The organism is Pedobacter sp. D749 (genome assembly GCF_019317285.1).
Classification (GTDB): domain Bacteria; phylum Bacteroidota; class Bacteroidia; order Sphingobacteriales; family Sphingobacteriaceae; genus Pedobacter.
On record NZ_CP079218.1, the window covers coordinates 3344936 to 3402606 of the forward strand.

The following is a 57671-nucleotide window of genomic DNA, read 5'->3' on the forward strand; positions in this document are numbered from 1 at the left end:
TTAAATCTTTAGTGGAAGATGCAGCAGCCGACAAATCTGCTCCTGCAGGTTCGGTTAAGCGTAGAGTGGGCGATTTTTATACCGCTGCTATGGATAGTGCAACCATTGAAAAATTAGGTTACACACCAATAAAAGCCGATTTAGCGAAAATTAAGCAAATTAAAAATATTCAGGGTGTATTGGATCAGGTGGCTTACATGCGCACCAATGGTTTGGGTGGCGGAATGTTTGGCCTTGGTGTTGGCCAGGACCGCAAGAATGTAAACAAATATATGGTGAATATTAGTCAGGGAGGCACAACACTTCCCGATCGCGATTATTACCTGAAAGATGATACACGCAGTGTTAAAATCCGCGATGCTTACAATACTTATATGGTTACTTTATTTACCTTAACAGGAAGTACACCTGAAGAAGCAAAACAAAAAGCAGCAACTGTTTATAAAATTGAAAAGCAATTCGCCGAAGCGCAGATGAGCCGTTTAGAAATGCGTGATCCTTACGCAACCTATAACAAGCTTACCGTTGCCGAACTGAACAAAAAAACGCCAGATATTAACTGGACAACCTATTTGCCTAAATTCAAAATCAAAAATCAAGATACTGTTCTGGTTTCTTCGCCTAAATTTATGGTAAGCCTTGATGGAATGTTAAAATCGGTTCCGGTTAGCGATTGGCAAACTTACCTGGAGTGGAACATTTTAAAAGGTTCGGCTTCCAGTTTAAGTTCGCCATTTGTGAAGGCAAGTTTCGCTTTTACACAGGCTCAAACAGGTCAGAAAGTACAAACACCGCGTTGGCAACGCATGTCATCTTTAACTGATGGCACTATCGGCGAATTATTAGGTCAGCTCTACGTTGCCAAATATTTTAAGCCAGAAGCAAAAGAACGCATGAACGAGATGATTGTGAACTTGCGTAAAGCATTCGAAATTAGAATTAATGGTTTGGAGTGGATGAGCCCTGAAACCAAGCAAAAGGCATTAGCTAAATTACATGCCTTTACACCAAAAGTGGGTTATCCGGAAAAATGGAAAAACTACGATGGTTTAGTGATTAATAAGGATACTTATTTCCAAAACTTACGCAATGCAAGTGTTTGGGGCTATAAAGAAATGGTTGATCAGTTAGGTAAACCTGTGGATCGCAAACGTTTTGGCATGACACCCCCAACGGTTAATGCTTACTATAGCCCTACACTGAACGAAATTGTTTTCCCTGCTGGTATTTTACAGTTCCCTTTCTTTGATCCAAATGCCGATGATGCTGTAAATTACGGTGGTATAGGTGCGGTAATTGGTCACGAAATGAGCCATGGTTTTGATGACAGCGGAAGTCAATATGATGCTGCCGGTAACTTAAAAAACTGGTGGACTGCTGAAGACAAAGCTAAATTTGACGCAAAAACAAAGGCTTTAGGCGAGCAGTTTGATGCTTATACCGTATTAGATACCATTCATGTAATTGGTAAGTTAACCATGGGCGAAAACATTGGCGATTTAGGAGGTTTAAATGCCGCTTATACTGCGTTCAAAATGACCAAACAAGGTCAAAGCAATGAGAAAATTGATGGTTTTACACCAGATCAGCGTTTCTTCCTGGCCTGGGCACAAGTATGGAGAGGTAATATTTTACCCGAAAGTGCTGCTCAGCTAATTAAAACAGATCCGCATTCTCCAGGTCCCTACCGTACCATTGGTGCACCTGTAAATATGGACGCATGGTATAATGCTTTTGATGTTAAACCTGGCGATAAATTATATAAAAAACCAGAAGACAGAATTAGAATGTGGTAGTTTTGAGGTTGAGGGCTGGAAGGTTTTTTCCACTCGACAGCTAAATGAATTATTTTATCATCCCTATATTAGAAGCGCCCCGATTTATTTGGGGCGTTTTGTTTTATTAGCGTGGTGTAAGATGTTACCATCTGACACTGGCTGAAATTATCAATTCAATTTATCGAATTAATTGATTCTTTTTAGATGTTGAATAAATCAGTCGGATGGTAACATCTGACTGCAAGATTATCCACCGCCTTGGTATCTCCACGAACTAACAATTAATCTCAACAATCAACCTCAATATTTATCCCAAATCAAAATTAATGTATCTCCTTTCAGTAATTCTTAATTATCATTCTATCTTTGAAAAAACATAAGCCCCTTTTCATGAGAAGCGCATTTAAAACAATTCTTATCCTAAGTTTAACCTTACTCTCTTCCATAAGCTTTGCTCAAGACAATAAGTTAATCAGCCTTGAAGCATTGATAAATAAAACCGATCCGGCCTGGCCACTGGTAAAAAAATGGATTGATTCGGCAAAAAATAAGGTAGAAATACTGCCTGTTGATTCTGCAAAAGCAAAAGAAGTTTTATACAACTCGCAAATGACTACCTATGCTACACTTGGTTCGGTAATTTATAATACTGGTGGCATTATGGTTGATAATGGCTGGATTAGGATTTTGGGCTCAGGCAGCGAAAGATTAAGCCGGAATGTTGCGGAATGGAACAAAGGGAAAACCATACAGGAATATGGCGATAATATTCCCTATCTTTTAATTGCCGATGATGCTGTAGGTGGTTTCTTTGCAATTAATTACGGCGGTTTGGGTAAAGACATTAAAAACGTGTATTACCTTGAACCAAACAGCCTAACCTGGCAGCCACTTGGAGCGGGTTATGGCGAGTTTCTTGTTTTTTGTTTCGATAGTGATCTCTCTAAATTTTATAAAGGTTTACGCTGGAGCAATTGGAGCCAGTTTATTGCGAATCTAGATGGCACCAAGACTTATAGTTTCCGTCCATATTTATGGCAAGAAGGAACCGATATTGAAAAGTGTACCAGAAAACTGGTAGGCATTGAAGAAATGTATCGTTTTAATATCATGAAGTCGAAAGAACTGAATGCTGATAAAGGCATAAAAAAAGACGATACACAAAAGAAAGAAACCAAAAACGAGCAATAAATCGCTGTTTACAAAACAATTCGATGCCTGATACACTCGCTACCATCACTCAGATTAAAAATACCAGGGCTTTTGTTCTGGAATTAGTAAAAGATTTAACCACAGAGCAGTTAAACAAAATCCCTTCGGGTTTTAACAATAACATGATCTGGAATATTGCCCATTTAACCGCTGCACAGCAAAACCTGTGTTATGTAAGATCGGGATTAACGGTAACGGTTCCAGAAGAACATTTTTCGCCATTTTTAAGCGGGACAAAACCAGAAAATTTTATTGAGCAGACAGAGATTGATTCCATTTTTGATACACTCTTGAACAGCATGGATCGTTTAACCACCGATTATTTGAGTGGTATTTTTTTAAAGTTCGATCCTTGGGACAAACGTTATGGTATGAAACTAAATTCGATAGAAGATGCGATAAACTTTATCCCTTTCCACGAGGGGATGCATATCGGTTATATCATGGCATTGAAGAAATTGGTCTAGCCCTGAAAACTTAAGCGTATTTTGCCTGTGTCTTTTTAGGGAGTTTAGCCAAAACCATCGCCCTCGAATCTGCCACCCTATTTTTTAGTTCTTTATCGTTCAATACATCCAAATTTTCGATCTGAATCCATTGCCGCTTTGCCATATGATAGGCCTGCGCAATGCCGTCTCTGGCAGCGAGTTCATCAAATTCATCCGGATTGCATTTGATAGAAAAACGGTTACCCTCATCAATAGCAATAATTACATAGATTTTCTCTTCTATCATAAAACACAAATGTTCCCATTTCATACCTTCTGTAGTGCCGGGTAAACTCAAACAATATTCTCTGAACGATTCGATGTCCATATTTAGGGTTTAGGGTTTAGGGTTTAGGGTTTAGGGTAAGACCAAAGCTAAGAACAAAAGATTAAAGCCGGAAGAGAAAAAGTCAGAGGTCGGAGTCCGAAGATTAAAGCTGATTAACTTACCTATCCTTTCTGTGGCTAATTTATCCCAAAATCCAAAAATCATATTAATACTATATCTTATCTATATTTGCGTCATAATCTTAAAATCCAAGAATCCTTAAAATCCTAGCTCATGAATATTATTACGCCTACGGCTGATGGTTCGAATACACTTTACAACGAAACCATAGGCGAACATTACCATAGTAAACATGGCGCCCTGCAAGAAAGCAAACACGTGTTTATTGATGCCGGATTAAAATTTGCTTCTACTAATTTAAATGAAGTTTCCATTTTGGAAGTTGGTTTCGGCACCGGACTGAACTTTATTTTAAGTTTCGAATATTGTACAGAAAATAGCATTAACCTTAACTATACCAGCATTGAGGCCTTTCCACTTACTACAGATATAATTGAGCAGACTGGTTATGCAGCATATGTTCCTGAAGAAATATGGACCGATTTTATTTCAAATTATCCGGAAGCATTAAAAGCACCCAAGAAATTAACTTCGCTTTGCTCGTTAGAAATTCCGCATACTACATTGGCCGAATACAGCAGTGATCAAAAATTTGACCTGATTTATTATGATGCATTTTCCGTGCAGCACCAACCCGAAATGTGGAGCGATGAAATTATTGCACATGCCTGCCATTTCTTAAAACCTGGCGGAACTTTTGTTACCTACGCCATTACCGGAAAACTAAAAAGAGCCGTTAAAGCCTGCGGATTTACCATCGAAAAATTACCTGGCGCCCCTGGTAAAAGGGAAATGCTAAGAGCAATTAAAGGGATGTAAAGGATGGAAAATGTAAGATGGATGATGTAAGATGGAGCAAGTCCGAGGTCAGAAAGTCCGAAGATGGCATTGCACAAGAATAGTCCTCAACTTTATGCTCTCTGCTCCTTCCTCTTTGTATCTTCATGCCTTTGTGGTAAAACAATGCACAAGAGGAACAGCCACCGAACTCCGTGTCCTCTGCGCCTTTCTCTTTGCGTACTTTGTGGTTAACCTACGATATCATTTGAACATAATTTCATCTCCTGCAAAAACCACAACATCCTGATTTTGTTAAAATATCATTAACTTTCATATCATGGAAAAAAGAACCTTAGGAAAAACCGATTTAAATATTGCGCCAATAGCATTTGGAGGAAATGTTTTTGGCTGGACGATTGATGAAAAAAAATCGTTTGAAATATTAGACCAATTTATAGAAAGTGGTTTCAATTTTATAGATACGGCCGATGTGTACTCGCGCTGGGTACCTGGAAATAATGGTGGCGAATCGGAAACGATTATTGGTAAATGGCTTAAAAACCAGCACAAACGTCATGATATTATTATTGCAACCAAGGTAGGCTCAGATATGGGCCAGGGTAAATCACTAAAAAAAGATTATATCATCAATGAAGTTGAACATTCTTTATCGCGCCTGCAAACCGATTATATCGATCTTTACTTCTCTCATTTTGATGACGAAAGCACGCCCGTTGAAGAAACATTGAGCGCCTACGAAACTTTAATTAAAGCAGGCAAAGTCCGCTGGATCGGGGCTTCAAATTTTTCTGCCGACCGCTTAAAAGAGTCATTACTTTATTCAACTGAACATAGCTTACCGCGTTACGAAGTTTACCAACCAGGATACAATCTTTATGATAGAGAAAACTTTGAGCAGGAACACGAAAAAATCTGCCTGGATTATGGTTTGGGGGTAGTGACCTATTATTCGTTGGCCAGTGGTTTCTTAACCGGAAAATACCGCAGTGAAAACGATTTGAATAAAAGCCAGCGCGGTGGTGGTATTAAAAAATTCCTGAACGAACGGGGCTTTAAAATTTTAAATGCGCTGGATCAGGTTGCTGAAAAGCACGGTGTTGAGCCAGCTTCTGTAGCCCTCGCCTGGTTAATTTATCATCCATCAATTACGGCCCCAATTGCAAGTGTTACCGACTTAAGCCAGTTAAAATCGTTCACTGAAGCCGCAAATCTAAAATTATCACCAGAAGACATTTCCCTTTTAGATAAAGCGAGTATCTATTAAAAAATAATCTCTTATATTTAAATGCCCGATTGATGAAACAATTAATCGGGCATTTTGTATTAAACAGGATTTAAAATTATATGAAAGACAAACTATCGTTCCTACCCAAGCTTGCTCTGGTTCTTTTCTGTTTAATCAGTTTAACATACATTGCCATTTTAGGCCATTCTTTGTTGGCTCCCCTACTTTTCTCTTTTTTAATGGCCATCTTATTATTACCTGTTGGCAATTTTTTAGAACGCAGATTAAAATTCAAAAGGAGTTTATCAACCCTGGTTTCAGTAATTTTGATGATTGCTGTAATTGGTGGCATTATTTATTTCTTTGGCAATCAATTAAGCGATTTATGGGCAGATTGGCCTTTACTTAAAGAGAAAGCGAATGTTTCTTATCACGAACTTCAAAAATGGATTTCACACACGTTCGGCATAAATTCTCAGAAACAACTCGATTATTTAAATGATAGCACAGAGAAAGCTTTGGCTACCAGTGCAGCAATTGTAGCCACTACCTTATCCACGCTATCTTCTACCCTGTTATTTTTAGGTTTCACACTACTGTTCACTTTCTTTATTTTAAACTACCGGAGAGTTTTATTTACTTTTTTAACTTCGGTTTTTAGTGAAGAACACAAAGAAAAAGTTACAGAAATTGTAAGTCAGATTCAGTACATCATTAAAAAATACATCATAGGTTTATTCTTACAGATGCTTATTGTTACGGTATTAATGATTACTGTTCTAAGTTTATTAGGTGTTAAATATGCAGTTCTTTTGGGTCTGGTAGCTGGTATTTTTAATGTAGTTCCTTATTTGGGAATATTCTTTGCCTTGTTAGTAAGCTGCCTGATTACTTTTGCAACCGCTGGTGCAGGTAAAGTGCTGCTGGTTTTAATTGCCTATGTTGGTATACATGCTATTGATGGAAATATACTGATGCCATTAGTGGTAGGCTCGAAAGTGAAAATAAATGCATTATTTGCCTTTATTGGAATTGTAGTAGGTGAGATGATTTGGGGCATTTCAGGCATGTTTTTATGTATTCCTTACCTGGCCATGTTAAAAATAATCTTCGACAGAGTAGATACCTTAAAACCCTGGGGCATTTTAATGGGAGAAGAACATAAGCCTGATAAAAAGAAGCGTGTTTACCGGATTACAAAAAAGATTAAATTAGAAGAAAAAGATTAAAATGGCCGAAAACAGATCGCCTCATATATTAAGCACTTCTGCCAATCTTTTGGGTATTTGCTTTATTGTGCTTACTTCTTTAAAAAAACTAGCACTTACCGATGGCTCTTTAATTGACGAATTTGCTGTAGCTGCCGTAATGTTTTTTATGACCAGTTGCATCTTATCTTTCATCTCGATGAGGAGAAAAGAAACGGCAAGTCAGCGACTGGAAAAAGCTGCTGATCTCATCTTTTTATCCGGTTTATTGGTATTGTTTCTTGCTACAATTTTAATTGCCTTTAATTTGATCAAGTAAATTAAAAATTATAATAAATGAAACCTTTATTTGTATTACTTGTCGTGTATATTGCCCTATTAGCCTTTGGTGGTCATACTACATTTGATAAAGGAAATATTTTTGCAGGCAATATTGCCATGGGTGTGATGTTACTTTTTACCGCTATCGGGCATTTTAAGTTTAAAACCAGTATGGCTGCCATGATCCCCCTGTTTATTCCTAAAAAAGTAGAAATTGTACTTTTAACAGGTGTGCTGGAAATCTTATTTGCCATTGGTCTGGCGATTGAAAGCACGAGATATTTTACCGGGATAGCCCTGATTATTTTTTACATTGCTATTTTACCTGCAAATATTTACGCGGCCAAACACCGCATCAATTACGAAGATTTGCATAAACCAGGGCCGGGACTAAAATATTTATGGTTCAGAATACCCTTTCAGCTTTTCTTAATCGCCTGGGTTTGGTACTTTAGCGTTCGATAAACATAGTTCAACCATAAAACATGCCTAATAATCCAATTCCGGCAAGCGCCAATAATCCAGCTGATGCCTTTATACGTTTACTCACGGTTTTAGATACATTGCGTACACAATGCCCTTGGGATAAAAAACAGACCATGGAAACATTACGCCATTTAACCATAGAGGAAACTTATGAATTAAGCGATGCCATTTTAGAGGGCGATTTAGACGAAATTAAAAAGGAACTTGGTGATGTGATGATGCACCTTGTTTTCTATTCGAGAATTGCTTCAGAAACCAACGATTTTAACATTACCGATGTTTTAAACGGAGTCTGCGATAAACTGGTAAACCGGCACCCGCATATTTATGGCGATGTTGAAGTGCAGAACGAAGAAGATGTAAAACGCAATTGGGAACAGATAAAACTGAAAGAAGGCAATAAATCGGTGCTTGCTGGTGTTCCATCTTCATTACCAGCTTTGGTTAAAGCTGCCCGTATCCAGGAAAAAGCCCGTGGCGTAGGTTTTGATTGGGAAGATAAAAACCAGGTGTGGGAAAAAGTTGAGGAAGAGCTGCAGGAATTTAAAACTGAATTTAATGTTGCGGATAACACGGCCATTGACATCGAAAAAGCAGAATCAGAATTTGGCGATGTACTTTTCTCACTGATCAACTATGCGCGTTTCATCAATATCAATCCTGAAAATGCCTTAGAAAAAACCAATAAAAAATTTATCAAACGCTTTCAGTACCTCGAAATCAAAGCAAAAGAAAACGGAAAAGCCCTGGCTGATATGACGCTTACCGAAATGGATGTATATTGGAACGAAGCAAAGAAATTATAGCTAAAAGGAGTATAATCACAAAATTCATATTAATTCTGCGAATGGAATCGCAAATTTTATATGAATTTTGCGATTTCAACCTTAGCCAAAAAATTCCCCGTCCACATAATACCATCGCCCATCTTCTAATTTGAAGTTTGATTTTTCATGCAATATTTCAGTTTGGAATTTCTTATTCAGATAATGGGCTTTAAACTCTACAACATCAAAATCTGAAAAAACAATTTCGAGTTTTAGCCATTTGGTCTTTTTCGAACTGTTTAAGTATGCGCTTTTCGAATGTCCTTTTCTTTTACTACTATGCGTAGTTTCATAAAGATAATCCGCATCAGCCACTACAAAAGCCGAATATCTGGAACGCATTAAGGCTTCTGCAGTTGGTGCTGTTTTCGTTTTTAAATGATAAGGCTGGCAACAGTGCCCGAAGTTTATTCCACTTCCACAAGGACAGTTTATTAAATTCATGATTAAAATTTACCGCACAAAAGTATGATTTAATATTCCTGCTGTTAAAATTTCCGTAAAATTGCAGTAGAATAATGAGGTATTTCTTTCATATAGCCTATCAAGGCCAGTATTTTAGTGGGTGGCAAAAACAACCCGGGGTTAAAAGTGTTCAGGAAGTTATTGAACAAACCCTATCGAAGATTTTAAAATCGCCCATTGCCATTAACGGCTGTGGGCGGACTGATGCGCATGTACATGCCAGTCAGTTTTTCTTCCATGCTGATATTGAAAAAGAGATTGATTTCGATCTGCTTTACATCCTGAATAAAGCTTTACCTTATAATATCGCCGTATTCGACATTATTAAAATGGAAGGTAAACCGCATGCCCGGTTTGATGCCGTGCAGCGGAAATATGATTATTTTATCCATACCTATAAAGATCCTTTTTTAAGCACCCAAAGTTCCTTTTATCAATTAAATAATTTAGATTTTGATAAAATGAAAGCTGTGGTAAAATTATTACCGCTATACAAAGATTACAGGGCTTTCTGTACGCATCCTGATAAATACGAACATACGATATGCAATGTAATGGAAGCAGATTTATTTGTAAACCCAAAGGGCGACAGACTAAGATTCCACATTGCCAGTAACCGTTTTTTGGGTAAAATGATTCGCATCATTGTAGGTAAAATGTTAATGGTAGGTAAAGGAGAACTTAGTTTTGACGAATTTGAAAGCGAACTGATTACCCTGCAACCTTCAAAATTATCATTGCCCGCTCACCCAACAGGCTTATACCTTTCAAAAGTCACTTATCCGTATTTAAACCTCGAACCACGGACTGAATTTATTCATAGTACACAAGGTATAGACTGGATTTCAATTTAAGTGTAGCGTTTTTATTTGGAACTCCGTTTAAGGGGTATGAAAGCCCAAATCTGTATTTTCCTTTTTGCCCTGATCCTATCTTTAGGATGTAAAAAACCTACAACTGTGGATGTTCTATTGGACGGCAACTATACAGGTGTATTGGTCATTACCAATAGTGTAAAGTCTGTGCCGGTAACCCGCCCGATTTCAGTTTCGTTAAAAGATGGAAAATTTAACATTGTGCCAAGTGCTGACCTAAAACCATCGGGAGGCAAGGGAACGTATACTTTTAAAAATGGGATTGGTTATTTTACCGATGAGGACATTTGGACAGCAGATTTCGATTGGAATATGATTTTAAACGGCGAATACAATATCAGAAGCAGCGGAGTAGATTTAACCCTTAGAAAAAGATTCAATGCAAAAACAGATTTTTCTCCGGCCACCTCTTACGCTACCATAGATTATGAATACATTTTAAAAAGAACTAATTAACCCCATATAAATGAAAAATTTAATATTCTTATTTATCGCCCTATCTATTTTTGCTTTTGGATGTAAGAAAAAATCTGAAACAAAAACGACTAATTATGATTTTGAAATCAATACGTCAAAATCAATTGGTGCATCTACATTAGCATTAAAATCGATTAGTGATAACCGTTGCCCAATAAATGCTGATTGCGTTAGCGCCGGAAGTGCAACAGCACATTTCAAATTAACAGGCAATGATGTTGATCAGGAAATTACTTTATGCAACGGTGGAGAATGTGGCACATTAGAAAGTGTAGCAAACATTAAAATTAACGGCATAAATTATTCACTCAAATTAATCGACATCACACCATATCCTCAGCTTCAGAAAAGTAATATTACAAAAACTGTAAAAGTTGAGTTGACAAGAGCTTAAGTTTAGGTTTGCTTGGGCATCGGGAAATGATCTGTCCGGTGCTCCAAGTTTTTTTATTTAAATCTGATTGCCTTAAGCGGAGAAACCTTGCTGATCAATAATGAAGGAATAATTAAAACCGTTAAACACACCACTATCGTAACAATATTAAGCAGCAGCACATCGATAAAATGAAATTCTATGGGTGCATAAGCTAAAAAGTAAGACGCCTGGTTAAGTTTAAAAATGTGCGTGGACTGCTGCAAGAAGCCAAGTCCTAAGCCCAGAATATTTCCAAGCAACAAGCCAATACCAATCAAATAAGCTGCGTTGTAAAGGAAAATTTTCATGATGCTCCAGTTACTGGCCCCAAAAGATTTCAGCATCCCGATCATATTTGTTTTTTCTAAAATCATGATCAGCAATGCGGTAACCATGTTAATTACCCCTACAATGAGCATCAGGATTAAAAGCACATTGGTGTTAACATCAAGAAGGCCTAACCAGGTGAAAATATTCGGAAAATTTTCTTCAATTGAATAAGAGCGCAAATGGCGGGGAAGATTTTCATAAATATTATCGGCGATAGGTTTAAGCCTGTTAAAGTCCTTAATCCTGATTTCTATCCCCCCAATTTCGTTGGCTTTCCAGTTATTCAGCCGTTTAATAATATTAAGATTACCCAGCACAAAGCCCTTATCGATATCTTCTACACCAATATCGTAAATCCCTACAATTTTAAATTTACGCGGGCGTAACTGATTTTGAACAAAGTACATGATAAAATCATCACCTGTTTTGAGTTTTAAACGATTAGCCGTATAATTCGAAATGAGCAGTTCTTGCATGGCAGCTGTACTGTCAGAAAAATCGATGATGGTTCCGCTTATAATATGCTGTTTAATGTAATCCCACTTATAGCTTTTATCTATCCCTTTAAAATTAATGCCTTCAATTTCATTATTGGCCGAAAGGATGGCAGGTTTTGTAGCAAAAGGATAATAATATTCTATATCCCGATTATTTTTGAGGATTTTTTTAGTTTCTCCATCCATTACGAAAGGAGAATGCTCAAAAGAATTATTCAGATCGTAACGGGTAATCTGTACATCACCTAAATAGCCCCTAACTTTATCCTGTATTTCAGTTTTAAAGCCTTTAATAATGGCTATAGAAAGAATCATAACAGCCAAACTCAACATCACGCCAGTTATTGCAATGCGAACGATAAGTTTTGAAAAAGTGCGCTCAGATTTAATGGCTATCCGCCCTGCTATGAAATATTCGAAATTCAATTTAATCAATTTGTATTAACAAAAATGCTCAATTCCTTTTTAAAAATGGCATTTTTAAAAATAAATAACCAACTTTAAACATCAGTCATTAAGTTTTAGCAAGAAATACCAATAGCATAAATAAAATATGTGGTAAATTGTTTTGTTATCATACCGGAAGATTAGAATATAATGAAAATGAAAAATTACATCAGCTTTACTTTAACCAGTTTAATTGCATTATCGGCCTGCGGACAACCCAAACCACTTGAACAGGAAGCTTTGGGGAAGAAAAGCCCGGAAAACAGAAAACTGATGATCAAGACTGTTAAACTACCAACGGCAATTAAAACTGGTGCAGAACAGACCGAAAAATATCTCCCGCTGTTAAAAGGTAAACGTGTTGGTATGGTCGTTAACCCTACATCGGTTATCGGTACGCAGACTTCGGTTGATAGCCTGCTGAAACGAGGCGTTAAAATCCAGAAAATATTTGGTCCTGAACATGGTTTTAGAGGCAATGCCAGTGCCGGCGTTACCGTTAACGATGATGTTGATTCCAAAACAGGTATAAAAGCCATTTCGCTTTATGGCAAACACAGCACGCCTACAGCTGAAGATTTGGCAGATATTGACATTATGGTATTCGATATCCAGGATGTTGGGGTCCGTTTTTACACCTATATCAATACCTTACAGCACGTTATGGAAGCTTGTGCAGCAAACAATAAAACATTATTGATTTTAGACCGTCCAAATCCAAATGGCTATTTAATTGATGGGCCGATTTTAGATCCAAAATTTAAATCGGGTATTGGGGTGCAACCTATTCCTATTGCGCATGGCTTAACGGTTGGTGAATATGCACAAATGTTAAATGGTGAAGGCTGGTTGAAAAATAAGGTGAAATGCAAAATAACCATTATCAAAAACGCGAATTATAATCATGATATGGCGTATACTTTACCGGTTAAACCCTCTCCAAACTTAAATACGCAGCAATCTATTTTACTTTATCCATCTACCTGTTTATTTGAAGGCACTTATTTAAATCACGGCCGTGGAACAATGTTTCCTTTTACTGTTGTTGGGGCACCATACCTAAAAGGTAAATTCGATTTCAGTTTTACGCCAAAAAGCATAAAAGGAATGTCTGAAACACCACTATTTCAAGACCAGGTTTGTTATGGCTTAGATTTAAGAACTTACGATACCTCAAAACTGGTAAAATCGAAACAGATAAACATCAGCTGGTTAATCGAATTATATCAGGCATCGCCAAGAAAAGAAGATTTCTTTAATACCAAATTAAGTAAAGAAATGGGTACTATCGAAAGATTGGTTGGGGTGGCAGATTTCAGGCAACAGGTAATTGATGGAAAAAGTGAAGCAGAAATCAGGGCGAGTTGGGAACCCGGCCTAAGTGCGTACAAAACAATGCGTAAGAAATATTTGCTATATAATTAATTATTGAATGTGAGAATGATTGAATGAGAGCAGGATTGAATTGCTCTTGCAATTATTTTCAAACTTAACAGATAGAGGTTTGTTATTATTTATAATTGATAAGCGTTGTGCTATTCAATCATCCAAAAATCAATCATTCAATAATTATAAGTATGAGCGGTCCAAAAGTGAAAAGCGATAAACCTGGAAGTAATTACCAGGAAGAGGTACCAAAAGGCAGAGAACCTGTTGACCACAAAACAGTAAGAAAAGAAAACGACAGTACACCCACTAAGCCTGTTCGGACGAATAATCCGGCGAAACAGCGTGAAAACGAAGAACAACCTGTTCATCCGATTAAAAAGGCACCTAAAGAATAATTCAGAAATATCGTCATCTCGACTGTAGCGTTACCTCTATCGATTTTCATCAGCTGCGAAATGTAGCTGCCTATAACAGATTGCCCGACTGTGTTTCACTACACTCGAAATGACGATTTTTTACATCAAAATTGTCTATTTACTATTTGCTTTTAAAAACGACAATAAAACTTTCTCTTCATGCGCTAGTCCCAATTTTCCGGTTATTTTATTGTTGTTCATTTTTTTTATGTATTTCCCCAGTTCATCATTCTCATAAGCGGTAAGCAACAGCGGATACACGTAAGAACTTTTACAAACCGCTCTGGTATTGCCTAATTTTTTCGCTACACAATCTAAAACCGTAACGATTGTTTTTTTTGAATTTAGGTTAAAATTCTCATCAGCACTGCAGTTCGAAAACTGGCGCAATGCTTCTAATGTTCCGCCCCAGGTTCTAAAATCTTTGGCCGTAAAATCATCTCCTGTAATTTCTTTAATATAAGTGTTTATTTTACCCGAATCGATGCTTTTATGTTCTTTTCCATGGGTATAAAACTGAAATAATTCCTGTCCGGGGATATCCCTGCATTTTTTAACCAGTTTTGCGAGCGACCGGTCGTTTAATACCACTTTCTGTCGGACACCTTTTTTCCCAACAAAATCCATCGTTATTTTACTCCCCTCAATTTTAACATGTTTATCGCGAAGTGTAGTTAAGCCAAAAGAACCATACAGCTGCTTATAACTTTCATTACCCACACGGATTAGCGTTTTTTGAAGTACGTCTACAGAAATCGCCAATACTTTACGTTCGTCGAAATCTTTTCTGCGGAGATCTTTTTCCAGATTTTTCCGGGCATTGGGCAATGCTTTTCCAAATTCGAATAAACGAAAATATTTATCTTCGGAACGGCGGTTTGTCCACTTTGCATGGTATTTATATTGCTTCCTGCCCGCAGCATCTATACCGGTAACCTGTAAGTAGGCGTTGGGTTTATTTGCTATCCATACATTTTGCCAGGCCGGAGGAATGACCAATGCTTTAATTCGGTCAAGATGCTTTTCATCAGTAATTTTATTACCATTCTTATCTTCATAATGGAATTTACCTGGTTTCCCTTTCCGGTAAATCCCAGGCATAGTATCAGTTACGTATACCAGTCCACTTGCTTTAACAACATCTTTGCCTTGTACCATTTTTACCTATAAGTATGGGTTTATTTTTAGTTATTTTGCAAAACCTTAACGCGGGTAGCCACGTTATTTTTAGAAACACAACACTTTCTTTATGAAAATAGTTTTTATGGGTACGCCCGATTTCGCAGTAGCTTCTTTAGATGCCTTAGTTCAAGCCAATTTCGATGTAGTTGCAGTGGTTACTGCACCAGACAAACCTGCTGGCCGTGGCCAAAAACTGAATGAAAGTGCAGTAAAAAAATATGCTGTAGAAAAAGGAATTCCCGTTTTACAACCTGAAAAATTAAAGAATCCTGAGTTTATTGCCGAACTAAAGTCTTACCAAGCCGATTTACAAGTAGTAGTGGCTTTTAGAATGTTACCCGAAGTGGTATGGGATATGCCTCCAAAGGGAACCATTAACTTACACGGATCACTTTTGCCACAATACCGTGGTGCCGCACCAATAAACCACGCCATTATAAACGGAGAGAAAGAAAGTGGTGTAACAACTTTTTTCCTTACTCATGAAATTGATACCGGTAATATTATCCTTAGTGATAGTACCGCCATTGCCAATGATGAAACCGCAGGCGACCTACACGATAAACTGATGTACATAGGTGCCAACCTACTGGTAAAAACGCTTAAAGCAATTGAGGCTGGCGAGGTTAACGAACAACCTCAGCCACAAAGCGGCGAATTAAAGCATGCACCTAAAATCTTCAAAGACGATTGCAAAATCGACTGGAATAACGAAGCGCAGACGGTTTATAATTTAATTCGCGGCCTGAGCCCTTATCCTACTGCTTTTACTTTTTTAAACGATAAAACGCTGAAGGTATTTAAGGCCGAAATAGAAGATAAAGAACCGGGTATAGTTGCTGGCGGCTTTTTAACAGACGGTAAAACCTATTTAAAATTTGCCGCTAAAGATGGTTTTATCAAGCTTTTAGATATTCAGTACGAAGGAAAAAAACGAATGCTGATCGAAGATTTCTTGAGAGGAATGCGGTTGTAATTGGGAATTTGAGTTGTCAACTTTAATGACCATTATGCAAGAAAGTTGACAACTCTTCTGTTGGATTTCACAAAAGGTGTGGGTTGCAAGACAAGATTAGCATAAAAGATGTTTAATAATCCGATAGGTATCGGATAAGTATTTATTATGGAGCAATTCTTTTTTGGAAAGCAGTGTCAGTAGCTTTTAGGTTAATGCAGTCCCGCTCCCGCTTCTGCCAATTTGAAGGAAATTGGCATCCCGCTTTGATCGGGTTTAGGTGGCCACAAAGTGCTTCTGTTTAGGGTTAAATAAACCCGACCAAAACCGAAGTACCTCAGGTTTTGCTTTACTAATTTATTTATAAAATCAATATGAATGACAGATGAATTAGCAAATTGAAAGGCTACGAAGCATCGTCATTGCGAGAAGGCTTTTTCAGCCGACGAAGCAATCTTACAACGATCGCTACTAGCGTATGCATTAAGATTGCTTCGTTCCTCACAATGACGGCTTTTCTACCGATTATAATTATCGATAGCCCTTTCTATATTCTTCTTACCAGATTCGCCTACAAGAAATCCTCCCAGACTTAAACCGGCCCCCAAACCTAACAAAACAAAACTGCCCGTATAACTGCGGTCTGCATATTTTGGCATACCGCCGAATGTAGTGCCTACTTGTTTACCTTCTGACATCAGTGTAACCCCACTGGCAATAATTGCAGCTCCTGCTGCTACATACATGGCAATGCCTGTAATCTTAGTATTCTTATATCGCCTTAAGAGTGCTAAACTTTTCGGATTATCAGCCATGGCTTCGTTTAAATTACGATAATTTACTCTTTTTAAATCGGAGTAGCCCTTGTTAATAAACATCCGATTGTTTACTGTCTGCCGCCTGTAATCTCTAAATCCATAGTATTCACCTTCCATAAGAACATCATCATAAATTACTTCCTGATAAAGATTGAGCTTACCTTCAATAATCCGCTCAGCAAAAGAGGCTTCTCCTAAAAGGCTAAGTTTTCTGGTGTTGGCAAAGAAGCCATCCTGATTATTAAAAAATTTGACCTGTGACACCGGTATCCCCCTTGAATCGGCCCTAAGCGACCACCCACCGGTTAAATCGGGTCGTAACCTGATCTTTTGTGCATAAACTGTAGAATCTGAATAGAAGTACAGAAAGTTTCTGGATTCGTTCAACTGCTGTGAACGGGCGTTCAGGCCATAGCAAGCCATTACGAGAATGAGTAATTTTTTCATTTCGGTTAAATTTGTGTGTGTGACCAATAATACTAAAAATATAGTTCAGGTAAACACAAACCGATATAAATAAAATGTAACATCCCCGAAGCAAAAGAAATTTGCCTTCTAAATAAATTAAGGATAGTGATTACAAAGCGTTCAATTTCTCAATCAAAAACTTCGATACCTCATTAAAATAACGTTTCCTGCCATAGCCCATTACCCATTGTATGCCTTGCGTAGCGTTAGTAATAAAAACTTCTTCAGCTTCTTTTAATATTTCAGGGTTGATTTGTGCCTCAATCAAAGGCATATCGTTCATTTTGCACAACTGCATAATAGCTGTCCGCATTACACCACTTATGCAACCTTCAGCTAATGAGGGCGTATAAATCTGCTTGTTGTACACCACAAAAACGTTAGCGCTAATGCTTTCGCAAAGAAAGCCATATTGGTTCAGGATCATCGCCTCATCCAGGCGGTTTTGACTTTTAAAAAGTCCGGCCATAACATAAAGCAGGGCATTGGCTGTTTTAAAATTCGAGAGTTTATTAACCGGCTTGGTCATTTCGTCAAAAACATCTATGATCAAACCTTTACTGTTTAACTCATATGCAGATGTTTTTAAAGGAATACCTTCTAAAATATAACCTGCTTTATTTATTTCGGGTGTATAAACACCTGCTCCTCCCCTATAAACTGAAAGACGAAAACGCACGTTACCGTTCCATTTGTTGCGTTTTGCCAGATCGGCTGTTTTTTGGCGCAGAAAATAATCATCCATTAAAGCATGACCGTCAATTTTAAGCGCCTTCATGCCAGCTGTTAATCTATCGGCATGTAAATCGGCAAATTGCAGCTTATTATTAATCATCCGCATGCTTTCGAACAGTCCATCGCCAAATTTGAAACTTCTGTTAGAAGCTGTCAGAATCGGGTCATCTACCGCCTGAAATTCATCATTAAATAAGAGGTACTCCTGATGCATATTTTATGATGTAGCGATATAATTTTCCCATTTGGTTAGGCCAGCTTTAAAATCGGGTGGCAATGGCGATTCAAAATAAACATACTCTTTAGTGGTGGGGTGGATAAAACCCAAACTTTGTGCATGTAAAGCCTGACGTGGCAACAATTCGAAACAGTTATCTACAAACTGTTTGTACTTATTAAACGTAGTACCTTTTAAAATCTTATCGCCACCATACATTGCATCGTTAAAAAGCGGGTGACCAATGTGTTGCATGTGTGCCCTGATCTGGTGCGTACGGCCCGTTTCTAACTCACAGCTGATTAAGGTAACATAACCCAAACGTTTTAATACTTTATAGTGTGTTACAGACCATTTCCCTTTTTCTTCATCGTCGTAAATATCCATCACCCGACGGTCTTTCACACTTCTGCCAATGTAACCGGTTACCGTTCCATCGTTTTCGATATCGCCCCAAACCAAAGCAATATATTTACGGGTAATGCTGTGATCAAAAAACTGACGTGCAAGGTGCGTAATCGACTTTTCATTTTTACTGATTAGCAATAAACCCGAGGTATCCTTATCAATACGGTGCACCAGGCCCGGGCGACCATCATTGCCCGGCAGTTGAGGGAGTTGTTCAAAGTGGAATGCCAAAGCATTAACCAAAGTTCCGGTATAATTGTTAAAACCTGGGTGTACCACCATCCCGGCAGCCTTATTTACGACCAAAAGATCGCTATCCTCGTAAATGATATCCAATGGCAAATCTTCAGGATAAACTTCGGTATCGCGCGGTGGGTGCGGTAAAACGATAGATATTTCATCATGAGGTTTAACCTTGTAACTCGCTTTGATCTGTTTCTGGTTAACCAGTACATTCCCTGCATCAATTGCATTCTGAATACGGTTTCGGGAAGCATTTTCCACGCGCACCATCAAAAATTTATCGATACGCAGCAAAGACTGCCCCTTATCGACAATAATTTTTAAATGTTCATATAATTCCTGCTCTTCTGATTCCTGCAATTCGACCACATTTTCCATGGGGCAAAAATAAACTTTTAACTTCAAGAATTTTTTAATGATTACAGTTTTAAAGAAAACAACTCTATCTTTAGACAAAGAAATCATCCTAAATCGTTTATATGAAGAAATATTACATTTTAAAGGCTTTATGTGCCTTATTTTTATTGGCAACGGCTGAAAAAGCAAGTGCTCAACAAGATGTTGGAGACTTGTTTGTGGGCGGGCCAGCCGATGCAACCAAATTGGTTAATGCCTATTTCGATCCTTTATACAAAGGCTTAGGACTGGGTTTAACGGATGGATGGTCTAACACTGCCCAATCAAAAGGTTTTTTAAAATTTGATGTCAGGGTTTCAGCCTCCGGAGCTTTTGTTCCGCAATCGGCCAGAAGTTATGATGTAAATACATTAGGTTTAAGCAATATTAAACCTGCTGCTGGTGCTTCTTCAATAGGCCCTACTGCTTTTGGAGATGATCGCGAAGGTGGTAAAATGGAAGTGTACACCAGCAGCGGTATCCCTACAGGTAAATTTTTCAACCTGCCACAGGGCGTGGGTTTCCATGTAGTACCTTCGGCACAGATACAAGCTACGCTGGGTTTACCAAAAAACATTGATGTTACTTTAAGGGCAATGCCTAAAATAAAACTGGGTAACGATTTAGGAAGTTTATCCATGATCGGTTTTGGTGCAAAAGTTGAACTTTTACCTTTATTTATGGGATCAACAACAGAGAAACTGGTTCCTGTAGACATTGCAATCGCAGGAGGATTTACCCAATACAAATATAATTTACCATTGAATATCGATAATTCGGCGAATTCGGATCAACGTATAGATGCTAAATTCAATGGTGTAAACTTTGATGCCATTGTTTCCAAAAAAATTCTGTTTTTCACCCCTTTTGCCAGCATCGGTTACCAAACCTCGAACACTAATTTAAAGGCTTTGGGTACTTACCGTTTTGCCACCAGTGCCACAACTTCGGCAACTTATGTTGACCCGATTTCGGTTAAACAAACCGATATTGACGGCATCCGGGCAAGTTTAGGCTTTCAGCTGAAATTTGGTTTCTTTAAGTTTTATGGTTCATATACCCAGGCAAAATACAGCATGGTTAATGCAGGTATTGGGTTAGGGATCGGTAAATAACAAACGATTAGATATAATTTTGTTTAAAAACACCTGAAATATTCAGGTGTTTTTTATTTTTACACGTGTTCGAAGAAATATATAGCGCGGTACAAAAAATAACATTTGCACCTTTTAACAATCTTTCTGTAAAGCGGGATGATCTGATTGACCCCTATATTTCGGGTAATAAATGGCGCAAACTTAAATACATTTTAGCTAAGGCTGAGGAGGAAAAAAAAACACATTTGGTCACCTTTGGAGGGGCTTATTCCAATCATCTGGTAGCTACAGCTGCTGCTGCATCAAGATCAGGGTTAACCGCTACAGCTTTTGTACGTGGAGAAGAAGTACAGAATGAAATGTTATTGCTATGCAGTTTATTCGGGATGCAACTCATTTTTACCGACCGTGAAAGTTATCGGGATAAACAAAAATTGTTTCAACAGCATTTTGCTGACGATGAAAAAAGCTATTTTATTGATGAAGGTGGTGCTTCGCCAGAAGCTACCATAGGCTGTGCAGAAATCATCCGTGAGTTAACCGAAACTTACGACCACATTTTTTGTGCCGCCGGAACAGGAACCACAGCGGCAGGCTTATTGAAAGGAATTCAGCAACATCAATTAAACACGAAACTCCACATTATCCCCGTGCTAAAAGGCGGTTCATTTATTGAGGATGAAATTGTGCAGCATACGCCTCTTTCTGATCATTTAAATCTCCACTTAGATTATCACTTTGGCGGCTATGCAAAAATAACCCCTGAACTGATCAGCTTTATCAAAAATTTTACTTCAAAAACTGGACTGCTGCTAGATCCTGTTTATACGGCAAAGATGTTTTATGCCATTTTCGATTTACAGAAACAAGGAATTATCGGTAAGGATGAAAAAATCCTGGCCATTCATACCGGAGGATTGATGGGGCTTTTTGGGATGAGGGATAAGTTTTAAACAAGTGACCTTTGACTTATTGAGCCAACTGGATAAAAATGAGTGACATCACCTATCTTTTTTATCATCAAGTACTTTGGCAGAACAAATCTCGTTCATGTCAGGAAGTGAATTTGACCGTTTTTACAAGCTATTATGATGATAAAACAAATTATAAAGACTTTGATAAAAGAACTATGAATGCTGTTATAGTATTTATTTCGGTGAAAGTTTAAATGCGGAAAGGGTGGCCATTTCTGCCGAAATGCCCCCTACAAAGAACCATCTTTTTTCTATCGTGATAAAGTTAGAACGCCACTCATTTTATATAAATACCCGAAAACAAATAGTCACCATCAAAGTTAAGTGTTACCGTATAGTTCCCATTTTTAATTTCTATATAATTGGAAATTTTTAAATCTTCGTAATTCTTAATGTCAGTTTTGTTAAATAACCTGATGGCTTCCTTATAAGGGATTCCCGGTCGAAGGCCATTTTCAAATGAAATCGCTACCCGCTTAAAATCCTGAAGATTGTAGCCCTTTAGGAGGTTGGTTGTCGCATTTTTACCATTACCCTGTCCTGCAGAAAAATAGAAATAAATGGTTTTGTCCTCATTGTTATAGGATATTTCCCTGTCAGAAGCTGTACTGCCATTTATGACCATCACTCTTTCAAAGTTTCGATTGGTAGATGATGATATAAAATCCTGCTCCGTTGTTTTTCCTAAAACAAACTTATTGAGGTTCCAATCTTTATCTATTTTAACAGTGGGCTTATCGGTAACTTCTTTTTTGGAGGGGGTATTTTTAAGCAATTCTTTGGTATATGCATCTATGTTGCATCCTCCAAAATCAATCGTCCCATTCATAATGTCCCAATAACAGGTTTTAGATAGATTAGTATTGTTCAAAACAATTAACCGGTCATAATCAGGAGCAAAAAAGATAAACCTCTGCTCATTCTTTACATTCCAATATAGCCCATTATCGGTATTGGGATTTTTGGTTCCTTTTCCGTATTTGCTTTCAAGTTTTGCTAGCAGCTGCTTCTTTAAATTCCCGGTTTTCATTTCTATCCTGATACCATAAAAAGTATTCGCTGCTTTATACTTTTTAAGGATAGCATCCAAAGCGGCTTTGTCCTTGAACGGCTCCACATCAATATGTCCGCCACCTTGTTTGGTCAGGCTGTCTGTTTTAAGAAGTTCCGAATCGATCTGGAAAAACACTTTCTGTCCAGTCAGATCTATCCCGTCAAAAGTATAGTGTTTACCATCGTTAACTTCAATCAGCAGGCAATAGGGATATTCAACTGTTTCAACACCTATTGTTTTAGCATCACCAAAATCCACCATGCTTTCAATGGATTCATTAAGGCGCAGTTGTGACAAGTCTTTCTTATCTTGACCTCTGCAGGAAATCATAAAGGGAAGGAACGCTAGTAATATGATATTTTTTTTCATTGAGTTTATTTTTTGGGCGGATGGCGGTGTAATTTCAATTGGCATGCTTTTATTCAAAGAAATCACGGCTTACCTTAAATAACAAGTAATTCTAACAATCTGCTCTCTTAGAGAATATTTTCAAATGTTACCTTGATCATTTCTATTTTATCAGTTTTAATCCTGTTTCAAGAGCATTATCGCCTATCACTTCCTTATCAGGACGTACACCAACGCCCTCCCAGTTCGTTTTCGTAATTGGGTTTATTGCTCTGGAATTGGGAATATTAGCCGTAAATCCGCTACCTATCGGTTCTGGAGCTACGGGATGCGCACCGCCTCCGGTACGTTCTCCAACGATTAGCGCCCGGTGCTGGGCTTGGAGATCGTAAGCCAATTCCTCTCCAGCTGAAAAAGTGTGATTATTAGTTAAAATATAGATTGGGATGGTCTTAAGCGACTGCAAAGAAGTTTCTGGTATTGCCCAGAATTGAATATAAGAGCGGTCGTGACGGCAATAAAGGTCGTTTAGATGTGTTTTTTCTTTGAAGAAGAATCCGCAGAAAAAACTTACAGCAGCCGGATCTCCACCCCGATTATCCCTGAGGTCGATTATTAGTGCATTACTATTGCTAACAAACTGCAATGCCGCTGTAACTGCTATCTTAGCCTCCTGGTCAGGCGGGAAAAAACCTTTCAACTTTAAATAACCTATATTTCCGGGCATAATTTCAGCTTTTTCCATTCCAAAATTTACTTCTTTTCTGAATTGAAGGCGCCTTGTCCTCTGTGCAACGGTATCAGGTTTTTCTTCTAATTCAGCTGCCCGAGGATCGTAGGTAATCGACAAGTGACCATCTTGATAAACCGACATTAGGTCTGTAGTTAATTTATTTGCAAAAACACTTGGTGTCTGGATGGTATCGTAGACACCCATTTTAAATTGCCGGCTAATAAAATCCCCCATCCGAATGGCAGTGTCAAGAAAAATATAATTTTCTTTTAAGCTCTTTGAGATGCCAGCAATGGTTTCTCCTTTTATCTTCTTTGTTAGAACACGATTCTGTGAAATCGCCGCCAAAGAACACGACAAAATTATCAAAAGGGACAGTATAAAGGTTTTCATATGTTTTACTTTAATACAATTTAAAAAAACGCAAAATTTTGGCGGTTCTTTCTGCCTACATTCATAACATAGCATTTTTGTAGTGGCTTGCCAAGAATATAAATGTACACTATTTATCCTATCTGCAACATTAACCCTCACTTTCATCTAACCGTGTACTTTATATTTAAAGTTACTCATGATGGTAAGGGTAAGTATATCATCGGTCTGGTTTCCTTTGATAAACTAAGCCTCATCCCTGTTATAATATCCTGTAAAACTCCGGGGATTTTCAGGCTGAAAAGAGAACTTGATATCAAATCTCTACTGATTGCCTGTCTGATCTACTACCAGTTCATTAGTGCCGTAGCTTTTCTTATCTTACAGGCCTGTCATAATGCACCCATAATCAAGTATTGAATGAATCCAACTTCAAATATCTGCGATCTGCTTATCCTGGATAATATAGAGATCTTAGTTCTGAGAATAAAAAGGACTATTTTCCTTTCACATCCGTTTTTTGGTAACGAAACGCTAAAACAGCAATGGGAAATACTTAAGAAACTAAAAAAAATCAATATTTGAATTTTATCAGATTGAAAAATATAAGAACTATTATGACAACCTATAAACTAAGGAAAACCTGTTATTTATTCTTCATTTTGACATGTTTTTGTTCGAAGTCTTTTGCGCAAAGTAATCAGGACAATACCTTAAAAGGTATCATTAAAGATTCGAATAATGAGGTTGTAGACGGTGCAACTCTGCTTTTAAAAAATGGTATTGATGGTCAGGTAATTAAACAGACATTGAGCGATAAGGATGGCAACTTTTCTTTTACGGTTAAGACTGGTACTTATCTGATTTTTATTAGTTATTTGGGCACGCTGTCTTACCAGAGTGAGCTGTTAAAATTAACAGGCAACATGGATGTAGGTGTTATAACGATTGAAACTACCGCCCGTAGTTTAAAAGAAGTTGTTATTCAGAGTTCCATGAGTAAGCCGCTTGTTAAAATCGAAGGAAGAAAAATGATTTATAACATTGAAAAAAGCATAACAGCTCAGGGTTTAAATGGCTTGGAAGCTTTAAGAAAAACACCGGGAGTAGTTGTGAACCAGGACAATACAATCACCCTGAATGGAGCCAGTGCTGCGTTGGTGATGATTAATGGCAGACAGACCTATTTACAGGCTGAAGAATTGGCTCAACTGCTTAAGTCAATGTCCGCATCCGATTTAAAAGCTATTGAAGTTATCAAAAACCCTTCTGCCGAGTATGACGCTGCAGGAACTGGTGGCATCGTCAATCTTGTACTTCAAAAATCAATTGCCGAGGGTTTCAACGGTACTATTAATAATGGTGTCGCTTTTGGTATTACCTTAAAGCAAAACACAAATTTGAACCTTAATTTTCGAAAGGGTAAATTTAATGCCTTCGGTAGTTACAATCATAATTTTGGACATTTTGCGATGGACTACGATTATGACCGGACGACAAACGGAAAGGTATATATAAACTCCAATCATGATGTGGACAAAAAACATAGTATGGGATCTACTGTCGGTTTAGATTACGCAATAGATACCACCAAAACAATCGGAATGGTGATGAATGGTAATTTTTCAAGTGGTGGCGGCTTGATCACACCGACGACAAATATTTTTGATCAGTTAACAGGAGCACTTTTACAGACACTTAAAAGTGAGAGTAGCTATCCGGCACAAAGGGCCAGACGTTATAATGCCAACTTAAACTATAGGTATAAAGGTAGTAATCGCACAAGTCTGGACATAGATGTCGACTATGGCATTTTTGATGCCGCTACAGAAAATTTGAGTACCAATGCTTTTTATTCAGCTGAAGGGAAATTCCAGTCCTCAAATAATTTCCTTGTGGCCAATAGCCGAAATATTAAGCTATATGCGGTTAAGGGTGATTATGGCTTTCCAATCGGGAAAGGGCGGATGTTAACAGGCGCTAAGTTCTCTGAGGTAAATGCAAAAAATGTATTTGACCAGTATGATGCAAATGGCAGCGTCAATGTTATTGATATCAACCTGTCCAATACTTTTGACTACAAGGAACAAATAAGTGCTGGATACCTTAAATATGAAACGCCAATAAATGATGCACTGAGCTTTGATCTTGGCGTGAGATTAGAACATACACATTCCGAAGGAAACTTACTACCGACAGCAGGTAGTAGTCAATCTGCGACTTCTGCAGTTAGAAACTACCTGAACGTTTTCCCTACGGCTGCAATAACTTATAAAACTAAGCAAGAAGGCACCTACAACCTAAGTTTTGCACGTCGCGTTGACCGCCCGGCTTATAACAACCTGAATCCATTTTCATATCCTGTAGATGAACTCTCCTATTGGAAAGGTAATCCGTTCCTGCAGCCACAGTATGCGAATACATTAGCGCTTCAATATAGTTACAAAAAGACGACCATCGCTGCCAGTTACACACATACAAGCGATGTAAGCAGCACTATTACGGAAGTAACTAAAGGGAGTATCATTAATATGGTGCCCAGGAATATCGGATTTCAGAACAATATAAACCTAACTGTTACACAACAGATCAGGTTGGCAAAATGGTGGAATATGAGTCTGACCGGTATTGGATATCGTCTGGAGAATAAAGTAGGAACTATAGATTATGGGAATTATAACCGGAGCCGTTTTGCGGGAACGATTAATATTCAACAAACCTTCAATCTTCCCAGTCACATTACTGCCGAGGCAATAGGCGTGGTTAACTCAAAAAATATAAGTGGATTAAATACTTATATAAAGGGTAATTCACAGGTTGACATTGGCCTGCAAAAGAATCTGATGCATGAAAAAGCAACGCTTAGAATAGCGGCTTCCGATATATTAAGGAAAAATAAGATTATTACAGATACTCAACTTAATAATTTACTGCTTCATACCACCTATGTGGGCGAGAGCCGACAGATCAGATTGAGTTTTACCTATCGCTTTGGAAACACCAGGATCAAATCAAAAGACAGCCGCGAGTCTGGACTGGAAAATGAATCGCGACGATTATAGCGTTTTAAAATTATATTTTTTTTGCGGTTTAAACACTCGAAAAATCAGTAAATAAAACTCCTGAGATCAGAGTATTTCATAGGAATTGGTCAGCCGGTAATTACCTGCGAATAATTGAGTTAATCCAGGTAGCTATATCGTCCAATACTTTTGGCGACATGGTTTGTTCGATAAGCTGATATTCTTCGAAAGCCCCAGTTTTAGCCTCCTGAAAAAGGTGATTGACCCCTGGGTACTCAATTATTTTATAGTTCCTATTCCTGCCTTTATCCAAAGCTTGTTTGATTCCGCGGAGGTTCTCTTTAGATGTAACCTGGGCATCCAATGAGCCGTTAAGTACTAATACCGGACATCTGACAAGGCTTAAATTACGGGCGGGCTCATATTGAAGAAAATACTTAAACCAAGGAGTAGTCGACCGTCGTATCAGCGTTTTGATTTCCTGATCCATTACATCAGCGGCCGGTCGTATTTCAGGCGGCAAACTCGCCATAGCTTTGGTAAGGTAGGCAGTTAACCTGATATTTAAATTATTGGTATGGTTTTTCATGATAATCTCGTACATGCCATGTTCCAGTTTAACATTCTTATCAACCATCTCTTTGGTACCCCCCGAAAGTATCCCCAAACGTTCCGACTGTAAATCCAGTAGTTTCACTATGGGAATACCAGGTGCAGCCATGAGTATGATAAAGGCGACATCCTTGTTACCTGCAGCAACCATAGGCGCAATCATACCGCCTTCACTATGTCCTGCCAAGCCAATTTGACGAGGATCAACTTCTTTCCGACTTTTTAGATAAGCAACGGCAGCCGCAGCATCGTCCGCGAAGCTGACCGATGTCGACGTTCGAAAGTTTCCCGTAGAATGAGCAGTGCCACGATCGTCATAACGGAGCACGCCAATACCCTTTCTGGTAAGATAGTCGGAAATAACAAGAAAGGGCTTATGGTCAAATAATTCTTCGTTCCGGTTCTGTGGACCTGATCCGGATATCAAAATAACGACCGGGTACATTCCGCTATCCGCTGGAAGGCTAAGTGTGCCTGCCAGGGTAACACTGTCTTTGGCATTTGTAAATTTGACTTCTTCCGTATAATAAGGATAAGGGGCTTTTGGTGTCTGCGGACGTTTTGCAGACTTTTGATTCTGCGCTCCGGCAACAAGTACCCAGGTGATCAAGACGAGTGTTAAGAAAGTCGATTTCATTTTATTATATTTTTAAATATTAAGCTATGTACTGTGCAATACTATGTATATAAGCAAAAAAATTATTTGCGCCGGAGTAAACGGAGCAATAGTGTGTTGAGGAGATACGCGATAATCATGATCATGATCACTATTGGCACAAACATATTACCCAGCACCTCGCGGTTCCCAGCCGGCCGGTCCAGAATAAATCCAAACCCGATAAACCGTCCATTACTTACAAAAAGACCGGTATCAGAAGGATGAATAAATTTCAAAAATATCAGCAGGCCGAAAGTAGAGATTAACAGATAGATCGCCGCCAATACCACATAACCTGCGCCATTGGTAATGTTCAGTGTCAGGGCCTGTAAAATATGCCTTGGATTGAAGGTACGGGTAGCCTGGCGTATTTTCTTATCCGCGACCATGGGTTGAAGTACTTCTTCAGGCATTCCCAGTTTATTCAAAACATCCATTAGAATATCGATCTCTTTTTCCGGGGTACTATTACAGGTAGCTTCATAGACATGGCTTTTCAGCTCCATGGTCAGTTCACGCTGATCATCTTCCGATAAGATGGCTATACAACGCCTGACCCGCTTAAAGTAATCATCGTATATCTTTTGTGCCGTCTGATTGTTAAAAGTCTGTTCTTTCATTTTTGAATTTTTCTTATAGCCGTTTCCAATGTTGACCAAATAGTGCGCATTTCAAAAAGCGTAGCTCTGCCACCAGCGCTCAGCGTGTAATATTTCCTGGGAATACCCGATTCCTGCTCTACCCATTTGGATTCGACTATACCTTCCGTTTTTAAACGGTTCAGCAGTGGATACAGCGTGCCCTCTGCCACTTCCAGGGTAGTATGGCGTTTGATTTCCTGTACCAACTCATACCCGTAATATTCTTTTTCGGAAAGAATATTAAGAATAATGTATGTCAGTGTTCCTTTCTTTACCTGCGAAAACCAATTCTGTACAAATTCACTATTCATCCGGCAAATATAATACATAGTTATACAATGTGTATTAGCTATACTAAGTATATAAGATAAAACATTGATTATCAGCATTAATAATTTTTAACAATCTATTAAAAGTGTTCCAGATAGTAGCATATTCTAAAATATCACATACTTGTTGAAAGCGTTTACTAGCAGCTACTGAGAGTATACTTACAATTAAGGCTTTGACTATACGGTCTCTTGGCTATTTGGAGGGATTATGGCGCTTTTTTTAGCTTTTTATAACCTGCAAATGAATTTTGATTTTTAAAAACGTATGAATTGAGGATAAATCTGACAGCAGGATGAATTAAACCGAAAAGTCATGAGAAAAATGGATTTAGACCCGAAGTGTATATTTGTTCAGAGGGAAGGAACTTAGGTGTGCATCATACGGTAATTAAATTGGTACCCAGTTTGGCCCGAAACAACGGGGTCACTTTCAGATTCTTCGCACTTCCTTTATCCATCTGTACTCAGATTTTTTTACCACACTTTCTAAATGTTGTCAATTATTAAAAATCGGCTTAGGTAATTTTAGGATTTAATGATTTGATATAGATAAAAACAAAAATTCGAACCATAATCATATTAGGAGCAGACAACTGGAAAAGTCTGATCAAAACCATCTTAATCTAATGGAAAAAGATGAAATAGAGATGCTTTGAAAGAGATTCCTGCCAAAAAGTTTTCCACACTTGTGAAGTCCAAAACCCTATTTTGTCTATAATCATACTTTAAACTGTTTAAACCTATTTTTTGCTTCATGGGCACAAAAAGTGCTTAAATTTTGATTTTAGGCACATTTAACTAAATTTGGATTATACCAAAACCAAGTTTATGTATCAATTAACAGTACCTGCAGATCACGTTAACGAATCTTTAAGTAAGCACATTTTGGCCGATGGTTTCGACCTGACCTACGATATGGAAAAGAGTCACGGTGCCTATATTTACGATTGTAAATACAATAGAACTTTGCTCGATTTTTTTACCTGCTTTGCTTCCGTTCCTTTAGGTTATAACCACCCTAAAATGATTAATGATGAAGCCTTTAAAAAAAATCTTCTCCTCGCTGCTTTAGCCAATCCATCGAACTCTGATGTTTACACCCAGCAGTATGCACAGTTTGTTGAAACATTTTCTAAAGTTGGCATCCCTGATTATTTGCCACACGCTTTTTTTATTGCGGGCGGAGGCTTAGCAGTAGAAAATGCAATTAAAGTAGCTATGGACTGGAAGGTTCAGAAAAACTTTGCAAAAGGATATACTGAAGAAAAAGGCTTTAAGGTTTTACACTTCGAAAGAGCTTTTCATGGCCGTACGGGTTACACGCTTAGCTTGACCAATACCTTACCTGATAAAACCAAGTGGTTTGCCAAATTCGACTGGCCAAGGGTGGCTGTTCCAGAAGTTAAATTTCCACTTTCGGGAGATAATTTAAACCATGCCATTGCAACCGAAGAAGCCTCGCTGGCACAGATCAAAAAAGCCTTTGCGGATAATAAAGATGATATTTGCGCGATAATTGTAGAACCGATCCAATCTGAAGGTGGAGATAATCACCTACGGGATGAGTTTTTGATCCAACTTAAGACTTTGGCCGATGAAAACGATGCCTTTTTGATTTATGATGAAGTACAAACTGGTGTTGGCTTAACCGGTAAATTCTGGTGTCACCAACATTTTAGCGAAAAAGCCAGACCTGATATTTTGGCTTTTGGTAAAAAAATGCAGGTTTGCGGTATCCTTGTTGGGAATAAAGTAGACGAAATTGAAACCAATGTATTTAAAGTACCCAGCCGGATTAACTCAACATGGGGAGGCAATCTTGTAGATATGGTACGTTCTACCCAGATTTTACAGATCGTAGAAGAAGATCAGCTATGCGACAATGCTGCAAAAATAGGCATGTATTTAAAAGAGCAGTTGAAAAATCTGTCACACAAGTTTGATCAAATGACAAATATACGTGGAAGGGGTTTGCTGTGTTCATTTGATTTCCCGACAAAAGAAATGCGCAATGCATTTATTGGTAAAGGATTGGAGAACAATGTGATGTTTTTGGGCTGTGGCGATAAAACCATACGCTTTCGTCCTGCACTTTGTATTGAGCAAAAGCATATTGACGAAGGCTTGACGGTTATGGAAAAAATATTGCCTTTATTGTAGGCATGAATAGAAAATCATTAGTTTATTTCTTCGTCGCAGGGATTTTAGTATTGATCATTTTCATGGTTAAAGATGTTTTCGACCAACCTGGGATTGGGGATATGAAAGCTGGCTTTAAGGAAATTATCAAGTATAGAAACGCCAATAACACTGGTCCGGTACAACGGATCTACATCGTAACGGTTAAAGATTCGATATGGAAAGAGATGGAAGATTATGGTAACCTAATGCCCCATACTAAATACGGGAATACGAAAGTTTACTTCTTTATGCAAAATGGAAATGTTCCAAGTAGATTAGAGCCTGGAGAAGTAAACTTCGACCCTCAGTTTAATAAAAATTGTATTGCCTTATTTGAAAAAAGTGCAATGAGCCAGGTGGCGTTTAACAAGTATCCGTTTTAAAAGCAGTTTTTTTCTAATTACAAATGAACCGTGATTATAGTTCGATAAGTCCGTCAGCAAAATCGCTTTTACTTGCCAAAAGTTTAACAAATATCCCCTTTGTTGCCGATGCTGTTAAGTTAATTTACGGTAACGACGCCCTTGAAAAATTATATCATAAAGATTTTGATGAGGTATTTTTAAAACGCTTGGTGCATTTTGAAAGTAGATATTTATCTCTGGATAGCTTACTTTTTGCATCAGGCTCTTTAAATATTATAGAAATTTCTTCTGGCTATTCTTTCAGGGGCCTGGACCTGGTTTTAAGGCATCCAACGATTTATTATTTGGATACTGATTTACAAGGTGTAATCGATATCAAAAAAGATTTGGTTGATCGGCTAATTGTAGATGAGAAATTACAACTAAAGGGTAAACTCAAAACCGAGGCTTTAAATGCTTTGGATGGAGACGCTTTTTCAAATGCTATAAATCAAATGCCTCTTGGCCCGATTAGTATTATAAATGAAGGTTTATTGGTGTATCTAAATAATGAAGAAAAGATATCATTATGTAAAACCATCCATAAATCATTAAAACAAAGAGGTGGTTATTGGATCACAGCTGATGTATATGTTAAAAGACCGATACCTAAAAATGAAACCAATGATCATTTTTCTCAGTTTCTGGAAGCACACCATGTAGAAGATAATAAGTTTGATAGCTTTGAACAGGCTGAACACTTCTTTCTTGAACAAGGTTTCAAATTGATCACTAAAGCAACTTCAGTCTGGCATCAACTTTCCTCGCTAAAATATATTGATATTGAATTGTTAAAAAAAATGAAAGAACAGGCGAATAAAATTGGGAGAATCAGGGAAACCTGGGTGTTAAAAGCGATTTAATTAAACAGAACGAAATACCCAGCATTCAAATAGGTAAAATTCCATGACTTGTTTGCCGGATGCGTTAATCCTTATGATTTGGAAATGAAGGGTTCTGTGCATTTGGCATTTTCAGTCCCGCTTTCCCTCCTGCCAATTTGATCCCGATGTAAAATCGGGAGGCATCCGTTCCAATCGGGTTTATGTTCAAAGTTTAGTACTTTGAAAAAAACCGCTGTTCAATAAACCTGACAGCAGCGGCAGCCCCGATTTTTCTATCGGGCTACAGCGAATGGCAGGACTGTAGCACCTATGAAATGCTGACGTTCGTTTCTTAACCCTAAAAAATCTATTATTTATTTTCCCTACGAGTCTTCGACTACGCTCAGACTGACAAGCAACTAATTACCACAGCTCAAAACTAACGAAGTTCCCAAACTGCTCTTACCCTTTCAAACTTCGTGAGTTTTCCTCCTAAACAAATGCCGAAAATCCGGTTATTGCACGGCCAACAATCAATGTATTAATTTCTTTTGTCCCCTCGTACGAATAAATCGCCTCGGCATCGGCCACAAAACGTGCTACATTATATTCGAGTAAAATACCGTTTCCGCCCATTACTTCCCTTGCTTTGCTTACTACATCACGCGTTCTTAATGAACAGAATACCTTGGCTAGCGAAGCGTGCTCATCTTTCAATAAACCCTGATCCTGCAATTGTGACAACCTAAAACATAATGTTTGCATGGCCGTTAAATTCGACAACATTTCAACTAAATGGTTTTGAATCAACTGAAAAGATGCAATGGGTTTACCAAACTGTTTTCGGGTTTGGGTATATTCCAAAGCATTTTCATAAGCACCCCGGGCGCAGCCTACCGCCTGCCAGGCAACCCCTGCTCTTGTCATTTGTAGTACCTTAGCGGTATCTTTAAATGAGTTAGCATTTTGCAAGCGATCTGCTTCTTCTACTTCGCAATTGGTTAAGGTAATAATCCCATTCTGCACGATCCGCAAGGCCATTTTATCCTGCATTTTCTCTACAGCAAAACCTGGATTGTCTTTTTTCACGATAAAGCCTTTTACTTCTCCGCTTTCCTCATCGCGTGCCCAAATAATTAAGATATCTGCAAAGGTGGCATTACCAATCCATTTTTTTTGGCCATTTAAAATCCATTTACCGGCTACCTTTTTACAGGTTGTGGTTAAACCGCCAGCAGCAGCTGAGCCAACTTCGGGTTCGGTTAATCCGAATGCACCAATAATTTTAAATTGCTGCATGAGCGGTAACCACTGTTGTTTTTGTTCTTCCGATCCACATAAATAGATCGATCCCATGGCTAAGCCGCTCTGTACACCAAAAAAAGTAGAAATCGAGGTATCAATCCTGGCCATTTCCATCGCTAAAATACCTTCCATTAAATTCGATTTCCCCGGACAGCCATAACCTTTATAGGTTAAACCACAGATGTTGAGTTCGGCAAGTTTTGGGATAATTTCGAAAGGGAATTCAGCTTTGTTCCAATAATGATTTACAATGGGTTTAACTTCCTTCTCTAAAAATGCACGTACTTTTAACTGGAGTTCACGGTCTTCATCTTTGAGCGCTTCGTCGCCCAAATGGTAAAAATCACCTTCAATGGGTGGCAGTTCTTTCTTTTTACCGGATCCACCCATCATTTTCATCATCCCCTGGATTTGTTTATCATCCAGGCTTGATATGGTTTCGACCATTTTTGGTAAATCGACTTTTTTCGATAAAGCCTCTAACTTATCGAAATCTACGTGTTTAAAAAGATTGTAAGCGTTTTTGAGAGAAGAGAATATATTCGCCATTATTATTCGTTTTGAGAATAACAAACGAAGGGCGGTTTTGTTGGACTGTCAAAGTAACCGCAAAGCGCGTAAAGGTTTCGCTAAGGAAAAGAAAGGGTTCTGAGAAGCATTAATTTACTCCCCCTGACATAGTTCAGGAAACACTCCTGTTTTTTAATTTCTGTCAAATGTTTTCGGAATTATATTTTTGTCCGTTTCGCCACAAAATGTCCAAGAGATAATATACCAACGATAATTATCAAAAATTAGCTGAATACTATTTATTCCTCTTCTTTCAACTTTTCCGTCTTTTTCTAATCTTGTTTCATAAGTACTCCAAATGTGTGCAATATTTCCAAAAACTCTAACTTCCCGATTAACCTCGCTTTCATAAAAAGCTGTACCAAAAACCATTTCATCAGTTTCTTTATGAAATTCTTGCAGTGTCATAGTTACTTGTTTTTGCTTTTTTCTGTCAAAATAAGAATAAACTGCTTTTTGATGGTGCAAATAATTATCTCTTTCCCATTGTCTTTTTGCTCCTTTTTCGCCTGAAACAACCTCATAACTTGCTTTCATTAATGCATCGATTGTTTTTGCATCATTTTCAAATGGATTGTTCTGTGCTTTTAAACTCCCGGTTGTCATAAATATCATAGTTATTAAGTAAAATAAAAATTGTTTCATAATCTTTTTTTTACAAAACAACTCAGATAATTTTATCCAAAAAAATAAGTTATTTGGTTTGTTTAAGTTTTTATGTGATCTGTCAAATTTCTTATTTAGAGTAGCAATTTTTCAATACTAATTAATAGACAATCTTTATAACTTTTTGCTATTGTAATTTTATGTTCACCTATAATTAAATGATTATCTTCTATATATTCTACATTTTTCAAATTCACGATGTTTGAATTATGAACCCTCATAAATTCATCAGGTAATTTGCCTATAAGGTCTTTTAAGGTTTTGTAGTAAACATATTTTTTGCTGTTTTTGACAAATATTTCAACATAATTCCCCAATCCTTTTACAAACAAAATGTCGTCAAAATTTAATTTGATTAATTTTCTGTCAGTTTTTATAAATGTGAAATTTTGCTGATTTGTCATTTTATGGTCGTTTAGTTAAAATTGCCACGAACTCACACCTTTGCGCGCTTAGCGAAAGTCTTCTTTTCTTTGCGGAAAAAAACTACCTCAAATCAAACAAATTATCAACACCCAACAATTTCCGCGAAGTAAAGCCTTCGCCAAAAGTGGCGCCAATGCTTTTACCGAATTCTCTTGAACGGCCAATTACGCTTTCGAAAAATTCCGGCGATGAAATATAAGTTTGCAAACCATCTACATCAGGATTATAAAACTGTGTTTTAAAAGCCTTAATCGATTCAATTTTCTTATCCATGTGATCAGAAATATCTACAATAATATCAGGCTTCAGGTATCTGTCCTGGATGTACTGCAACAATAACCTCGGGCGGTGGGCCTCTTGTTTAACATCATCTATCAACGTTTCAATTTTTGGCAAACCTGATAAAAAAACCGAATCATAAACCAGGTCGCCTGCCCTTCCGTGATCAGGGTGACGGTCTTCCAAAGCATTGCTTAAAATAATTTCGGGTTGGTATTTCCTGATGACTTTAATTACTTCTAAACGGTGAAATTCATCATTCTGAAAAAAACCGTCCCTCATGCCTAAATTTTCGCGCACATGTAAGCCCAAAATTTTTGCAGAGTCTGCCGCCTCTTCATCTCTTGTTTCTGCTGTACCACGCGTACCCAGTTCGCCTCGGGTTAAATCTACAATTCCAACTTTTTTACCAAGCGCAATATGTTTTAAAATTGTACCTGAACAGCAAAGCTCTGCATCATCGGGATGCACGGCGATCACTAAAATATCTAACTTCATGATGTAATTATTGGGTATTTTGGCTCAGCAGTTGCTGAATTTTCTTTTTAATTTTCGAACTCAACGGCTTGGTGAAGGGCAAGAAATAATCTTCCAGTTCGCCATTTTTGTTCAGCAGGTATTTATGAAAGTTCCAACGGGGTTTCGAACTTAATTTTGCGTTTTGCTTTTTATCACTCAGGAACTGATAAAGTGGGTGAGCATGTTCACCACGAACCATAATCTTTTCAAAAACAGGGAATTTTACACCGTGGTTGATCTCGCAAAAAGATGCGATATCAGACCCATTTAAGGGTTCCTGTTTTCCAAAATCATTTGTGGGAAAGCCCAGAATTTCAAAATCAGGGCTGTTAATCTCGTCTTTAAGTTGCTGTAATTCTTTTAACTGTGGCGTAAAACCACATTCTGATGCGGTATTTACAATTAAAACAACTTTGTTGCGGTAGGCTGATAATGGCTGCTCTTCGCCATTAATTTTCTTAACCTTAAACGAATAAATATTCGGAATGCGTTCCTGCATTATATGTTATTGATAAAATCCTGACGTACGGATAATAGACTCTATATCTCTATCTGTATTCGGATCGTAAGTACTTTTTAAATTATGTCCTACCACACGGGCAACAATCTGATAAGAAAATGCAGCGAAACCTCCTTTGGTTTGCTTTACTATATCGTATGTTGTTCTGCCTACTTCGCGGTCGATCAGTTTTGTTAAAATCTGACCTTGAGTAATCGTTAATTCCTTTATTTCGCGGTTAAACATGTCTTTAATTTCTTTATCACATTGTTTAACCAGTTGTTTCTGTTCTTTTTTCTCGGGAGTCCGCGCCAAATCCTGTTCCAATTGCTCGTATCGGCGTTTTGCAAACAGCGCATAAGGCATTACTTTTAATACGTTATACCTTAAACGATTGTAGGCAGCCTGTTCTGCCGGCGATTTCCAGATTCTGGCTGCGTAAATGTTAACCTCATTAAGTTGCATCCAGGGAATCATGACACCATTATCGTTTGTTGAGGCTACTCTAATCGTATCGCTTTTACCCTTTTTTGGAAATACAGGTGCAGCAGGATCCTGGGCTCGTAGCGAAATGCTGCAAATCATTACAATAGAAAGAAAAAAGAGCCCTTTAAATTTCATAAATTTATACTTTTACAAAGTTAGGTGTTATTTCATATATTAGTTGTTTCACAAAACTAATATAAGTTTTATTCATAAATAAGACGCAAATTTTTACGCAAAAAATACAAATGAAAACAGAGTTAGTGATTGATTTAGAGGCGGAAAAGCAAGAGATTCTAAAAAGATATAGGGCATTACTACGGGCAAGCAAATCTACTTTACAAAAGGGCGATAAAAAAGAAATCAGAAAAGCTTTTGATATGGCACTGGAAAGCCATAAAGATATGCGCCGTAAATCTGGCGAACCTTACATCTACCACCCTATCGCTGTCGCGCAGATTGCTGCTGAAGAAGTTGGATTAGGAACAACCTCCATTGTATGTGCCTTGCTACACGATGTGGTAGAGGACACCGATATTACTTTAGAAGATATTGAACGTGAGTTTGGTAAAAAAACCGCTAAAATTATTGATGGTTTGACCAAAATATCTGGCGTTTTCGATACCAACAGCTCTTTACAGGCTGAGAATTTCCGCAAAATGCTGCTTACCCTGGCGGATGACGTGAGGGTAATCCTGATCAAACTTGCCGATCGTTTGCACAACATGCGTACAATGGATTTTATGCCCCGCCACAAGCAGCTTAAAATCGCTTCAGAAACTATTTATTTATACGCTCCATTAGCCCATAGATTGGGTTTATACGCCATAAAATCAGAGTTGGAAGATCTTTCGATGAAATATCTTGATCCTGATACTTATAAGTTCATCGCTAAAAAATTAAATGAGAAAAAAGCAGAACGTGCGCTTTTCATTAAAAAATTCGTGGAGCCGATTGATGAGATTGTTCACGAGCAAGGTTTAGTAGCCGATGTTTACGGCAGGCCGAAGTCAATCCACTCCATCTGGAACAAGATGAAAAAGAAAAATATCCCTTTCGAAGAGGTGTATGATCTTTTTGCCATCCGGATTATTTTGGACTCGGCCCCAGAAAATGAAAAGGCTGATTGCTGGAAAGCGTATTCAATTGTGACCGATTTATACCGCCCCAATCCTGATCGTTTACGCGATTGGGTTTCGTCACCAAAAGGGAATGGTTACGAAAGTTTGCACACTACGGTAATGGGTCCACGCGGACAATGGGTTGAAGTACAGATCCGTACACAACGGATGAACGAAATTGCAGAGAAAGGTTTCGCCGCACACTGGAAATACAAAGAATCGAGTAACGATAATGGTCTGGATCAGTGGATCCAGAAAGTGCGCGAAATGTTGAGCAATCCAGAAGCCAATGCTTTAGATTTCCTTGATGATTTCAAAATGAATCTTTTCTCTGATGAGATTTTTATTTTCACGCCAAAAGGTGCTTTAATCCAGTTGCCTTTAGGCGCTACCGCATTGGATTTTGCTTTCGAGATCCACACCGACGTGGGTGCAACCTGTATCGGAGCTAAAGTAAACCATAAGCTGGTTCCCATTTCATATAAACTGCAAAATGGCGATCAGGTCGAGATTATTACCTCGAGCAAACAAACCCCAAAAGAAGATTGGTTAAACGTGGTAGTTACTGCTAAAGCCAAATCTAAAATTAAGTCATCGCTAAAAGAAGAAAAGCGGAAAATTGCTGAAAACGGAAAAGAAATCTTAGAAAGAAAGCTAAAGTCATTAAAAATCACTTATAATACCGATAATATACAAAAGCTTAGCTATTTCTTTAAGTTGCCTTCTACACAGGAGCTTTTTGTAAATGTTGCCTTGGGCAAAATCGAGCTGAAAGACATAAAAGAATACCTGTCTAGCGAGAAAGAGGTTGAAAACCGTAGCCCGGAACGTCCTGAAAACCTTTCGGTTGATGGGATCAAGAGTAAAATTAAAGGTGGCGAATCTGATATTTTGCTGATTGGCGAAGATATGCAGCGCATTGATTATACCTTGGCTGCATGTTGCAATCCCATTCCTGGAGATGATGTTTTTGGATTCATCACCGTGAGCGAAGGCATTAAAATACATCGTACAAATTGTCCGAATGCAGCACAGTTAATGGCCAATTATGGTTATCGTGTGGTAAAAGCCAAATGGAACAAACAGCAGGAATTAACTTTCTTAACCGGCTTACGGATTGTAGGTATTGATGATGTAGGCTTGATCAACAACATCACCAGGGTTATTTCTACGGACTTTAAAGTAAATATGCGCTCGATTACTGTTGATACCAATGAGGGGATTTTTGATGGTTCGATTATGATTTTTGTAAACGATACCGAACACTTGGAAAACCTGATTAAAAATTTATTAAAAGTTAGAGGGGTAACCGGAGTAACGAGGTTTGATGCCTAAGTGAGTCCATAGTCGGTAGTCGAAAGTCCAGAGTCTCATCTTATGATGGATAAAGACTCTGGACTTCAGACTAAACATTTAGCAAATCTATGTAATCATTTCATCGGTCTAATCATTTTTCAAAACTATTTACCTACCTTTGAATGGAGTTTAAAAACTATGTCTGAACAAAAAACAAATGAGCTCGTTCGCAAGATTTTTGAGGCTTATTTAGAAAACAAAAATCTACGTAAAACACCAGAGCGTTTCGCTATATTGGAAGAAATATATTCAAGAAACGACCACTTTGATGTAGAAACCCTTTATATCCACATGAAAAACCAAAAGTACCGTGTAAGTCGTGCTACGGTTTATAATACATTGGAGTTATTGGTTTCATGCGATTTAGTTACCAAGCACCAGTTTGGTAAAAACATGGCACAATTCGAAAAATCTTATGGTTACCGCCAGCACGATCACGTGATCTGTATCGAATGCGGTAAAGTAGTAGAATTCTGCGATCCCCGAATCCACCAGATCCAAACCATGGTTGGTGATCTTTTAAAATTTGATGTTAAACATCATTCGTTGAATCTTTATGGTTTCTGTTCTGACTGCAGTATGGCCAGGAAAGTTAGCGAAAGTGCGGCTACAGTCGAAAAAATCAAACAAAATTAAATCAAAATACAAATAAAACCAGCTTAATTTATTAAATAATGACGCAAGTAGATGTACTTCTCGGCCTGCAATGGGGCGATGAAGGAAAGGGAAAAATCGTTGATGTACTAAGTCCAAAATATGATCTTATTGCCCGTTTTCAGGGTGGCCCAAATGCCGGACATACTTTAGAGTTCGATGGCAAAAAATTCGTTCTAAATACAATTCCTTCAGGAATTTTTAACGAAAAAACCATGAACCTGATTGGTAATGGTGTAGTAATCGACCCTATTATCCTAAAAAGAGAGTTAGATAATTTAAAAAAAGCTGGTCATGATCCGGTTGCCGATGGCAAATTGGTGATTGCCCGTAAAGCACACTTAATTTTACCAACCCACCAATTATTGGATGCTGCGAACGAAGCACGCATGGGTAAAAATAAAATTGGATCAACTTTAAAAGGTATCGGTCCAACTTATATGGATAAAACCGGCCGTAACGGTTTACGAGTTGGCGATACTACACTACCCGATTTTAAAGAGCGTTATGCTAAATTGGTAGAAAAACATACTGAAATCCTTTCTCATTACGAAGGTTTCGAATATGAATTAGCGGAAAAAGAAGCATCATTCTTTGAAGCAATCGAATTCTTAAAAACCATTCCTCACGTAGATAGCGAACATTATGTGAATGGTTTCTTAAAAGAAGGAAAAGCGGTTTTAGCAGAAGGTGCACAAGGAACGTTACTGGACGTAGATTTCGGTTCATACCCTTTTGTAACTTCTAGTAACACTACAACTGCAGGTGCCTGTACTGGTTTAGGTATTGCGCCGAATAAAGTAGGAGCCGTTTATGGTATCTTCAAAGCATATTGCACGCGTGTTGGTGGCGGCCCTTTCCCTACTGAATTAGATAATGAAGTTGGCGAAAATTTACGCGCTTTAGGTCACGAATTTGGCGCAACTACAGGCCGTGCCCGTCGCTGTGGCTGGATTGATCTTCCTGCATTAAAATATGCCATCATGTTAAACGGTGTAACCGAATTAATTATGATGAAAGCTGATGTTCTCGATACTTTTGATACCATTTATGCTTGTACGCATTACGAATATAATGGCGAAACAATTGATTACATGCCATATGATATCATTTCAATCGAACCAAAACCCGTATTGAAAGCAATTGACGGTTGGGCTACTGATGTAACTAAAATTACTTCTGTAGATGAAATTCCAGCTAAATTGAGCGATTATATTGCTTTCTTAGAGAAAGAATTAGAAGTGCCGATTAAATTCCTTTCAGTAGGACCAGATAGAGCACAAACTTTAGCGTTACGTTAGAAACATAATTCGTCATGCTGAATTTATTTCAGCATCTATCTACTCTATTAACACTAATAGACCCTGAAATAAATTCAGGGTGACAATCAATTAAAGAAAGGCAATCCATAGCGGATTGCTTTTTTCATTTAAGAGTTGTCAACTTAATAACTACAGCGCTAAAAAGTTGACAACTCTTTGCCAATTGAGATAGTAAATTGATTTCAACAGTTTGTTTTCCTTCTTCAATTTAGTTATTTTTGAGTATAAATATTTTATTATGGCAACTATCTTAGAAAGCGAAATGCTAAATTATTTTACCCAGCTAGACGATGCCGAAAAAACTTCTGTAATAAAAATGCTTAAAGCATTTATAAAAGGGAAAAAAGAAAATTCAAATGTTACCATTGAAGCTTATAATAATGAACTTTTAGCCGCAGAGCATGAGTTTAAAAACCGCAATTATATTTCTCATGATGAGTTATTAAATGAGATTAAAAGTTGGTAACCAAACATCTTGAAATTGTCTGGACTAAGCCAGCCAAAAACCAATTAAGAGAAATCTATAATTACATAGGCCAAGAATCTGTCCAAAATGCAATAAAGGTTATAAATGATTTAACCCAAGCAGTAGAAAATATAGTTCAGTATCCTGAAAAATATAAGATTGATCAATATAAAAAAGATAACGACGGGACATATCGTGCTTTTGAAAAACATCATTTTAGGATATCTTATCGAAACGAAAATCAGATAATAAGAATATTAAGGGTTAGGCATACCAAAATGAATCCTAAAAAACATTAATTTACGATGCTAATCATAATTCCAAAAGATAAAAATTAATTTCTTACAATTACCATCTCTATTTTTACCTTTGCGGCAGCTTGAAAACCCCGCAAAACATATCCGATTTCAAACAAAAAGCATTACACTGGGCTAACCAGTTCGAGGTTTGCTGCTTTTTAGATTCAAATAACTACAAAGATGCTTATTCAGCTTACGACTTCATTATCGTGGCCGGTGCTCATGCAGAACTAAAATGTGGACCAGGAAATGCATTTGATCAGCTAAAAAGTTTTCATTCTCAACATCAGCAGTGGATTTTCGGATTTTTCAGTTACGACCTGAAAAACGAAATCGAAGACCTTCAATCTAATCATCCTGATCATTTAAATTTCCCAGATCTATATTTTTTTGTTCCAAAACACCTCATAGCCTTCAAAAATGGCAATGTTGAGGTTCTGATTGGTCCTGAATCGATTTTAGCGGACATAAATTCCTTTCAGCTTAACACAGGAACCCAATCTAAAAAAGTAACGATAGCGCAACGATTGTCTAAGGACCAATATATTCAAAAAGTAGGCACCTTAAGAGATCATATTATTCGTGGCGATATTTATGAAGTTAATTTCTGTCAGGAGTTTTTTGCCGAAAATATAAAAATAGACCCCATTCAAACTTTTGAGGCGCTAAATCAAGTCTCTCCCACCCCTTTTGCAGGTTATTTTAAGGTTTATGGTAAATATATTTTATCTGCCACACCAGAAAGATTTTTGTGCAAACGTGGCTCAAAACTTACCTCGCAGCCCATTAAAGGCACAGCTAAAAGAAGTTCTGATCTGGCAGAAGATGAAGCCATAAAACTGCAGCTTAGAAACGACATTAAAGAACAGGCAGAAAATGTAATGATTGTTGACCTGGTACGCCACGACCTTACCAAATCGGCCGTTAAGGGTTCTGTTAAAGTCGATGAGTTATTCGGCATTTACAGCTTCCCACAGGTGCACCAGATGATTTCTACCATTAGCTGTGACCTAAATCCAGAAGTCCATTTTATTGATGCCATTAAAAATGCGTTCCCAATGGGCTCCATGACGGGGGCTCCAAAGATTAAAGCAATGAAATTGATCGAAGAATACGAAGTCACCAAAAGAGGAATATATTCTGGCTCTTTTGGCTGCATTAATCCTGATGGTGATTTCGATTTTAACGTGGTAATCCGCAGCATCTTGTATAATGCCGATTCCAAATATTTATCTTTTCAGGTTGGAGGAGCGATTACTTATCAAAGTGATGCAGTATTGGAATATGAAGAATGTCTGTTGAAAGCCAGCGCGATTTTGAAGGTATTAGGAGGTTAATTGGTTCATTAGTTCAATTGTCATTAGTTCACTTGCCATTCATTAGCCAGTTTGTCATTCTGAACGCAGTGAAGAATCTCTTCTACCTTAGTTGTAGCGTCTCGCTATGACTTAACCACCGCTAAGTTATTATTCAAATAAGAAGGTCTTAGCGAGACGCTAAAACCAGGACGTTAGAGTATGTCATTCTGAACGCAGTGAAGAATCTTTTTATTTCTTGCTGTATCCTCCCGTAATCGTTTTACACTTTCGAATTGCAGATTCTTCGTAAACTCAGAATGACAATTTTCGGCAAACAAAAAAGGCGGAATGCTCTGCATCATGCAAAACCTTCCACCCTTCTACTTTCAAGCCTTCTACCTTATTTCTTGTAATACTGTTGTGCTTCAGGCAAATATTTTTGAATTTGTGCAATACGTGTAGCATCGCTTGGGTGGGTGCTTAAAAATTCAGCCGGCTTTTGGGCTCCTGCAGATGCAGCCGACATTCTATTCCAGAAACTGGTCGCATTTTGCGGATTATATCCGGCCATGGCCATAAAAATCAAGCCCAAACGATCGGCCTCTAATTCCTGGTTACGACTGAATTTTAACATCGCAACTGGTGTACCAACGCCATATAGGGTATTAAAAATAGACTGCGTTTTAGGGTTTTTAGACAAAGCAACTCCCGCTGCTGCGCCAACACCCTGGGCAACCATTTCCTGCGACATACGTTCAGCTGAGTGACCCGCAATAGCATGCGCAATCTCATGCCCCATAACAGTTGCTAAACCAGCGTCATCCTGCGTAACAGGCAAAATACCGGTATAAACTACAATCTTCCCTCCTGGCATACACCAGGCATTTTTTTCATTGTTCTGTACTACATTAACTTCCCATTGATAATCAGCAATCAGATTACCATAATTATTGCTGTTCATATAAGATTTTACAGCTGTAATTAACCTGCTTCCAACCGTTTTCACTTTTAAGGCCTGGGCATTTGAAGCGGGTAAAACGGTAGATTTATTTTCTGTTAAAAAGGTACTATAGGCTTGGAATGCCATTGGCAAAACCTGATCGTTACTAACTAAATCAAATCGACTACGTCCTGTTAAAGGAACTGTAGAACATGAGTTAAATAATAAAATCCCAGCAACACTTGCTGTTAAAAATAACTTTTTCATAAATGCGATTTTAAATGATTAGTAATACCTATAGGTAAAGTCGATGATTAAACAGTAAGCCTATAAATAAGTTTTAAAGAAATGTGTTTTGTTAATTAATTAGTCTTCTTCCTAAACAAATACACTTTAGATTCTTTGCCTTTCAGCAATCTTTCGAGATTTTTTTGGTGCGTAACTAAGATTAAAATACAAACCACCATGCCATAAAGCACTTCAGATTTGATGGAAACCTGAAACAAGAAAACTACACTTAGCGGAAAAGTAAATCCGGCGCAAATAGAGCTTAATGAAACATATTTAGTTAACAACAATACCACCACAAAAACCAGAACGCAAAGCATAGATGCTTCGAAGTTAACTGCTAAAATCATTCCAAAAAGTGTGGCTACTCCTTTCCCCCCCCTGAAACCCGCAAAAACAGGAAATAAATGTCCCATTACCGCGGTCACCCCCAAGGCAAGTTGGTAGTTAACAAAAACAACTGAATTTTGTGGTCCGGTAACCGACATACCGATCAGATAGGCAAGATTGGTTGCAGTATAACCTTTTGCAATGTCAATGATCATAACAGCAATTCCGGCTTTTTTGCCCAGTACCCTAAAAGTATTGGTTGCACCCGCATTGCCACTTCCGTATTCCCTTACATCAACTCCATAGAATGCCTGACCAAGCCATACAGCTGTTGGTATAGATCCAAAAAGGTAAGCAATTAATAACGCGCTGAGAGAATAAACCGTAACCATAGCCTACAATGATACAAAAAATAAGCTTTCAATTTTATAGCAAATCACTTTAGTATGCTTTTAAACTCATATCCAGGCTTTTCACAGAATGTGTAAGTGCGCCCATCGAAATAAAATCTACTCCACAAGCTGCATATTCTGCAACATTCTCTTCGGTAATTCCTCCGGAAGCTTCTGTAATAAATTTCCCGTCGATTAATGCAACCGCAGCTCTTAAGCTTTCAAAACTAAAATTATCAAGCATAATACGGTCTACACCACCAATAGCCAAAACCTGGGATAACTCCTCTAAGTTCCTAACCTCAATTTCGATCTGAAGTGATTTATTCTGATTGATCAGATATTTTTGCGCAGCGGTAATGGCGTTTGAAATCCCTCCTGCATAATCTACATGATTATCCTTGATTAAGATCATATCATATAAACCAATGCGGTGATTTACCCCACCACCAATCCTAACTGCCCATTTTTCTAAATAACGCAAACCGGGAGTAGTTTTACGGGTATCTAAAATCTTGGTTTTAGTCGTTTTTAACAGTGAAACAATACGATGAGTTTTGGTAGCAATACCACTCATACGCTGCATGCAGTTTAAAACCAATCGTTCTGCTATTAAAATAGCATGTGTACTTCCAGCAACGGTTAAAGCAATATCGCCTACTTTTACAGCAACACCATCCTGTAGCAATACATCAACTTTCAGTCCGGCATCAACCTCCTTAAAAATCTCAAGGGCCAATTCAATTCCAGCCAAAACACCATCTTCTTTGATAATCAGTTTTGCTTTTCCCTGCGTTCCTGGCGGAATTGTTGAAAGCGAAGTATGATCTCCATCACCAACATCTTCGGTAAGGGCATTTTTTATGAATTGATGTATAAGTTGAGTATCCAAAATATAGGTTTTATGCCGCAAAAATAAGAATTATTTATTAGCAGGCAATTTACTGAAAGGTTAAAGTGAATTTGTTGACTTTACAAGTTTCCAACCTCCGCGACTTATGAAGTTGGCATAGGCATAGCGTTGACACAATTCCGTAAGTTCTGGATAGCCAATTAATCCTTAGCAGGTTCAATTCTTAATTCAGTAATTGAAAAGCTGGTATTGAATTTTTTCATGGTAACAGAAACCCGGAAGGTTTCTTTAGCAGTACTCAAAATAATTACGCCAAAACGATAATTTGGATTTGTGTTTATTTTATGAAAAATACTTGTTTTTACCGGAGGATGTTTAATGAAAAAATCTCTCAAAATTTGTTCACCCTGTGCTTTTGAGTATACATCTTCTTCATCAACAATGATAAGTTCGATGGTTGAGGCGAAACTTTTAGCAATTTCTTTTGAGTTGCCAGCTTTAAAATACGAAGATAAATCATCAATTATATCTGCCTGAATGGCTGTAGGGTAATATAATGAGGATAAACTAATAACGAGTAAAAATAAGCTCCGGATCATTTCTGTATTTTATACAGAACCCTATAGCTAAAATTATGCCATTAGCATATCAAAAAACGGATTTCTTCATTTGTATAAGCATCAATAAAGTTATATTTGCCATATAAACAAAACACCAAACCATGTTATGCATGAAAATGTTTTGATTTGGATCAATAAATTTTACAATAAAAATGGTAAACAATAAAAAACTCGCACTTATAATCCTTGATGGCTGGGGCTACGGAAAACAAGATAATTCTGATGCTGCATATGCTGCCAATACTCCTTTTTTCGATTCATTATTACAGAAATACCCAAATTCCAGGCTTGAAGCATCTGGTGAAGCAGTAGGCTTACCAGCCGGACAAATGGGAAATTCAGAAGTTGGACACATGAACTTAGGCGCAGGTAGGGTAGTTTACCAGGAGCTTGGAAGAATCAATAAGTCGATTACGGACAGGGAATTGCACCACAACCCGGTTTTGGTAAGTGCATTCGATTATGCAAAGCAGCATAATAAAGCAGTTCACTTCATTGGCCTGGTTTCAAATGGCGGGGTACATGCTCATATCGAACATTTAAAATCTTTATGCGATGCCGCAAATGAAGCAAATGTACCAAACACCTTTGTACATGCTTTTTTGGATGGCCGTGATACGGATCCAAACTCTGGCCTGGGCTTTATTACTGATCTGGAAAACCATATCCAAAACACCAATGCTAAACTAGCAACCATGGTTGGCCGTTACTATGCTATGGACCGCGATAACCGTTGGGAGCGCGTTAAACAAGCTTATGATGTAATGGTAAATGGCATTGGTGAGAAAACCCAGGATGCATTAACTGCAATCAAAAAATCGTATGCAGATGGTATTACAGATGAGTTTTTAAAACCAGTAGTATTAACACAAGACAACGGTGCTCCGGTAGCGACCATTCAAAATGATGATGTGGTAATCTGTTTCAATTTCCGCACAGACAGAGGACGTGAGATTACAACAGCATTAACACAAAAAGATTTCCCGGAGCAACAAATGCATAAACTACCATTGTATTATGTGACCATGACTACCTACGATGAGAGCTTTGAAAAGGTAAATGTAATTTTCACCAAAGATGATTTAATCCAGACCATCGGTGAAGTATTGGCCAATAATAATAAAAACCAGATCCGCATTGCTGAAACTGAAAAATATCCTCATGTAACCTTTTTCTTCTCTGGCGGAAGAGAGGCTGAATTTGCCAATGAGAAACGCATTTTAATTCCTTCACCGAAAGTAGCAACCTACGATCTTCAACCTGAAATGAGTGCCGCAGGAATTACCGATGCCATTACCAAAGAAATGGAAACAGGATGGGCTGATTTTATTTGTTTAAACTTTGCCAATCCAGATATGGTTGGACATACAGGCGTTTTTGAAGCGGTAGTAAAAGCGGTTGAAACTGCAGATAAATGTGCTGAAACCGTGGTAAACAAAGGTTTGGAAAATGGTTATTCGTTTATCCTTTTAGCCGATCATGGAAACTCAGAATTTATGGTAAATGGTGATGGATCTGCCAATACTGCGCATACCACCAACCTGGTACCTTGTATTTTAATTGATAAAGACTATAAAACCATTGCAGATGGTAAATTAGGCGACATTGCCCCTACTATTCTAAAAATATTAGGTGTAGCTATTCCAGAAGAAATGACAGGAAACGTTTTAGTATAATGGTTAAAAAACTTTTTATCCCGGTATTTGCTTTGGTTTTATTTTCCTGCAACCAGCGGAAAGAAGCTGAAGCAAATACCAGTTTAAGTTATTTCGATGTTAAGGGTTATTTCGGAAAAGAAATTTCACGCTTGCAGCGCTCAAATCCCGATGTAGATAAAACGGTGAGTATAAATGGCATAGCGGAACATAAAAAAGCCAAAATTACCGATTGGACAAAGGAACTTGCCATTTTTGTTAATGCAGATATCAATAAAACCTCCTGGAAAGGTAGTTTTAAAACTAAAGAACAAGATGGAGTTGATATTTACACTTCCGATAATAAGAAAATCCCTATCAAGAAGATTTCTATAACCTGGAAAGGCCAGAAAGCAGGTAAAATAGAGATTATAATCAATAATAAAAATATCTTATACCAATCACAGGACACTTTAATCTACTGCCCTGATAGCTTATACGAAATCAAAAAACAACAGAAAATCAGATTGCTAAAGGAAAAAAAGTATTCCGTTATTGGAAAACTGAAATAAAAAAAATGGGACCCGAAAATATTCAGGTCCCATTTTTTTTGAAAGGATGTATTTTATTTTAGGCTAGCAATCTGCGCCTTATCGTAGGTTACCCAATCAACAATATCTTTTCTTAATGGCTGCAAGGTTAATACCTTCTGAAAATCAGCGATAGAGTTATTGAACAAAGCTACACAAGCTGCTTTTTCTTCTTTTTTCTTTGCTTTAAAAGATCTGAAAATTGCATAATCCTTGTAAGCTAAGCCCCGGTTCTGAAACATCTGTACATCTTCATCACCATTAATTTCAATGGCTTTTGTAAAATCTTTGAGAGATGCCAGATAAAAATTTTCGCGCATGGTATTTAACGATTCTTTGGGATCGTTAGCTATTTTCAACCTTGCGATACCACGATAGTAGTAAGCGGAAACCGCTGCAGGTTTGATGTTTAATAACCGGCTGTAAGTGGCAATACACTTCTCGTATTCGCGATTTTGGAAGTAAGAATATCCAAGCATCTGGAGTACGTTTGCATTATCAGGAGTTTTAGTATCTGCTTTTTCTAATTGTGTAGCCGCAGTTTTATAATCACCTTTCATCATAGCCTGCATGCTTCTTTCGTAATTGCTTTGCGCAAAACTACTCGTTGATGTAAAAATAATTAACCCTAAAATCGCCTTTTTAAAATAGTTCATGTATGAGTAATAAGTTAACAAATCTAACGCCTAACCGAATTTTATAGGAGGAATTTTTTGCAATATAATCCTATTCTGATAATTTAAAAGTTTTTAATTTTCTTTCATTCACACCAGGTGCCCTAAACATTAGCTTAAACGCTAAAAAATGCATAATATGATATTGGCGAAAATATTTATATTTTTCTGCCTTTTTAACATAAGATTAATATTATTTTCATTTTGGCACAAGAGTTGAATTTATTAAGCGAATACCAAAATTAAACAAATTGAATACGATCAAACTGCCAGTTTGTCGTTAGCGGAAAATGTGATAATGAGTAAACAAGATATATTTGATTTCCATACAGCAATGCCAATTATAAATGAAGATACAGAGTTTTTTCCTTTAATGTCTCAACAAGACGAAGAGGAAATGAACAATGAGGAAACACCCGAAACGTTGGCCATATTGCCTTTGCGAAACACAGTTTTATTTCCAGGAGTAGTTATTCCGATTACAGTTGGAAGAGATAAATCGATTAAGCTAATTAAGGAAGCTTACAAAGGGAATAAGATTATTGGTGTTGTGTCTCAAAAAGACGTTTCTATTGAAGATCCCACTTTTGAGCAGCTTAACACGGTTGGTACTGTTGCCAACATTATTAAATTATTACAGATGCCTGATGGGAATACGACTGTAATTATCCAGGGTAAACAACGCTTCAGTTTAATTGAAGAGGTGCAGAATGAACCTTATATCAAAGCGGTTGTTAAAAAGTTCGAAGAGCAAAAGCATAAGGCGGATAAGGAGTTCAAAACATTAATTGCTTCTATACGCGAGATGTCTGCACAGATTATCCAGCTTTCACCAAATATTCCAAGCGAAGCCAGTATTGCACTAAAAAACATTGAGAGCAATTCATTTTTGATCAATTTCATTTCATCAAATATGAATGCCGAAATGGCCGATAAGCAAAAAATCCTTGAAATGGATAAATTGCAGGAAAGAGCGCAAAAAGTAATGGAACTCTTAATGGTCGAATTACAGATGCTGGAGCTGAGAAATCAGATTCAATCAAAAGTGCGTACAGATTTAGATAAACAGCAACGCGATTATTTCTTAAATCAACAGCTAAAAACCATCCAGGAAGAACTGGGCGGAAATTCTGCCGATTTAGAATTTGATGCTTTACAGGAAAGAGCTAAAAAGAAAAAATGGACCCAGGCCGTTGCTGATCATTTTGATAAAGAAATAGATAAGTTAGGTAGAATGAATCCTGCTGCGCCTGATTATTCGGTTCAGTTAAACTACCTGGAACTACTATTAGATTTGCCTTGGAGCGAGTTTACAAAAGATAATTTCGACCTAAAAAGAGCACAGCGCATCTTAGATAAAGATCACTTCGGTTTAGAAAAAGTAAAGCAGCGTATTATCGAATACCTGGCTGTGCTAAAATTAAAGCGTAATATGAAAGCGCCTATTTTATGTTTGGTTGGCCCTCCGGGAGTTGGTAAAACATCTTTAGGAAAATCAATTGCAAAGGCGTTAGGCCGTAAATATGTACGTATGGCATTGGGTGGTATCCGCGATGAAGCAGAGATTCGTGGCCACCGTAAAACTTATATAGGTGCCATGCCGGGCCGTATTATTTCATCAATTAAAAAAGCCGGAGCAGATAACCCTGTTTTTGTTTTGGATGAGATTGATAAAGTAGGTACTGATCACCGTGGCGATCCATCATCAGCTTTGCTTGAAGTTTTAGACCCTGAGCAGAACAATGCTTTTTACGACCATTATGTAGAGGTGGATTACGATTTGTCAAACATCTTATTCATTGCCACAGCAAACTCTTTAAGTACGATACAGCCTGCTTTGTTAGACCGTATGGAGATTATTGAGGTGAACGGATATACTATTGAAGAGAAAATAGAGATTGCCAAAAAATACCTGTTGCCAAAACAGAAAGAAAACCATGGCTTGCAGACCAAAGATATTAGCCTTAAGACTACCCTGATCGAAAAAGTGATCGAAGATTATACAAGAGAATCGGGTGTGCGTGGCTTAGAGAAAAAAATCGGCTCTTTGGTACGTGGTGTGGCTACTAAGATTGCAATGGAAGAGACCTACGAAGTAAACTTAAGCAATGATGATGTTGAGCGTATTTTAGGTGCTCCGATTTACGATAAGGATTTGTACGAGGGTAATGAAGTTGCCGGGGTAGTAACAGGTTTAGCCTGGACAAGTGTTGGAGGTGATATTTTATTTATTGAATCGAGTTTAAGTCCTGGGAAAGGAAAATTAACCTTAACCGGTAACCTCGGGGATGTAATGAAAGAATCGGCCGTAATTGCTTTGGCTTATCTACGCGCCCATGCAGCTGAGTTTGGCATAGACTACACTTTATTTGACAATTGGGATGTTCACGTTCACGTGCCTGCAGGTGCTACACCAAAAGACGGACCTTCTGCTGGGGTAACGATGCTTACTGCTTTAACTTCTGCATTTACGCAACGTAAGGTAAAACAACATTTAGCTATGACTGGTGAGATTACTTTACGCGGAAAGGTGCTTCCTGTTGGTGGAATTAAGGAAAAAATTCTTGCGGCAAAAAGGGCAAACATTAAAGAAATTATCCTTTGCAAAAGCAATCGTAAAGATATTTTAGAGATTAAAGAAAGTTACATTAAAGATTTAACGTTTCACTATGTAACCGAAATGAGCGAAGTAATTGAATTGGCATTAACTAAAAATAAGGTAAAAAAGCCTATAGATCTGAGCGTTAAAATTGCTCCGATTGTAAACTAATTGCTAATTCTTTTGGATTGACGATCAAAAATCCAATTACAATAAATACTTTTATAGCCCGGGTAAATTGCCTGGGCTTTTTTATGAGATCATTTTTATTTACCATAGTTTTTTGTTCGGTTGTTTCAACCAGTTTTGCCCAATCTTTTAAAAACGAATTCGGTTTTAAAACTGAAAACGATGCTTATCTGGCTACATTAAATGATCGATATTATACCAACGGATTATTTATCTACTTCCGCCGGGCCATTAATACGGAAAAGCTATCCGATAATATCGAAAAGAAAACCTACGAAATTTCTGCCGGGCAAAAAATGTATACACCCTATTGGGGCCAGGTACCAAATAAAGCAGATCAGGACAGACCTTTTGCAGGTTACCTTTATGCCGGTGGTGCTTATTCGGTTTTCTACAAAAATGAAAGTGTTCTAAAAACAAGTGTAGAATTGGGAACGGTTGGCCCCAACTCACTTGCTCAAACTGCACAGCGCTTTCTGCATAAAACCGTTGGCTTTTATACTCCTGCAGGCTGGGATTACCAGATTAAAAATGAATTGGCCGTAAACTTTGCCGCAAATTACAGTAAACTACTTTTTAGACCTGAAGATCCTATCTTAGATATTAGTGCACAGGGTTATGCCAATTTAGGCACCACTTTTTCAGGGCTAGGCGCCTCGGTTTTATTTAGGGCAGGTAAAATCAATCAATTGTTCAATAGTGCTTACCATAATGCGGTAATTGGAAATTCGAAAACAAAAAGCCTAAACAATTCAGAGTTTTTCTTTTACGTTAAACCGCAGCTAAACTTTGTTGCCTATGATGCTACCATACAGGGAAGCCTTTTCAATAACAACAGTCCGGTAACATTTGGGGTAAAGCCAATCGTTTTTGAACAACAGTTTGGCGTAAATTATAGTTCGAAGCGATTTACAGCTGATTTTAATGTGATTTTTAAAACGAAAGAGGTTAAAAGTGTGGCCAAGGCGCAGAATTATGGTGGTTTGAGTTTATACTACAGGTTTGGGAAGAGTTAGCTAATTGTTAATATTGTTTTATTGTTAGATATTCATTGCTTACTGCAAATCGCCTGATGTAAACCATATTAATTTAGTTACTAATTTACAGCGCATGAAAAAAATAATCCTTTTTATCATTTTGTTTTTCATAATCGGTGCGACTATTTACAATTTATATCCCGAACAAAAACTCCCACTAAATACAGAAATTGATTACATTATTGTAAAAAAATCTGATCGGCAGCTATTGGCTTACGCGAAGCACAAGCTGATCAAAACATACAAAATTTCTTTAGGTGATAATCCCGTGGGCCATAAGGAATTTGAAGGTGACGAAAAAACACCAGAAGGGTTTTATATCATCAACGCGAAAAACCCAAATAGCGGCTACCATAAAAATCTTGGAGTATCTTATCCAAATAAAGAAGATATTGCCAAAGCTAAAGCCCTGAATAAATTACCTGGTGGCGATATTAAAATACATGGAATTCGAAATAAATTAGGCTTTATCGGTAAGTTTCAACGATTTTTCGATTGGACAAATGGCTGTATGGCACTAACCAATAACGAAGTAGACGAATTGTTTTATGCTGTAAATATTGGAACTAAAATAGAAATCAGGCCTTAAATTTATTTTGGATTTGAGAGAATTGGTTATACAATAAAGGGCAATTAAATTGCCCTTTATTGTATCTATTTAATTTGTCAGTTTAACCACCTTAGCGGCATAGTACTGATCGAGGTAAGCTTTTACTTCAGCCTTTTTAGCTGCATCATCAATAAAGTTATATAGTGGGGTCAAACCATCATCCGAAGCGCCTATAAAAGTTGCTTTATCCTCTGTAGTAGAAGCAACCCAATTGTTAAGGTTTACAATAACTCTGTTATTTATGGTTTCGGGCTTTAATTTGCTAATATCACCTCCTGTTGAACTATAATAGATCTGGGCAGAAGTATTATCATTTAAATTGCGTAGGATAGGCTCATCAAGGTAGCCGGTAGGCAAGCCAAATGTCCTTTTTAACGTATAACGTAATCCTTCCATAATTATCGCCCCCCGCCTCTCGTTCTGAGGTGCTTCTGCCTGGTAAACAACGTCAAATTTAGAACCTATTTTTATGTTTGTTAAAACATGTGTTCCATATTTACTAACAAGCTCCTGAGCAGATAATAAAGTAATATCTCTCTTAAAATCTGCTGTTAAAAATTTATTTACCGACTGGTCGTAATAAAACTTATACACCTTCCAGGTTATGTAATACGAATAGTGTCCGTAAACATATTTTTTATTAGTAGCATCTGTTCCTGGAAATACCTGATTAATGGTATTTCCAAAGAGTTTTAACCCCTTGGTTGCGTTATATGAATTAGAGAATTTTGTTGATAAATCAACGGCACTTTCAGCCTGAGTAGTCCTCCACGAAGATTGTGTACCTCTTATAAAAACAACGTTATATGTTCTGTCGGCATCATAAGCAGAAATATCGACTACATTGCCTCTTACAGAAGCCAGATCATTAAACTTATCTGTAACATCATATCCGAACCCTAAAAAATTGAAGGTTGCGGATGGTGGATATACAGGTTGAGTATCCTGGGTTGCACCCTTAACCGTATAGGCAATATCAGGGGATAATTTTTCTTCAGGAACTGGGTTTGGAATTTCTTCAGGATTTTTCTTGCAGGCAGCAAGTGTAGCCATAAAGGCCAGCGCTAAAATAGTTCTTTTCATTTGGTTTAATTATTTGTGTGTGCTCACCAGTGTCAATTTTGGTGCCACTTACACAACAAATCCTGGTATTTGAATGTGGTTTATCAAAAGGTAAATCAAAACAACTAAAAGACAGCAACAGTATAACCATAAATCATTATAGATCAATTACTTTTCTGTTTTTCTTCTTTTCAGCTGTTGAGGCCTTATTTTTTAGCCGCTTTTCGATAACGCCTTTGGGAATTTTGGTTGGCTTTCTTTTTTTCTGAACGGTTAGTGACCGCTTTAATAAATCAATCAGTTTTGCAATGGTTTTCTCTTTGTTTAAAAGCTGGCTTCTATCTTCCTGCGAAACAATATGTAACAGTCCTTCAGAATCTAAACGGTTTTGAAGTTTTTCCTTTAACAGTGTTTTTTCCTCGTCGTTGAAATGGTCAAAGGCATCGATATTAAAAATGAGCTCTACCTTACTCGAAACTTTATTTACATTTTGTCCTCCCTTACCCCCACTTCTGGAAGTTTTAAATGTAACAGACCGTAAAATTTCTTCTCTTGTAGGTAACATGCTACAAAAGTAAGAAATTAGGACTAATTAAATCTTATTCTCCTTCTTTGGTTTCACTTACTTTGCTCCTAAGGCCTACAATATCTTTATCCAACTGGTATATTCCTCCCCTATCGTTGCCCACTAATTGCAGTTTCTCTAACATGGTTTTTGCCATTTTTTCTTCTTCCAGTTGTTCATCTAAATACCATTGCAAAAATTTAAATGTCAGGTAATCTTTTTCGTTTAACGAAAGTTCTACCAGATCGTTAATGCTTTTTGATACCAACAGTTCATTATCCAGGAAATCCTGAAATACCTCTATTACCTGCGAGAAAGAATTTTTAGGCATATCTAATGCGGTTATTATGGCATGTCCGTCGCGGTCGTTAATATAATGAATCAGCTTCAGCATGTGGTGGCGCTCTTCATCGCTCTGGCGGTAAAAAAACTCGGTATATCCTTCTAAACCCGGCTGTGTTTCCAGCCACGAGGCAATGCCCAGATAAACTTGTGATGATTCGGCTTCCAATTTAACCTGGTTATTCAGCGCCGCCAACATTCTTTCAGATAGTAACATAAATTTTCTATTTATTTTTCTAATTAAACACATCCAGCAAATCAATGTTTTAGCAATGCCTTGTTTATAATCTATCTTAAAAAAATTCAGCATTCTGTTTCTATTTTTTACCTTTGCGTTACGATGAAGAAAAACCTGGTAATAGCAATAGATGGCTATTCATCTTGCGGAAAAAGTACATTAGCGAAAGCACTGGCTAAAAAATTAGGTTTCATTTATGTAGATAGCGGGGCGATGTACCGTGCCGTAACCCTATATTTCTTAAGGAATAACATCGATATTACTGATGATGCTAAAGTTGTTGATGCTTTACAGCACATTGAACTGAATTTCCACTCCCGCGATTATGAATCGCACATTACCCTTAACGGTGAAGAAGTTTCTGATGAAATCCGTTTAATGCCTGTTTCTGAAAATGTAAGTGAGGTTTCAGCGCATAAAATTGTCCGCCATGAAATGGTGAACCAACAGCAGCGTATGGGCAAATCGAAAAATATCGTAATGGATGGCCGGGATATCGGCACGACCGTTTTTCCTGATGCACCGGTAAAATTCTTTATGACAGCCGATCCAAAAATCAGGGCCGAACGCAGGTTTAAGGAATTGGAAAGCAAAGGTAATAACGAAACTACGTTAGAAGAGGTTTTTGAAAACCTTGCACACCGTGATTATGCGGATACCACTCGAAAGGAAAGTCCGTTGGTTAGGGCCGATGATGCCATTAT

The 57671-nt window shown here is 37.7% G+C and carries 59 protein-coding genes (2 of these 59 running past the window's edge); 33 read left to right on the forward strand and 26 right to left on the reverse strand.

Translation table 11 applies throughout. From position 1 onward, the window contains the following. The 3 genes from KYH19_RS13430 to KYH19_RS13440 all read left to right on the forward strand — a co-directional run. A protein-coding gene (locus KYH19_RS13430) for a M13 family metallopeptidase (RefSeq protein ID WP_219075498.1) crosses the window boundary here: on the forward strand, positions 1–1796 show its 3' portion. 238 nt of this gene lie to the left of the window's left edge; the window shows 1796 of its 2034 coding nt (coding positions 239–2034); its start codon lies off the left edge, out of view; its stop codon occupies positions 1794–1796. Positions 1797–2168: 372 nt separating this feature from the next. Further along, the gene (locus KYH19_RS13435; RefSeq protein ID WP_219075499.1) at positions 2169–2969 is read left to right on the forward strand and encodes a DUF2625 domain-containing protein; all 801 of its coding nucleotides are present in this window, start codon (positions 2169–2171) and stop codon (positions 2967–2969) included. Between the two features lie 23 nt (positions 2970–2992). Further along, a complete protein-coding gene (locus KYH19_RS13440) occupies positions 2993–3457 on the forward strand; it encodes a DinB family protein (protein WP_219075500.1) in 465 nt (154 codons plus the stop codon). Positions 3458–3467: 10 nt separating this feature from the next. On the opposite strand, the gene KYH19_RS13445 is transcribed toward KYH19_RS13440, so the two are convergent. Further along, a complete protein-coding gene (locus tag KYH19_RS13445; protein ID WP_193423717.1) occupies positions 3468–3806 on the reverse strand; it encodes an MmcQ/YjbR family DNA-binding protein in 339 nt (112 codons plus the stop codon). A 234-nt stretch (positions 3807–4040) separates the two neighbouring features. Here KYH19_RS13445 and mnmD point away from each other — a divergent pair, with 234 nt between their 5' ends. The 6 genes from mnmD to mazG all read left to right on the forward strand — a co-directional run bounded on the left by mnmD (position 4041) and on the right by mazG (position 8734). Continuing rightward, positions 4041–4706 carry a tRNA (5-methylaminomethyl-2-thiouridine)(34)-methyltransferase MnmD gene (mnmD, locus tag KYH19_RS13450; RefSeq protein WP_219075501.1) on the forward strand — a complete coding sequence of 222 codons (666 nt, stop codon included), beginning with the start codon at positions 4041–4043 and terminating at the stop codon, positions 4704–4706. 298 nt (positions 4707–5004) lie between these two features. Further along, positions 5005–5952 (forward strand): aldo/keto reductase, encoded by a 948-nt coding sequence (locus KYH19_RS13455; protein ID WP_219075502.1) that lies wholly within the window; start codon positions 5005–5007, stop codon positions 5950–5952. Positions 5953–6032: 80 nt separating this feature from the next. Next, a complete protein-coding gene (locus KYH19_RS13460; RefSeq protein ID WP_219075503.1) occupies positions 6033–7142 on the forward strand; it encodes an AI-2E family transporter in 1110 nt (369 codons plus the stop codon). Between the two features lies 1 nt (position 7143). Further along, positions 7144–7440, forward strand: coding sequence for a hypothetical protein (locus tag KYH19_RS13465; protein WP_132395273.1), 297 nt, complete (start codon positions 7144–7146; stop codon positions 7438–7440). A 17-nt stretch (positions 7441–7457) separates the two neighbouring features. After that, entirely contained in the window at positions 7458–7907 is a 450-nt protein-coding gene (locus tag KYH19_RS13470) for a hypothetical protein (RefSeq protein ID WP_219075504.1), read from the forward strand. A 20-nt stretch (positions 7908–7927) separates the two neighbouring features. Next, positions 7928–8734: a nucleoside triphosphate pyrophosphohydrolase gene (gene mazG / locus KYH19_RS13475; RefSeq protein ID WP_219075505.1), complete on the forward strand. Its 807-nt coding sequence runs from the start codon at positions 7928–7930 to the stop codon at positions 8732–8734. Positions 8735–8815: 81 nt separating this feature from the next. Here mazG and KYH19_RS13480 read toward each other — a convergent pair whose 3' ends face one another. Then, on the reverse strand, positions 8816–9199 hold the full coding sequence (locus KYH19_RS13480) for a YchJ family protein (RefSeq protein ID WP_255562420.1): 384 nt from the start codon (positions 9197–9199) through the stop codon (positions 8816–8818). Between the two features lie 74 nt (positions 9200–9273). On the opposite strand from KYH19_RS13480, the gene KYH19_RS13485 reads away from it, so the two are divergent. The 3 genes from KYH19_RS13485 to KYH19_RS13495 are packed head-to-tail and all read left to right on the forward strand — an operon-like array spanning position 9274 to position 10966. Beyond that, the gene (locus KYH19_RS13485) at positions 9274–10074 is read left to right on the forward strand and encodes a tRNA pseudouridine(38-40) synthase TruA (protein ID WP_219075506.1); all 801 of its coding nucleotides are present in this window, start codon (positions 9274–9276) and stop codon (positions 10072–10074) included. Between the two features lie 36 nt (positions 10075–10110). Then, positions 10111–10551 carry a hypothetical protein gene (locus KYH19_RS13490; protein WP_219075507.1) on the forward strand — a complete coding sequence of 147 codons (441 nt, stop codon included), beginning with the start codon at positions 10111–10113 and terminating at the stop codon, positions 10549–10551. A gap of 10 nt (positions 10552–10561) precedes the next feature. Continuing rightward, complete coding sequence (locus tag KYH19_RS13495) at positions 10562–10966, forward strand: hypothetical protein (RefSeq protein ID WP_219075508.1); 405 nt, start codon at positions 10562–10564, stop codon at positions 10964–10966. Between the two features lie 53 nt (positions 10967–11019). Here the strand turns inward: KYH19_RS13495 and KYH19_RS13500 are convergent, their stop codons facing one another. Further along, the gene (locus tag KYH19_RS13500; RefSeq protein WP_219075509.1) at positions 11020–12240 is read right to left on the reverse strand and encodes an FtsX-like permease family protein; all 1221 of its coding nucleotides are present in this window, start codon (positions 12238–12240) and stop codon (positions 11020–11022) included. A gap of 294 nt (positions 12241–12534) precedes the next feature. On the opposite strand from KYH19_RS13500, the gene KYH19_RS13505 reads away from it, so the two are divergent. Together KYH19_RS13505 and KYH19_RS13510 are read left to right on the forward strand one after the other, a co-directional pair. Beyond that, positions 12535–13686 carry an exo-beta-N-acetylmuramidase NamZ domain-containing protein gene (locus KYH19_RS13505; protein ID WP_370630319.1) on the forward strand — a complete coding sequence of 384 codons (1152 nt, stop codon included), beginning with the start codon at positions 12535–12537 and terminating at the stop codon, positions 13684–13686. A 152-nt stretch (positions 13687–13838) separates the two neighbouring features. Beyond that, positions 13839–14045 carry a hypothetical protein gene (locus KYH19_RS13510; RefSeq protein ID WP_121287149.1) on the forward strand — a complete coding sequence of 69 codons (207 nt, stop codon included), beginning with the start codon at positions 13839–13841 and terminating at the stop codon, positions 14043–14045. A 135-nt stretch (positions 14046–14180) separates the two neighbouring features. On the opposite strand, the gene KYH19_RS13515 is transcribed toward KYH19_RS13510, so the two are convergent. After that, positions 14181–15224, reverse strand: a complete 1044-nt coding sequence (locus tag KYH19_RS13515; protein WP_219075511.1) for a DNA topoisomerase IB — start codon at positions 15222–15224, stop codon at positions 14181–14183. A 91-nt stretch (positions 15225–15315) separates the two neighbouring features. Here KYH19_RS13515 and fmt point away from each other — a divergent pair, with 91 nt between their 5' ends. Continuing rightward, positions 15316–16224: a methionyl-tRNA formyltransferase gene (fmt, locus tag KYH19_RS13520; protein ID WP_219075512.1), complete on the forward strand. Its 909-nt coding sequence runs from the start codon at positions 15316–15318 to the stop codon at positions 16222–16224. 497 nt (positions 16225–16721) lie between these two features. On the opposite strand, the gene KYH19_RS13525 is transcribed toward fmt, so the two are convergent. The 3 genes from KYH19_RS13525 to KYH19_RS13535 form a co-directional block, all read right to left on the reverse strand. Next, positions 16722–17468, reverse strand: a complete 747-nt coding sequence (locus tag KYH19_RS13525) for a hypothetical protein (protein WP_219075513.1) — start codon at positions 17466–17468, stop codon at positions 16722–16724. Positions 17469–17598: 130 nt separating this feature from the next. Next, positions 17599–18438: an aminotransferase class IV gene (locus tag KYH19_RS13530; protein WP_219075514.1), complete on the reverse strand. Its 840-nt coding sequence runs from the start codon at positions 18436–18438 to the stop codon at positions 17599–17601. A 3-nt stretch (positions 18439–18441) separates the two neighbouring features. Next, positions 18442–19470 carry an RluA family pseudouridine synthase gene (locus tag KYH19_RS13535; RefSeq protein WP_132395286.1) on the reverse strand — a complete coding sequence of 343 codons (1029 nt, stop codon included), beginning with the start codon at positions 19468–19470 and terminating at the stop codon, positions 18442–18444. Between the two features lie 101 nt (positions 19471–19571). On the opposite strand from KYH19_RS13535, the gene KYH19_RS13540 reads away from it, so the two are divergent. Together KYH19_RS13540 and KYH19_RS13545 are read left to right on the forward strand one after the other, a co-directional pair. Beyond that, positions 19572–20603 (forward strand): DUF6588 family protein, encoded by a 1032-nt coding sequence (locus tag KYH19_RS13540; RefSeq protein WP_219075515.1) that lies wholly within the window; start codon positions 19572–19574, stop codon positions 20601–20603. A gap of 65 nt (positions 20604–20668) precedes the next feature. Continuing rightward, positions 20669–21538 carry a 1-aminocyclopropane-1-carboxylate deaminase/D-cysteine desulfhydrase gene (locus KYH19_RS13545; protein WP_219075516.1) on the forward strand — a complete coding sequence of 290 codons (870 nt, stop codon included), beginning with the start codon at positions 20669–20671 and terminating at the stop codon, positions 21536–21538. A gap of 298 nt (positions 21539–21836) precedes the next feature. Here the strand turns inward: KYH19_RS13545 and KYH19_RS13550 are convergent, their stop codons facing one another. Next, positions 21837–22982 (reverse strand): hypothetical protein, encoded by a 1146-nt coding sequence (locus tag KYH19_RS13550; RefSeq protein WP_219075517.1) that lies wholly within the window; start codon positions 22980–22982, stop codon positions 21837–21839. 142 nt (positions 22983–23124) lie between these two features. Then, positions 23125–24087, reverse strand: coding sequence for a S41 family peptidase (locus tag KYH19_RS13555; protein WP_219075518.1), 963 nt, complete (start codon positions 24085–24087; stop codon positions 23125–23127). A gap of 641 nt (positions 24088–24728) precedes the next feature. On the opposite strand from KYH19_RS13555, the gene KYH19_RS13560 reads away from it, so the two are divergent. Then, positions 24729–27128: an outer membrane beta-barrel protein gene (locus KYH19_RS13560; protein ID WP_219075519.1), complete on the forward strand. Its 2400-nt coding sequence runs from the start codon at positions 24729–24731 to the stop codon at positions 27126–27128. A gap of 100 nt (positions 27129–27228) precedes the next feature. On the opposite strand, the gene KYH19_RS13565 is transcribed toward KYH19_RS13560, so the two are convergent. From KYH19_RS13565 to KYH19_RS13575, 3 genes are all read right to left on the reverse strand, one after another. Further along, on the reverse strand, positions 27229–28338 hold the full coding sequence (locus KYH19_RS13565; RefSeq protein ID WP_219075520.1) for a S9 family peptidase: 1110 nt from the start codon (positions 28336–28338) through the stop codon (positions 27229–27231). A 62-nt stretch (positions 28339–28400) separates the two neighbouring features. Next, entirely contained in the window at positions 28401–28979 is a 579-nt protein-coding gene (locus KYH19_RS13570; RefSeq protein WP_219075521.1) for a hypothetical protein, read from the reverse strand. Next, positions 28976–29311 (reverse strand): PadR family transcriptional regulator, encoded by a 336-nt coding sequence (locus KYH19_RS13575; RefSeq protein WP_219075522.1) that lies wholly within the window; start codon positions 29309–29311, stop codon positions 28976–28978. The genes KYH19_RS13570 and KYH19_RS13575 overlap by 4 nt, the downstream gene beginning before the upstream one ends. Before the next feature lie 849 nt (positions 29312–30160). Between KYH19_RS13575 and lat the strand changes: the two genes are divergently transcribed. From lat to KYH19_RS13590, 3 genes are read left to right on the forward strand one after another with little or no spacing between them, the layout of a single operon-like run. Further along, entirely contained in the window at positions 30161–31492 is a 1332-nt protein-coding gene (gene lat, locus KYH19_RS13580) for an L-lysine 6-transaminase (RefSeq protein WP_219075523.1), read from the forward strand. A 2-nt stretch (positions 31493–31494) separates the two neighbouring features. Continuing rightward, complete coding sequence (locus tag KYH19_RS13585; protein ID WP_219075524.1) at positions 31495–31896, forward strand: hypothetical protein; 402 nt, start codon at positions 31495–31497, stop codon at positions 31894–31896. A gap of 23 nt (positions 31897–31919) precedes the next feature. After that, positions 31920–32780, forward strand: a complete 861-nt coding sequence (locus tag KYH19_RS13590) for a hypothetical protein (protein WP_219075525.1) — start codon at positions 31920–31922, stop codon at positions 32778–32780. A gap of 453 nt (positions 32781–33233) precedes the next feature. Here the strand turns inward: KYH19_RS13590 and KYH19_RS13595 are convergent, their stop codons facing one another. The 6 genes from KYH19_RS13595 to KYH19_RS13620 all read right to left on the reverse strand — a co-directional run bounded on the left by KYH19_RS13595 (position 33234) and on the right by KYH19_RS13620 (position 37626). Next, complete coding sequence (locus tag KYH19_RS13595; RefSeq protein WP_121287176.1) at positions 33234–34595, reverse strand: acyl-CoA dehydrogenase family protein; 1362 nt, start codon at positions 34593–34595, stop codon at positions 33234–33236. Between the two features lie 153 nt (positions 34596–34748). Further along, a complete protein-coding gene (locus KYH19_RS13600) occupies positions 34749–35261 on the reverse strand; it encodes a hypothetical protein (RefSeq protein WP_255562421.1) in 513 nt (170 codons plus the stop codon). A 95-nt stretch (positions 35262–35356) separates the two neighbouring features. Further along, positions 35357–35686, reverse strand: coding sequence for a LytTR family DNA-binding domain-containing protein (locus tag KYH19_RS13605; RefSeq protein ID WP_219075526.1), 330 nt, complete (start codon positions 35684–35686; stop codon positions 35357–35359). A gap of 82 nt (positions 35687–35768) precedes the next feature. Then, entirely contained in the window at positions 35769–36485 is a 717-nt protein-coding gene (bshB1, locus tag KYH19_RS13610; protein ID WP_219075527.1) for a bacillithiol biosynthesis deacetylase BshB1, read from the reverse strand. Positions 36486–36492: 7 nt separating this feature from the next. After that, positions 36493–37005 (reverse strand): glutathione peroxidase, encoded by a 513-nt coding sequence (locus KYH19_RS13615; RefSeq protein WP_219075528.1) that lies wholly within the window; start codon positions 37003–37005, stop codon positions 36493–36495. 6 nt (positions 37006–37011) lie between these two features. Beyond that, positions 37012–37626, reverse strand: coding sequence for a DUF4294 domain-containing protein (locus tag KYH19_RS13620; RefSeq protein WP_193423666.1), 615 nt, complete (start codon positions 37624–37626; stop codon positions 37012–37014). Between the two features lie 110 nt (positions 37627–37736). Here KYH19_RS13620 and KYH19_RS13625 point away from each other — a divergent pair, with 110 nt between their 5' ends. From KYH19_RS13625 to KYH19_RS13650, 6 genes are all read left to right on the forward strand, one after another. Then, positions 37737–39944 carry a bifunctional (p)ppGpp synthetase/guanosine-3',5'-bis(diphosphate) 3'-pyrophosphohydrolase gene (locus KYH19_RS13625; protein ID WP_219075529.1) on the forward strand — a complete coding sequence of 736 codons (2208 nt, stop codon included), beginning with the start codon at positions 37737–37739 and terminating at the stop codon, positions 39942–39944. 159 nt (positions 39945–40103) lie between these two features. Then, positions 40104–40601 carry a Fur family transcriptional regulator gene (locus tag KYH19_RS13630; protein WP_090500261.1) on the forward strand — a complete coding sequence of 166 codons (498 nt, stop codon included), beginning with the start codon at positions 40104–40106 and terminating at the stop codon, positions 40599–40601. 38 nt (positions 40602–40639) lie between these two features. Next, positions 40640–41920, forward strand: coding sequence for an adenylosuccinate synthase (locus KYH19_RS13635; RefSeq protein ID WP_219075530.1), 1281 nt, complete (start codon positions 40640–40642; stop codon positions 41918–41920). 259 nt (positions 41921–42179) lie between these two features. Then, on the forward strand, positions 42180–42407 hold the full coding sequence (locus KYH19_RS13640) for a hypothetical protein (protein ID WP_219075531.1): 228 nt from the start codon (positions 42180–42182) through the stop codon (positions 42405–42407). Further along, entirely contained in the window at positions 42401–42706 is a 306-nt protein-coding gene (locus KYH19_RS13645) for a type II toxin-antitoxin system RelE/ParE family toxin (RefSeq protein WP_219075532.1), read from the forward strand. The genes KYH19_RS13640 and KYH19_RS13645 overlap by 7 nt, the downstream gene beginning before the upstream one ends. Before the next feature lie 80 nt (positions 42707–42786). Further along, positions 42787–44043: an anthranilate synthase component I family protein gene (locus KYH19_RS13650; protein WP_219075533.1), complete on the forward strand. Its 1257-nt coding sequence runs from the start codon at positions 42787–42789 to the stop codon at positions 44041–44043. Positions 44044–44404: 361 nt separating this feature from the next. Here the strand turns inward: KYH19_RS13650 and KYH19_RS13655 are convergent, their stop codons facing one another. The 4 genes from KYH19_RS13655 to KYH19_RS13670 form a co-directional block, all read right to left on the reverse strand. Continuing rightward, positions 44405–45211 (reverse strand): M48 family metallopeptidase, encoded by an 807-nt coding sequence (locus KYH19_RS13655; RefSeq protein ID WP_132395303.1) that lies wholly within the window; start codon positions 45209–45211, stop codon positions 44405–44407. A 95-nt stretch (positions 45212–45306) separates the two neighbouring features. Further along, positions 45307–45954 carry a glycerol-3-phosphate 1-O-acyltransferase PlsY gene (gene plsY, locus KYH19_RS13660; protein ID WP_029279402.1) on the reverse strand — a complete coding sequence of 216 codons (648 nt, stop codon included), beginning with the start codon at positions 45952–45954 and terminating at the stop codon, positions 45307–45309. A 49-nt stretch (positions 45955–46003) separates the two neighbouring features. Next, positions 46004–46846: a carboxylating nicotinate-nucleotide diphosphorylase gene (nadC, locus tag KYH19_RS13665; protein ID WP_219075534.1), complete on the reverse strand. Its 843-nt coding sequence runs from the start codon at positions 46844–46846 to the stop codon at positions 46004–46006. A gap of 161 nt (positions 46847–47007) precedes the next feature. After that, positions 47008–47406 (reverse strand): DUF4783 domain-containing protein, encoded by a 399-nt coding sequence (locus KYH19_RS13670; RefSeq protein WP_219075535.1) that lies wholly within the window; start codon positions 47404–47406, stop codon positions 47008–47010. Between the two features lie 173 nt (positions 47407–47579). Here KYH19_RS13670 and gpmI point away from each other — a divergent pair, with 173 nt between their 5' ends. Together gpmI and KYH19_RS13680 are read left to right on the forward strand one after the other, a co-directional pair. Continuing rightward, the gene (gpmI, locus tag KYH19_RS13675) at positions 47580–49103 is read left to right on the forward strand and encodes a 2,3-bisphosphoglycerate-independent phosphoglycerate mutase (protein WP_219075536.1); all 1524 of its coding nucleotides are present in this window, start codon (positions 47580–47582) and stop codon (positions 49101–49103) included. Next, positions 49103–49633 (forward strand): hypothetical protein, encoded by a 531-nt coding sequence (locus KYH19_RS13680; RefSeq protein WP_219075537.1) that lies wholly within the window; start codon positions 49103–49105, stop codon positions 49631–49633. Before gpmI ends, KYH19_RS13680 begins: the two co-directional genes overlap by 1 nt. A 53-nt stretch (positions 49634–49686) precedes the next feature. Here the strand turns inward: KYH19_RS13680 and KYH19_RS13685 are convergent, their stop codons facing one another. Beyond that, complete coding sequence (locus KYH19_RS13685; protein ID WP_132395308.1) at positions 49687–50307, reverse strand: tetratricopeptide repeat protein; 621 nt, start codon at positions 50305–50307, stop codon at positions 49687–49689. 316 nt (positions 50308–50623) lie between these two features. Here KYH19_RS13685 and lon point away from each other — a divergent pair, with 316 nt between their 5' ends. From lon to KYH19_RS13700, 3 genes are all read left to right on the forward strand, one after another. Then, entirely contained in the window at positions 50624–53095 is a 2472-nt protein-coding gene (lon, locus tag KYH19_RS13690; RefSeq protein ID WP_132395309.1) for an endopeptidase La, read from the forward strand. A gap of 83 nt (positions 53096–53178) precedes the next feature. Further along, a complete protein-coding gene (locus KYH19_RS13695) occupies positions 53179–54129 on the forward strand; it encodes a lipid A deacylase LpxR family protein (protein ID WP_132395310.1) in 951 nt (316 codons plus the stop codon). A 94-nt stretch (positions 54130–54223) separates the two neighbouring features. Then, the gene (locus KYH19_RS13700) at positions 54224–54739 is read left to right on the forward strand and encodes a murein L,D-transpeptidase family protein (protein ID WP_219075538.1); all 516 of its coding nucleotides are present in this window, start codon (positions 54224–54226) and stop codon (positions 54737–54739) included. 69 nt (positions 54740–54808) lie between these two features. Here the strand turns inward: KYH19_RS13700 and KYH19_RS13705 are convergent, their stop codons facing one another. From KYH19_RS13705 to KYH19_RS13715, 3 genes are all read right to left on the reverse strand, one after another. Beyond that, entirely contained in the window at positions 54809–55843 is a 1035-nt protein-coding gene (locus tag KYH19_RS13705; protein WP_219075539.1) for an MAC/perforin domain-containing protein, read from the reverse strand. Positions 55844–55979: 136 nt separating this feature from the next. Further along, the gene (gene arfB, locus KYH19_RS13710) at positions 55980–56387 is read right to left on the reverse strand and encodes an alternative ribosome rescue aminoacyl-tRNA hydrolase ArfB (protein ID WP_219075540.1); all 408 of its coding nucleotides are present in this window, start codon (positions 56385–56387) and stop codon (positions 55980–55982) included. Between the two features lie 34 nt (positions 56388–56421). After that, positions 56422–56946, reverse strand: coding sequence for a ferritin (locus KYH19_RS13715; protein ID WP_132395314.1), 525 nt, complete (start codon positions 56944–56946; stop codon positions 56422–56424). 123 nt (positions 56947–57069) lie between these two features. Here KYH19_RS13715 and cmk point away from each other — a divergent pair, with 123 nt between their 5' ends. After that, on the forward strand, positions 57070–57671 hold the 5' portion of the coding sequence (cmk, locus tag KYH19_RS13720; RefSeq protein ID WP_219075541.1) for a (d)CMP kinase. The gene runs 79 nt beyond the window's last position; 602 of the gene's 681 nt are visible here — the first part of the coding sequence; it begins with the start codon at positions 57070–57072; its stop codon lies off the right edge, out of view.

Excerpts from the sequence above, each read along its gene's own strand:
- KYH19_RS13655 (WP_132395303.1), bottom strand. The coding sequence starts at position 45,211 with ATGAAAAAGTTATTTTTAACAGCAAGTGTTGCTGGGATTTTATTATTT.
- KYH19_RS13715 (WP_132395314.1), bottom strand. The coding sequence starts at position 56,946 with ATGTTACTATCTGAAAGAATGTTGGCGGCGCTGAATAACCAGGTTAAA.
- KYH19_RS13550 (WP_219075517.1), bottom strand. The coding sequence starts at position 22,982 with ATGAAAAAAAATATCATATTACTAGCGTTCCTTCCCTTTATGATTTCC.
- KYH19_RS13685 (WP_132395308.1), bottom strand. The coding sequence starts at position 50,307 with ATGAACTATTTTAAAAAGGCGATTTTAGGGTTAATTATTTTTACATCA.
- plsY (WP_029279402.1), bottom strand. The coding sequence starts at position 45,954 with ATGGTTACGGTTTATTCTCTCAGCGCGTTATTAATTGCTTACCTTTTT.
- mnmD (WP_219075501.1), top strand. The coding sequence starts at position 4,041 with ATGAATATTATTACGCCTACGGCTGATGGTTCGAATACACTTTACAAC.
- KYH19_RS13615 (WP_219075528.1), bottom strand. The coding sequence starts at position 37,005 with ATGCAGGAACGCATTCCGAATATTTATTCGTTTAAGGTTAAGAAAATT.
- KYH19_RS13565 (WP_219075520.1), bottom strand. The coding sequence starts at position 28,338 with ATGAAATCGACTTTCTTAACACTCGTCTTGATCACCTGGGTACTTGTT.
- KYH19_RS13440 (WP_219075500.1), top strand. The coding sequence starts at position 2,993 with ATGCCTGATACACTCGCTACCATCACTCAGATTAAAAATACCAGGGCT.
- KYH19_RS13640 (WP_219075531.1), top strand. The coding sequence starts at position 42,180 with ATGGCAACTATCTTAGAAAGCGAAATGCTAAATTATTTTACCCAGCTA.
- KYH19_RS13695 (WP_132395310.1), top strand. The coding sequence starts at position 53,179 with ATGAGATCATTTTTATTTACCATAGTTTTTTGTTCGGTTGTTTCAACC.
- KYH19_RS13455 (WP_219075502.1), top strand. The coding sequence starts at position 5,005 with ATGGAAAAAAGAACCTTAGGAAAAACCGATTTAAATATTGCGCCAATA.
- KYH19_RS13680 (WP_219075537.1), top strand. The coding sequence starts at position 49,103 with ATGGTTAAAAAACTTTTTATCCCGGTATTTGCTTTGGTTTTATTTTCC.
- KYH19_RS13460 (WP_219075503.1), top strand. The coding sequence starts at position 6,033 with ATGAAAGACAAACTATCGTTCCTACCCAAGCTTGCTCTGGTTCTTTTC.
- KYH19_RS13570 (WP_219075521.1), bottom strand. The coding sequence starts at position 28,979 with ATGAAAGAACAGACTTTTAACAATCAGACGGCACAAAAGATATACGAT.
- KYH19_RS13465 (WP_132395273.1), top strand. The coding sequence starts at position 7,144 with ATGGCCGAAAACAGATCGCCTCATATATTAAGCACTTCTGCCAATCTT.
- KYH19_RS13670 (WP_219075535.1), bottom strand. The coding sequence starts at position 47,406 with ATGATCCGGAGCTTATTTTTACTCGTTATTAGTTTATCCTCATTATAT.
- KYH19_RS13445 (WP_193423717.1), bottom strand. The coding sequence starts at position 3,806 with ATGGACATCGAATCGTTCAGAGAATATTGTTTGAGTTTACCCGGCACT.
- mazG (WP_219075505.1), top strand. The coding sequence starts at position 7,928 with ATGCCTAATAATCCAATTCCGGCAAGCGCCAATAATCCAGCTGATGCC.
- KYH19_RS13630 (WP_090500261.1), top strand. The coding sequence starts at position 40,104 with ATGTCTGAACAAAAAACAAATGAGCTCGTTCGCAAGATTTTTGAGGCT.
- KYH19_RS13625 (WP_219075529.1), top strand. The coding sequence starts at position 37,737 with ATGAAAACAGAGTTAGTGATTGATTTAGAGGCGGAAAAGCAAGAGATT.
- KYH19_RS13535 (WP_132395286.1), bottom strand. The coding sequence starts at position 19,470 with ATGGAAAATGTGGTCGAATTGCAGGAATCAGAAGAGCAGGAATTATAT.
- KYH19_RS13590 (WP_219075525.1), top strand. The coding sequence starts at position 31,920 with ATGAACCGTGATTATAGTTCGATAAGTCCGTCAGCAAAATCGCTTTTA.
- KYH19_RS13635 (WP_219075530.1), top strand. The coding sequence starts at position 40,640 with ATGACGCAAGTAGATGTACTTCTCGGCCTGCAATGGGGCGATGAAGGA.
- lon (WP_132395309.1), top strand. The coding sequence starts at position 50,624 with ATGAGTAAACAAGATATATTTGATTTCCATACAGCAATGCCAATTATA.
- lat (WP_219075523.1), top strand. The coding sequence starts at position 30,161 with ATGTATCAATTAACAGTACCTGCAGATCACGTTAACGAATCTTTAAGT.
- KYH19_RS13600 (WP_255562421.1), bottom strand. The coding sequence starts at position 35,261 with ATGAAACAATTTTTATTTTACTTAATAACTATGATATTTATGACAACC.
- KYH19_RS13435 (WP_219075499.1), top strand. The coding sequence starts at position 2,169 with ATGAGAAGCGCATTTAAAACAATTCTTATCCTAAGTTTAACCTTACTC.
- KYH19_RS13510 (WP_121287149.1), top strand. The coding sequence starts at position 13,839 with ATGAGCGGTCCAAAAGTGAAAAGCGATAAACCTGGAAGTAATTACCAG.
- fmt (WP_219075512.1), top strand. The coding sequence starts at position 15,316 with ATGAAAATAGTTTTTATGGGTACGCCCGATTTCGCAGTAGCTTCTTTA.
- KYH19_RS13540 (WP_219075515.1), top strand. The coding sequence starts at position 19,572 with ATGAAGAAATATTACATTTTAAAGGCTTTATGTGCCTTATTTTTATTG.
- KYH19_RS13505 (WP_370630319.1), top strand. The coding sequence starts at position 12,535 with ATGATCAAGACTGTTAAACTACCAACGGCAATTAAAACTGGTGCAGAA.
- KYH19_RS13485 (WP_219075506.1), top strand. The coding sequence starts at position 9,274 with ATGAGGTATTTCTTTCATATAGCCTATCAAGGCCAGTATTTTAGTGGG.
- KYH19_RS13480 (WP_255562420.1), bottom strand. The coding sequence starts at position 9,199 with ATGAATTTAATAAACTGTCCTTGTGGAAGTGGAATAAACTTCGGGCAC.
- arfB (WP_219075540.1), bottom strand. The coding sequence starts at position 56,387 with ATGTTACCTACAAGAGAAGAAATTTTACGGTCTGTTACATTTAAAACT.
- gpmI (WP_219075536.1), top strand. The coding sequence starts at position 47,580 with ATGGTAAACAATAAAAAACTCGCACTTATAATCCTTGATGGCTGGGGC.
- KYH19_RS13490 (WP_219075507.1), top strand. The coding sequence starts at position 10,111 with ATGAAAGCCCAAATCTGTATTTTCCTTTTTGCCCTGATCCTATCTTTA.
- bshB1 (WP_219075527.1), bottom strand. The coding sequence starts at position 36,485 with ATGAAGTTAGATATTTTAGTGATCGCCGTGCATCCCGATGATGCAGAG.
- KYH19_RS13585 (WP_219075524.1), top strand. The coding sequence starts at position 31,495 with ATGAATAGAAAATCATTAGTTTATTTCTTCGTCGCAGGGATTTTAGTA.
- KYH19_RS13595 (WP_121287176.1), bottom strand. The coding sequence starts at position 34,595 with ATGGCGAATATATTCTCTTCTCTCAAAAACGCTTACAATCTTTTTAAA.
- KYH19_RS13525 (WP_219075513.1), bottom strand. The coding sequence starts at position 17,468 with ATGAAAAAATTACTCATTCTCGTAATGGCTTGCTATGGCCTGAACGCC.
- KYH19_RS13705 (WP_219075539.1), bottom strand. The coding sequence starts at position 55,843 with ATGAAAAGAACTATTTTAGCGCTGGCCTTTATGGCTACACTTGCTGCC.
- KYH19_RS13555 (WP_219075518.1), bottom strand. The coding sequence starts at position 24,087 with ATGAAAACCTTTATACTGTCCCTTTTGATAATTTTGTCGTGTTCTTTG.
- KYH19_RS13575 (WP_219075522.1), bottom strand. The coding sequence starts at position 29,311 with ATGAATAGTGAATTTGTACAGAATTGGTTTTCGCAGGTAAAGAAAGGA.
- KYH19_RS13470 (WP_219075504.1), top strand. The coding sequence starts at position 7,458 with ATGAAACCTTTATTTGTATTACTTGTCGTGTATATTGCCCTATTAGCC.
- KYH19_RS13700 (WP_219075538.1), top strand. The coding sequence starts at position 54,224 with ATGAAAAAAATAATCCTTTTTATCATTTTGTTTTTCATAATCGGTGCG.
- KYH19_RS13620 (WP_193423666.1), bottom strand. The coding sequence starts at position 37,626 with ATGAAATTTAAAGGGCTCTTTTTTCTTTCTATTGTAATGATTTGCAGC.
- KYH19_RS13515 (WP_219075511.1), bottom strand. The coding sequence starts at position 15,224 with ATGGTACAAGGCAAAGATGTTGTTAAAGCAAGTGGACTGGTATACGTA.
- KYH19_RS13530 (WP_219075514.1), bottom strand. The coding sequence starts at position 18,438 with ATGCATCAGGAGTACCTCTTATTTAATGATGAATTTCAGGCGGTAGAT.
- KYH19_RS13605 (WP_219075526.1), bottom strand. The coding sequence starts at position 35,686 with ATGACAAATCAGCAAAATTTCACATTTATAAAAACTGACAGAAAATTA.
- KYH19_RS13495 (WP_219075508.1), top strand. The coding sequence starts at position 10,562 with ATGAAAAATTTAATATTCTTATTTATCGCCCTATCTATTTTTGCTTTT.